This window comes from Streptomyces sp. NPDC006435, from assembly GCF_040612315.1.
Classification (GTDB): Bacteria; Actinomycetota; Actinomycetes; order Streptomycetales; family Streptomycetaceae; genus Streptomyces.
In genome coordinates, this window is sequence record NZ_JBEXPY010000060.1 from 1 (window position 1) to 47,166 (window position 47,166).

At 72.7% G+C, this 47,166-nt stretch carries 29 protein-coding genes; 5 read left to right on the forward strand and 24 right to left on the reverse strand.

Going from position 1 to position 47,166, the window contains the following annotated elements; translation table 11 throughout:
* Positions 1–34: 34 nt before the first annotated feature.
* The 16 genes from ABZZ04_RS35065 to ABZZ04_RS35140 all read right to left on the reverse strand — a co-directional run bounded on the left by ABZZ04_RS35065 (position 35) and on the right by ABZZ04_RS35140 (position 29,804).
* Positions 35–1,693 carry a family 1 glycosylhydrolase gene (locus ABZZ04_RS35065; RefSeq protein ID WP_356936278.1) on the reverse strand — a complete coding sequence of 553 codons (1,659 nt, stop codon included), beginning with the start codon at positions 1,691–1,693 and terminating at the stop codon, positions 35–37.
* 212 nt (positions 1,694–1,905) lie between these two features.
* Positions 1,906–3,087 (reverse strand): macrolide family glycosyltransferase, encoded by a 1,182-nt coding sequence (locus ABZZ04_RS35070; protein ID WP_356936279.1) that lies wholly within the window; start codon positions 3,085–3,087, stop codon positions 1,906–1,908.
* 116 nt (positions 3,088–3,203) lie between these two features.
* Complete coding sequence (locus ABZZ04_RS35075) at positions 3,204–3,716, reverse strand: DinB family protein (protein WP_356936280.1); 513 nt, start codon at positions 3,714–3,716, stop codon at positions 3,204–3,206.
* 196 nt (positions 3,717–3,912) lie between these two features.
* On the reverse strand, positions 3,913–4,431 hold the full coding sequence (locus ABZZ04_RS35080) for a DUF3291 domain-containing protein (RefSeq protein WP_356936281.1): 519 nt from the start codon (positions 4,429–4,431) through the stop codon (positions 3,913–3,915).
* A 5-nt stretch (positions 4,432–4,436) separates the two neighbouring features.
* On the reverse strand, positions 4,437–5,732 hold the full coding sequence (locus ABZZ04_RS35085; RefSeq protein ID WP_356936282.1) for a cytochrome P450: 1,296 nt from the start codon (positions 5,730–5,732) through the stop codon (positions 4,437–4,439).
* 15 nt (positions 5,733–5,747) lie between these two features.
* The gene (locus ABZZ04_RS35090; protein WP_356936283.1) at positions 5,748–6,611 is read right to left on the reverse strand and encodes an alpha/beta hydrolase; all 864 of its coding nucleotides are present in this window, start codon (positions 6,609–6,611) and stop codon (positions 5,748–5,750) included.
* Positions 6,604–18,261: an amino acid adenylation domain-containing protein gene (locus ABZZ04_RS35095; RefSeq protein WP_356936284.1), complete on the reverse strand. Its 11,658-nt coding sequence runs from the start codon at positions 18,259–18,261 to the stop codon at positions 6,604–6,606. The genes ABZZ04_RS35090 and ABZZ04_RS35095 overlap by 8 nt, the downstream gene beginning before the upstream one ends.
* A 106-nt stretch (positions 18,262–18,367) precedes the next feature.
* Positions 18,368–19,408, reverse strand: coding sequence for an HAD-IIIC family phosphatase (locus ABZZ04_RS35100; protein WP_356936285.1), 1,041 nt, complete (start codon positions 19,406–19,408; stop codon positions 18,368–18,370).
* Positions 19,405–20,556 (reverse strand): acyl-CoA dehydrogenase family protein, encoded by a 1,152-nt coding sequence (locus tag ABZZ04_RS35105; protein ID WP_356936286.1) that lies wholly within the window; start codon positions 20,554–20,556, stop codon positions 19,405–19,407. Before ABZZ04_RS35105 ends, ABZZ04_RS35100 begins: the two co-directional genes overlap by 4 nt.
* A 19-nt stretch (positions 20,557–20,575) precedes the next feature.
* Positions 20,576–20,830 (reverse strand): phosphopantetheine-binding protein, encoded by a 255-nt coding sequence (locus ABZZ04_RS35110; RefSeq protein WP_148832722.1) that lies wholly within the window; start codon positions 20,828–20,830, stop codon positions 20,576–20,578.
* Positions 20,831–20,901: 71 nt separating this feature from the next.
* Positions 20,902–21,753 carry a 3-hydroxyacyl-CoA dehydrogenase family protein gene (locus ABZZ04_RS35115; RefSeq protein WP_356936287.1) on the reverse strand — a complete coding sequence of 284 codons (852 nt, stop codon included), beginning with the start codon at positions 21,751–21,753 and terminating at the stop codon, positions 20,902–20,904.
* Positions 21,754–21,767: 14 nt separating this feature from the next.
* Positions 21,768–24,236 (reverse strand): FkbM family methyltransferase, encoded by a 2,469-nt coding sequence (locus ABZZ04_RS35120; RefSeq protein WP_356936288.1) that lies wholly within the window; start codon positions 24,234–24,236, stop codon positions 21,768–21,770.
* A gap of 199 nt (positions 24,237–24,435) precedes the next feature.
* On the reverse strand, positions 24,436–25,392 hold the full coding sequence (locus tag ABZZ04_RS35125) for an aromatase/cyclase (RefSeq protein ID WP_356936289.1): 957 nt from the start codon (positions 25,390–25,392) through the stop codon (positions 24,436–24,438).
* Between the two features lie 24 nt (positions 25,393–25,416).
* The gene (fabG, locus tag ABZZ04_RS35130) at positions 25,417–26,205 is read right to left on the reverse strand and encodes a 3-oxoacyl-ACP reductase FabG (protein ID WP_356936304.1); all 789 of its coding nucleotides are present in this window, start codon (positions 26,203–26,205) and stop codon (positions 25,417–25,419) included.
* Positions 26,202–27,947, reverse strand: coding sequence for an FAD-dependent oxidoreductase (locus ABZZ04_RS35135; RefSeq protein ID WP_356936290.1), 1,746 nt, complete (start codon positions 27,945–27,947; stop codon positions 26,202–26,204). Before ABZZ04_RS35135 ends, fabG begins: the two co-directional genes overlap by 4 nt.
* Positions 27,948–28,025: 78 nt before the next feature.
* Positions 28,026–29,804 carry a class I adenylate-forming enzyme family protein gene (locus ABZZ04_RS35140; RefSeq protein ID WP_356936291.1) on the reverse strand — a complete coding sequence of 593 codons (1,779 nt, stop codon included), beginning with the start codon at positions 29,802–29,804 and terminating at the stop codon, positions 28,026–28,028.
* Between the two features lie 152 nt (positions 29,805–29,956).
* Between ABZZ04_RS35140 and ABZZ04_RS35145 the strand changes: the two genes are divergently transcribed.
* The gene (locus tag ABZZ04_RS35145) at positions 29,957–30,442 is read left to right on the forward strand and encodes a nuclear transport factor 2 family protein (protein WP_356936292.1); all 486 of its coding nucleotides are present in this window, start codon (positions 29,957–29,959) and stop codon (positions 30,440–30,442) included.
* 301 nt (positions 30,443–30,743) lie between these two features.
* Positions 30,744–31,202 (forward strand): nuclear transport factor 2 family protein, encoded by a 459-nt coding sequence (locus ABZZ04_RS35150; RefSeq protein ID WP_356936293.1) that lies wholly within the window; start codon positions 30,744–30,746, stop codon positions 31,200–31,202.
* 30 nt (positions 31,203–31,232) lie between these two features.
* Here the strand turns inward: ABZZ04_RS35150 and ABZZ04_RS35155 are convergent, their stop codons facing one another.
* The 7 genes from ABZZ04_RS35155 to ABZZ04_RS35185 all read right to left on the reverse strand — a co-directional run bounded on the left by ABZZ04_RS35155 (position 31,233) and on the right by ABZZ04_RS35185 (position 40,218).
* A complete protein-coding gene (locus tag ABZZ04_RS35155; protein WP_356936294.1) occupies positions 31,233–32,141 on the reverse strand; it encodes an MBL fold metallo-hydrolase in 909 nt (302 codons plus the stop codon).
* Between the two features lie 32 nt (positions 32,142–32,173).
* Positions 32,174–32,437, reverse strand: coding sequence for an acyl carrier protein (locus tag ABZZ04_RS35160; protein ID WP_356936295.1), 264 nt, complete (start codon positions 32,435–32,437; stop codon positions 32,174–32,176).
* Positions 32,438–32,583: 146 nt separating this feature from the next.
* Positions 32,584–33,840: a ketosynthase chain-length factor gene (locus ABZZ04_RS35165; protein ID WP_356936296.1), complete on the reverse strand. Its 1,257-nt coding sequence runs from the start codon at positions 33,838–33,840 to the stop codon at positions 32,584–32,586.
* Positions 33,837–35,102, reverse strand: a complete 1,266-nt coding sequence (locus tag ABZZ04_RS35170; protein WP_356936297.1) for a beta-ketoacyl-[acyl-carrier-protein] synthase family protein — start codon at positions 35,100–35,102, stop codon at positions 33,837–33,839. Before ABZZ04_RS35170 ends, ABZZ04_RS35165 begins: the two co-directional genes overlap by 4 nt.
* A gap of 43 nt (positions 35,103–35,145) precedes the next feature.
* Positions 35,146–35,907 carry a thioesterase domain-containing protein gene (locus ABZZ04_RS35175; RefSeq protein ID WP_356936298.1) on the reverse strand — a complete coding sequence of 254 codons (762 nt, stop codon included), beginning with the start codon at positions 35,905–35,907 and terminating at the stop codon, positions 35,146–35,148.
* 29 nt (positions 35,908–35,936) lie between these two features.
* The gene (locus ABZZ04_RS35180; RefSeq protein WP_356936299.1) at positions 35,937–36,758 is read right to left on the reverse strand and encodes an AfsR/SARP family transcriptional regulator; all 822 of its coding nucleotides are present in this window, start codon (positions 36,756–36,758) and stop codon (positions 35,937–35,939) included.
* A gap of 169 nt (positions 36,759–36,927) precedes the next feature.
* Complete coding sequence (locus ABZZ04_RS35185) at positions 36,928–40,218, reverse strand: right-handed parallel beta-helix repeat-containing protein (protein WP_356936305.1); 3,291 nt, start codon at positions 40,216–40,218, stop codon at positions 36,928–36,930.
* A 167-nt stretch (positions 40,219–40,385) separates the two neighbouring features.
* Here ABZZ04_RS35185 and ABZZ04_RS35190 point away from each other — a divergent pair, with 167 nt between their 5' ends.
* Both ABZZ04_RS35190 and ABZZ04_RS35195 read left to right on the forward strand, forming a co-directional pair.
* Positions 40,386–41,648, forward strand: coding sequence for a S8 family serine peptidase (locus tag ABZZ04_RS35190; RefSeq protein WP_356936300.1), 1,263 nt, complete (start codon positions 40,386–40,388; stop codon positions 41,646–41,648).
* A gap of 188 nt (positions 41,649–41,836) precedes the next feature.
* Positions 41,837–42,277: a hypothetical protein gene (locus tag ABZZ04_RS35195; protein WP_356936301.1), complete on the forward strand. Its 441-nt coding sequence runs from the start codon at positions 41,837–41,839 to the stop codon at positions 42,275–42,277.
* 105 nt (positions 42,278–42,382) lie between these two features.
* On the opposite strand, the gene eccCa is transcribed toward ABZZ04_RS35195, so the two are convergent.
* Positions 42,383–46,306 (reverse strand): type VII secretion protein EccCa, encoded by a 3,924-nt coding sequence (gene eccCa / locus ABZZ04_RS35200; RefSeq protein WP_356936302.1) that lies wholly within the window; start codon positions 46,304–46,306, stop codon positions 42,383–42,385.
* 274 nt (positions 46,307–46,580) lie between these two features.
* Between eccCa and ABZZ04_RS35205 the strand changes: the two genes are divergently transcribed.
* A partial coding sequence (locus tag ABZZ04_RS35205) for an EsaB/YukD family protein (protein ID WP_356936303.1) occupies positions 46,581–47,166 on the forward strand: 586 nt, incomplete at its 3' end.

Consider the following 47,166-nt stretch of genomic DNA (forward strand, 5'->3'; position numbering starts at 1 on the left):
CGGCCACCGGATCCGGTGGCCGCCCGACCGGTTCTCAGCGCTTGCGGCCGGTCACCGCCGGGGCGGGTGCGGTCGCGGCCGTGCTGCCGGCCGGTTCCGGGGAGAGCGGGCCGGTGCCCCCGTAGGTCTTGCGGATGGCGGGGGTGAGCGTGCGGGATCCGGCGATGGCCGAGTACACCGTCGCGGCCTCCGTGGGGGTGCGCTTCATCGTGGTGCGGTCGACCGAGTAGAGGCCGAAGCGGGCGCCGTAGCCCTGCAGCCACTCGAAGTTGTCCAGCAGGCTCCAGTGGTAGTACCCGCGCACGTCGACGCCCTCGGCCCGCACCCGCTCGATCTGTTCGAGCGCCCGTACGGTGAACTCGGCGCGGCGCTTGCCGGATTCGGTGGCGATGCCGGACTCGCTGACGATCAGCGGGAGGCCGGTGTAGCGGGCGGAGAAGTCCTTGAGCACCGGGTAGAGGCCGGTGGGGTCGGACTCGTAGCCCATCGCGGGGATGAAGTAGGAGGGGTCGCTCGCCGGCAGGCACGGGGCGGTTCCGCAGGTGTCCACGTTGATCACCGGCAGGGTGGTCGGCGAGGGGGTGGAGCCGGGGTCGGAGACGCCGGTGCGGTCGTAGAGCTGGATGCCGAGCCAGTCGAGGGTGTTCTTCCAGTCGGGGTGGGCCTCGTCCGCGGTTCCGTCGAAGTCGGTGTCGAAGCTGCCCTTCCACAGGGAGTCGAGGATGTTCAGCTCGAAGAAGCGGCGGAAGCGGTCACGGGCGGCTATGTCCCGGGGCTCGGTGCTGATCTTGCCGTCGCGCACGGCCACGTACTGCTTGACGCTGGCGGTCAGGCCGACGGATGAGGTGAGGCCGTCGCCGTCCGCGTCGTGCCGGTCGTAGCGCTTGATCGCCTTGTACATGGCCGCGTGGGCGTTGATGTACTGGCGCAGGGCCGGGACGAACTTGTCGGCGAAGGCGGTGGGCAGGTTCGCCTTGCCGGGCGGGCCGGCGCCGAAGGCGTGCGAGAACAGCATGTAGACCATCGGCTCGTTGAGCGTGGCCCACTCGTCGACCCGGTCGCCGAACCGTTCGGCGAGCAGTTTCGCGTGCTCGGCCATCTCCGCGACGACCAGGGGGCCGCCGGTCGGGTTGTCGAGGCCGCACAGGTTGGTGTCGGAGGGGCCGTTCGCGCAGCCGGGGTCCTCCGGGTTGTCGACCCAGACGGGGTTGGCGAAGTGGTGGATGACGATCATCGGGCGGATGCCGCGGGCGATGAGCGCGTCGATCTGCTTGCTGTAGTGGTCGAGTGCCGCCTCGTCGATCTGGTTGCGGCGGGGCTCGATGCGGGCCCACTCGATGCTGAAGCGGTACGAGTCGACGTTGAGATCCTCCAGCAGCCCGATGTCCTCGATGGCCTTGGAGTAGCCCTTGACGCCCTCGCCGACGAAGGCGCTCTTGCCCAGGCCCTCGGGGGCCGGCTGAGTCCACTTGTACCAGTCGGTGTTGGTGTTCTGGTCCTCGATCTGGGTGGCGGAGCTGGACACGCCGAAACGGAAGCTGCCCTTGCCGGAGGGGGCGGACGGCGAACCGATCGAGGAGAAGGAAGCGGTGCGCGGTTTGGCCGCGGAGTCGGTCTCCTCACCGGCCACGGCGACGGGTGCCACCAGGCCCAGGGCGAGGACAGCCGCCGCGATCTTGAGAAGTCGCTTCACGATGCCTTCCAGTTCATAGACGGTCGGGGCGGGGGTCGCACCACGTGAAGGCGGTCCCCCGCACATTCACACCCTGCGCGGCCCGGCTCGAAGCCGACTCGAACGGGCGTCCAATCCGTCCGGGGCGAAGCCTCCCGGCGGCCGGTGGCATGCGAGGGGCCCGTGTCCCGGCGGCTGCCGGGGCACGGGCCCCTCGGTGATGCGGTGTGCGGTCAGCGGGTTCCGGCCAGGCGCCGTTCGATGGCGTCGGCGGCCAGGGCCGTTCCGTCGACGGAGCGCATGGTGTCGCGCATGGCCCGCACCCGGTCCGTGACGGACTCGTCGCCCACGACCCCGGTGACGGCCTCGCGCAGGCTCTGCACGGTGACGTCCTCCTTGGCGAGGTGGCGGCCGAGGCCGAGCTCGTCCACGCGCAGGCCGTTGGCCCGCTGCTCGGACATCTGCGGGATGACGACCATGGGGACGCCGTGGTACAGCGACTCCATGGTGCTGTTCATCCCGCCGTGGGTGATGAACACCCGGGCGTGGTTCAGCACGTCGAGCTGGGGCACGTGGCGCCGGGCCTCGAAGTTGGCGGGGAGGGTGCCGAGTTCGGCCGCGTCGATGTGGTCGCCGATGGCCATCACGACGTCGAACTCCGAGTCGCGGAACGCCTCGACGGCCATCGAGAAGAACTCCGGCCAGCCGGTGGCCGCCGTGCCGAGCGAGATCAGCAGCACCGGCCGGCCGCCGGAGGCCGGCTGCCAGGACCCCTGGAAGGAGCGGTCGCCGAGGCAGGGTCCGGCGAAGACGAAGCGCTCGTCGAAGGTGTCGCCCTCGTAGTGGAACTCGCGCGGCATGAAGACGATGCCGAGGTCCTCGATGTTCTGGAAGAATCCCATGGGGTCGCCCGGCAGCCCGAATTCGGGGAGCAGCGCGGCGAGTTTCCCGATCATCTCCATGACCTGGGGGTCGCTGAACTCCGCCATGGGGAAACGTTCCTGAACGCTGAAGTGCTCGTTCGAGGCGTACGAGGGATAGCTGCGGACCAGCGGAATTTCATTCTTGGAGCCGAAGAAACGCGCACCCCAGGCCATGAAGTCGTGCACGACGACATCCGGCCTGTTCCGCTCGTAGAACGGGCTCACCTGCTGCACGAGGAGGGTCGCCTCGTCCAGACACCGCATTCCTTCACCCGCATTGGCCTCAGCCGTGAAGGGACTGCGATAGAAATCGCCGAAAACGGATTCGTACCTGACCGCTTCCGCACCCACTCCCTCGACCGCGGGAGCAAAGTGTTCCGTGACGGTGCACGTCACACGGTGCCCCCGCTTGACCAGTTCCTCCACCACGCCGAGCGTGGGATTCACATGGCCAATTGCCGGGAAATTGAAGAAAGCGATGTGAGACGACATTGGCGCCCTCCTGATCCGGGCTCCGAACGTTGTGGACGAAGCCTTCTCACACCGTAGCAGCGCCCAGAAGGCGGCCTTCCGGATCCGGTGGCCGCCTTTCGGGAACGGGCGAAATATCAGAAGGGAACGTTCTTGCCCAGCGCCACGCGCAGGCACCCTATCTGTCCGCAGTGGTACGCGTCGTGCATCTGGATGATGGACAGCGCCTTGCCGAGGTTCTTCAGCCGGTCGTCGCCGAAGGGCTCCATCGGGGACTCGCTGTCGAGGTCGGCCGGCCCCAGGCCCGCGACGAACCCGCGCATGCGCTCGTGGACCGCCTTGTAGAGGTCGATCATCTCGTCCAGCGACGGGCCGATCGACCAGTCCTGGTTGTCGTTCCCGGCGTAGCGCCTGGAGAACTCCTCCGTGACCAGGGATTCCGTCCCCTGGTGCAGGGTCGAGAAGTAGTCCGTCGCGCAGGTGAGGTGGCCCAGGAACCACACGAGGGGCTTGTGCGGGGCCGGGGCGAGGCGCGCGGTCTCGTCGTCGAAGTCCTCGGCGAGCTCCAGGACCATGCCGAAGGCCAGGTCGAAGTGGTGCAGGAAATGGGTGGTGAGCGACTGCGGCGGGGCCTCTGCGATCACGGTCATGTCCGGACTCCTATGGGTTGTTCCTCAAGCGGTACAGAATCGTTCTTCGAGGGCGGGGCGACTTCCTCCACCCGCTCCCCGCATTTTCTCCAGTCGTTCTCAAGTCGGATTCAAGTCGGACTCAATTGGTTCTGGAGCGGTTTTCGAGCGGATTTCGACCCGCTCTTCGGTGGATCTTCGGTGGTTCTCCGCCGGGTCAGTGGCCGGGTGACGCGAAAGAGCTGCGGCCGGGCGGACGAATGGCGTTCAGCCGGTCCCGCGCCTCGTCGAAGGTGGGCAGCTCGGTCGTTTCCGTGCACTCCCAGTTGGCGCCTTCCCAGTCGAACATGAGCTCTCGTACCCGACGCGCCGCGGCAAGGTGCGGTTTCGACATGAGAAAACCTTTCAGGGCCTCCTCGTTCTCCCAGATGCTGAGGCTCCTGGTGCTGCTGAAATTGTTCTCCGATATGCCCAGGCAGACCGCCAGGAGTCCCGGTCGCACATAGAGCTCCTCAAGAATCCCCTGATTGAGCTCGATGGCGACGGGCTCGTGTCCCGGTTTCGGCCATCCCACCGATGTCGCCACCAGGTGGTGACCACGAATCGGTTCGCGCAGCCGGCCCGTTTCCGGATCGACCACGGGGCCGGTCCACGGCGCCACGATATCGAGATCCGATTCGTCCCCGTTGGCGAATTCGTGAAGCGACTGCGGTATCGGCCGCATGTTCTCCGACATCTTTTTCACCGGTCCTTGCGTCGTACGAGAAGCCGCTTGATCTCGGCGGCCTGGAGGTGCAGCACCGTGAACTCGGGCCGCTGCACGAGTTCGAGCTCCGGCAGCAGCGGGCCGACCGCCTTCAGCACCGCCCGCAGTTCGAGCCTGGCCAGGTGCGAGCCGAGGCAGACGTGCTCGCCGTGGCCGCCGAACGCGATCTGCGCGGTGGCGTCCCGGTCGATGTCGAAGCGGTACGGGTCGTCGAAGACGGAGCCGTCCCGGTTGGCCGCCGGGTACCACATGACGACCGTCTCGCCCTTGCGGATGAGCTGACCGCCGATCTCCGTGTCCTGGGTCGCCGTCCGGACGAAGTTCACCGCGATCGAGGTCCAGCGCAGGATCTCCTCCACGGCGCCGGGCGTCCTCGTCGGGTCCTCCACCAGCTTCCGCAGCTGCTCCGGGTGCTCCAGCAGCGCCTGGACGCCGCCCGTGGTCGCGTTGCGGGTCGTGCCGATGCCGGCGACCAGCAGGTTGAAGATGGTGTAGAGGATCTCGTGGAAGGTCAGCGGCTCCCCGTCGATGCGGGCGCGGGCGAGCCGGCTGAGCACATCGGTGCCGGTGCCGTCGATCTGCGCCATCCGCTCCTGGACCAGGTTCGCCACATAGCCGTTGAGGGCGGCCATGTTGCGGGCGAAGGTGGCCTCGGTGTCCTCGCCGTCGCGCTGGTTGTCCGGGTCCGCGGCGCCGGTGGTGCCCTCGGACCACTCGAAGATGTCGTCCCAGTCCTTCAGCGGCGCGCCGACCAGTTCGCAGATCGCGGCGACCGGCAGCCGTGCGGACAGGTGGCGGGCCACGTCGGCGGTGCCGTGCTCGTCCAGCCGGGCGGTGAACTCGGCCGCGTACTGGGCGGCCAGTTCGTTGAACCGCTCCTCCAGCTCGGCGATGGCCTTCGGGGTGAAGCAGGGGGCCATCACCTGGCGCAGGTGGCGGTGGCGGGGGGAGTCCATGTACGACAGCGCCGGGGGCAGGTCGGGGCTGTGCCCGAACATCTCGGCCCGCTGGTCGAGATGGCCCTCGAACATGTCGACGGCCTCGGGCGTCTCCACGGTGACCCGCTGGGCGCTGGAGAAGATCTTGGGGTTGCGCGACACCCACGCGATGTCCTCGTGCCGGGTCAGCACCCAGAACGGCTCGAAGCCCGGCCTCCGGTACCAGAAGACCGGCGCCTCGCGGCGCAGCAGGTCGAACTCCGCGAAGGGGTAACCGCCGTTCTCGGTGTACGCCTTCTCGTCGGTGATGTCCAGTGTGTCAAGGGTGAGCATGGTTCTCGGTCTCCTTCAGCGGGGTGTGTTCTCTTCGAGGAAGGAGACGATCGCCCGGACGGCCTCCGTGTTCCGGTCCCCGGCGCCGTGCACCGGGTCGAGCAGCCGGGCGTCCGGCGCCTCGGCCGCGAGGCGCTTGGCGATCCCCTCGGGGTGCAGCGGGTCGTTGCCCGGCAGGATCAGCAGCGGGGCGGGGAAGCGGGTCATCCACTCCTCCGGGACGGAGAAGTAGGCGGAGCCCTGGGGCCGGACGCCGTCGCGGAAGCGCACGACGGAGACGATGTACCGCTCGCGGCGCAGCGCCAGGACCTCCTTCCGGAACTCCGGGTCGGCGTGCAGCCGGGCCGCGTAGGGGCCCGCCCCGGTGCCGCCGGCGAACCGGCCCTCCGCCTCGACGGCGGCGGCGATCACGCCCTCGATGCCCTCGGCCCTCGGCAGCCGCATCGACTCGTCGTACTCGGCCAGGAAGGCGTCCAGGCCGTTGCCCGTGTCGAGGCCTGCTGGATCCTGGCACACCACGGACCGCACCCGTCCGGGGGCGTCGTGCACCAGCCGCCACGCCTGTGCGGCGCCGGTCCCGGCCCCGACGACATGGGCCCGTTCGATGCCGAGGTCGTCGAGGACCGCCTCGATGTCGGCGGCGTTCGTCGCGTACGAGAACGGCGCCAGGGGTGCGGTGGTGCTGCGGCCGACGTGCCGCGGGTCCACCGCGATCACCCGGAACCTTCCGGCGAGTTCGGTCACCGGGTGGTAGAAGTTCTCGTCCCAGGCGGCGATCCCGCCGCCCGCCGGGCCGTCCCCGAGCAACAGGACGGGGAAGCCCTCGCCGTGCACCTCGTAGTGGATCCGCGCCCCGTCGGGGCGGACTGTCTCAGGCATGGGTTTCCTCCACGGTCGCGATGTGAGTGATCACGTTCATGAGTTCGGCCGCCATCGCCCCGGGGTTCACGATCGGTGCGGCGTGGGTTCCCTCGATGACCGACGGGACGAAGTCCCCCGAGGTCAGCTCGCGCCACACCTCCATCGCGCCGTCGGGGAGCACCGGGTCGTCGCTGCCCGCGACCGCGAAGAGCGGCAGGTCGAGCGGGGCCCGGGTGACGCCCCGCAGGACGTCGCGGTGGTTCTCGGCCAGGACGGTGTCGGCGCGCAGCCGGTCGACGTACTCGGCGAGCAGTTCCTCGCTCTCCAGGATCTGATCGGGCAGCAACCCCCGGAAGACTCCGGCGAGTTCGTCGAGGGCGGCCTCGTCCAGGTCGCCGGTGAGTTCGGCGAGGCGGTTCAGTCCCGCCGTGGGTTCGGCCAGCGGCGGCAGTGCGCAGGCCACGGCGAGCGCCAGCGGCGGCACGCCCGGCCGGTGCGCGAGCCGGTGCGCGACCTCCCAGCACAGCCACGATCCCTGGCTGTGGCCGTAGAGCACGGCCGGGACGTCGAGCCGGTCGGACATCGCCGCCACGACCTGGTCGGCCAGGGCCATCATGTCGGTCACCGGCGGTTCGTCCGCGCGGGCCTCGCGGCCGGGCAGCTGGACGCCGACGAGTTCGACGTCGTCGGGCAGGTGGCGCACCAGCGGGACGTAGCCGCCGGTGGTGCCGCCCATGCCCGCCACGCAGAACACCCGGGCGCGGGGGTGCTCGGCGGGCTTGAGCACCCGCAGCCAGGACCCGGTGCGCGGTCCGTCGGCGGTGCCGGTCCGTCCGCCGTCCGGCAGGAGTTCCCCGAGCAGCGCCCCGGCGATGCCGGCGCAGCTGCCGTGGCGCAGGATCATCTCCGTGGTGACGGCGAGGCCGGTGCGGCGGATGAGCTGGTTGCGTACGGTCACGGCCATCAGCGAGTCGAGGCCGAGCTGTTGCAGCGGCTTGTCGTCGGGCAGGTCGCCCGGGGTCAGCCCCAGTACCGGGACGACCTCGTCCCGCACCAGTCCGGTGACCGTGCGCAGCCGTCCGTCCGCGTCCTGTCCGGCGAGGCGGGCGCGCAGCTCCCGTCCGGCCGAGGGATCGCCGGCCGGTCCCTGCTCGGCCGGGGCCTCGCGGGCCTCCTCGATGCCGTCGAGCAGGGGGCGCGGCCGGGCCGCGCGGTAGGCGGGGGCGAACTTCGTCCAGTCGATGTCGGCGACGCCGAGCGCCGCGGTGCCCGCGCGCAGGGCGAGTTCGAGTGCGTCCAGGGCGCGGCCGGGGGCCATGGAGCGCAGTCCGCGGGAGCGGGCGACGCGTTCCACCTCGTCGGAGACCATGCCGCCGCCGGACCAGCCGCCCCAGTGCAGCACGGTGGCGGGCAGTCCCTGTGCGTGGCGGTGGCGGGCCAGGGCGTCGAGCGCGGTGTTGGCGGCGCCGTAGGCGGCCTGGCCCGCGCCGCCCCAGAGGCTGGCGCCGCTGCCGTACAGCAGGAAGGCGTCGATCTCGCGTCCGGTGAGCGCCTCGTGCAGGTGTTGGGCGCCGAGGACCTTCGCGGAGATCTCCTCGGCGGCGGACCGTGCGGTGAGTTCGCCGAGGGGCGCCATGCGGGACACTCCGGCGAGGTGGGCGACGACGGTGAGCGGTGCGGTGTCGTCGCCGGTGCGGCCGACGAGTTCGCGGACCTGGTCCGGGTCGGTGACGTCGCAGCTCTCCAGGGTCAGCCGGACGCCGAGATCAGCGAGTTCGGTGCGCAGTTCCTCGGTCTGCGGGGTCGGGGTGCCGCGTCGGGAGGCCAGTACGACGTGCTCGGTGCCGCGTTCGGCGAGGCGCCGGGCGAGGTGCAGACCGAGTGCGCCCTGGCCGCCGGTGATCAGTGCGGTGCCGCGGGTCGTCCAGCCCTCGCCGCCCGCGGCGGGCCGGGTGCGGCGCATCCGGCGGACGAACCTGCCGTGGGCGCGCAGGGCGTTCTGGTCCTCGTGGTCGCCGGCCGAGAGGGCCGCCACGACCTGGCCGGCCCAGCCGTCGTACGGCCGGTGCGCCAGGTCGATGGTGCCGCCCCAGCGCAGCGGGTCCTCCAGGGCGGCGACCCGGCCGAGGCCGAGGACCAGTGCGGCGGCGGGGTCGGGCAGGCCGGTGTCGCCGTCCACGGCGGCGGCGCCGCGGGTCAGTGCCCACAGGGGCACGGTCCATCCGGTGTCCGTGAGGGCCTGGAGGAGGGCGAGCGCGGTGAGGAATCCCCGGGTGGTTCCGCCGGGGCCGGGGGTGGTGTCGAGGGAGGCGGTGCTGAGCACCGCCTGCGGCGGCTGCGGCAGGGCGGTGAGGGCCCGGAGCAGTGTCGCCCGGTCCTCGGAGCCCGGGACGCGGTGCACCAGGGTGCCCGCGGCGACCAGGGCCGCCTCCAGGTCGTCGGCCGTCCCCGCCTCGTCGTCGGAGGTGTCGGAGGTGTCGGAGGTGATCAGGGCGACGGTGCCGAGGGGGGTGAGCGGCCCGGTGAATGGGGCGGGCTGCCAGGTGTCCTCGTACAGCCAGTCGGCGATCTTCGAGTCCGCCTCCTGCCGCTGCCACCAGGTGTTCAGCAGCGGCAGCAGTTCCTCGATGCTGCCTCGGAGGTGTTCGGGCGCGTCGATCAGGCCGGCCAGGTCGGCCGCCCCGCCGTCGCCGACGGTCCGCCAGAAGGCGTGGTCGACGGCGGCGGGCGCGGTGCCCCGGGTCCCCTGCTGCTCGTCGATCCAGTAGCTCCGGCGCTGGAAGGCGTAGGTGGGGAGCTGGGCGACGGGTGCGGCGGGGGCGGGCAGGGCGCGGGCCCAGTCGACGGCGTGGCCGTGGACGTGGAGGGCGGCCAGGGTCCGCAGGAACTCCTCGCGGTCGCCCCGGTCCCGGCGCAGGGTGCCGGTCACAATGGCCCGGTCGCTGCCCTCGGTCAGCGGCATGGCGAGCACGGGGTGCGGGCTGACCTCGATGAACACGTCGTGTCCGGTTTCCAGCAGGGTCTGCTGTGCCCGGTCGAGGCGGACGGGTTCGCGCAGGTTGCGGGACCAGTACGCGGCGTCGAGCTCCGTGCCGTCCAGGAGCGTCCCGGTGACGGTCGAGCAGAACGGTATCCGTCCGGCCCTCGGCGCGAGGTCCGCCAGCTCGGCCTCCAGTGCGGGCAGCAGGGCGTCCATGTGGTGGCTGTGCGAGGCGACGGGGGCCTCCAGCCGGCCGCAGACGATGTCCTCGTCGTCGAGGGCGAACAGCAGGTCCTCGATCGCCTCGGCCTCGCCGGAGAGTGCCACGGAGCGCGGGGTGTTGACGGCGGCGACGGAGATCCTGTCGCCGTACGGGGCGATCCATTCGCGGACCCGGGGCAGCGGCAGTTCCACGACCGCCATCGCCCCGATTCCCGCCACGCCCTGCAGGGCCCGGCTGCGTACGGCCATGATCCGGGCGCCCTCCGCCAGGGTCAGGGCGCCGGCGACCACCGCCGCGGCGACCTCGCCCTGCGAGTGGCCCACGACCGCGGCCGGTTCCACACCCAGTTCCCGCCAGGCCGCGGCGAGCGCCACGTACACGGTGAACATCACCGGCTGGATCACGTCCAGTCGTTCGGCCGGCGGTACGGAGCCGGGGCGGCCCAGCAGCGCGTCGGTCACCGACCAGCCGGTCAGCGGTGCCAGCACCGCGTCGCACTCCGCCACCGTGCGGGCGAACGCCGGGGACTGGTCGAGCAGCGCCCGGCCCATCCCCTCCCACTGCGAGCCCTGGCCGGGGAAGACGAACACGGTCCGGCCCGTGGGGCGGGCCACCGCGCCGACCAGGTCCGGGTGCGAGCGTCCCTGTGCCAGCGCGGTCAGGCCCTCCACCAGCTGTCGCGTGTTCGCGCCGGTGACGGCCGCGCGGTGGGCGAAGTGGGTGCGGCGCCCGGCGGCGGTCGCGGCGACGGCCGCGGGCGGGACCTCGTGCCCGTCGGACAGCCACTGCGCCCAGCGGGCCGCCTGCTCGCGCAGCGCGGTCTCGTCGCGGGCGGACAGCACCACCGGCACCGCGCCGTCCGTGTCCGCGGCCGGGTCCGGTTCGGGGCGCTGCGGGGCCTGTTCGAGGACGACGTGGGCGTTGGTGCCGCCGATACCGAAGGAGGAGACGCCCGCGCGGCGGGGTCCGTCCTCGTGCCAGGGGCGGGTCTCGGTGTTGACGTGGAACAGGTTGGGGTCCATCCCCATTTCGGGGTTGGGGTGCTCGAAGTTGAGGCTGGGGACGAGCTCGCCGTGGTGGACGGTGAGCGCGGCCTTGATCATCCCGGCGATGCCTGCGGTGGCGTCGGCGTGCCCGATGTTGGTCTTCACGGAGCCGATCGCGCAGGGTTCCTCGCGGTCGGCCGAGCCGAAGACCTGTTGCAGCGCCTGCACCTCGATCGGGTCGCCGAGCCGGGTGCCGGTGCCGTGCGCCTCGATGTAGCCGACCGTGGCCGGGTCGACGCCCGCGGCGGCCTGGGCCTCGGCGATGACGTACGCCTGGCCCGCGACGCTCGGCGCGGTGAAACCGGCCTTGGCGGAGCCGTCGTTGTTGACCGCGCTGCCGCGCAGGACGGCGTACACGGTGTCCCCGGCCTCGATCGCGTCGGACAGCCGGCGCAGCACGAGGATTCCCGCGCCGCTGCCGAAGACGGTCCCGGCGCCCTTCTCGTCGAAGGCGCGGCACTTGCCGTCCGGGGAGACGACCAGGCCCTCCTGGTGCACGAAGCCGCGCTTGAGGGGGATGGTCAGTGACGAGGCGCCGACGAGCGCGACGTCGGACTCGCCGCGCAGCAGGCTCTCGCGGGCCAGGTGTGCGGCGACCAGCCCGGTCGAGCAGGCCGTCTGCACGGTCAGTGCCGGGCCGCGCAGGTCGAGCTTGTGCGCGACGCGGGTCGCCAGGTAGTCGCTCTTGTTGCCGATCATCGAGCGGTAGAAGGACGAGAGGTCGCCCGCGGTCTCCTGCGGGTATCCGCCGAATCCGGTGCCGCCGAAGACGGCGACCTTGCCGTCGAAGGTCCCCGGGACGATGCCCGCGTGCTCGACGGCCTGCCAGGCGGTCTCCAGGAACAGCCGGTGCTGCGGGTCCATGACCTCGGCCTCGGCCGGGGAGTAGTCGAAGAACGCGGCGTCGAAGAGGTCCGGGTCGTCCACGAGGCCCCTGGCGCGCACGTAGTCGGGGTCGGCCAGTTCGTCGTCGGTGGCGCCCGCCGCGCGCAGTTCGTCGTCGGTGAAGTACGAGATGGACTCGACGCCCTCGCGGAGGTTGTTCCAGAAGGTGTCGATGTCGGGGGCGCCCGGCAGCTTGCAGGCCATGCCGACGATCGCCACCGCGTCGTCGCCGTCGCGTTCGCGGCGGGCGGCCGACTCCTGGCGGACCAGGGTGGCGTGCGAGCCGTCGCGCAGGAACGCGGCGAGCAGACGCACGGTCGGGTAGCGGAAGAGCACGGACAGCGGGAACTCCCGGCCCAGCCCGGCGCACATGATCTTGTGTGCGCGCAGGGCGGTCATGGAGTTGGCGCCGAGCTCGAAGATGCCCTTGTCGGGGTCGATGTGCGGGGTGTTCAGGACCTCGGTCCACGCCCCGACGATCAGTGCCTCGACCTCGTCCCCGCCGATCGGGCCGGTGGTCGGTGCGGGGGTGTGGGGGGTGTCGAGTTCCCGCAGTGCGTTGCGGTCGATCTTCTTGTTGGGGGTGTGGGGCAGTTCGTCGAGCGGGACGATCCGGTCGGGGACCATGTGGGCCGGCAGCCGTCCGGCGAGGGCGGTGCGCAGGTCGTCCGGGTCCACCGCACGGCCCCGGGCGGTGGTGAAGTAGAGGAACAGCCGCGGGTCGCCCGGTACGTCCTCGCGGACCACCGCCGCCGCCTGGGCGACCCCGGGCAGCTCGGCCGCGACCGCCTCGATCTCACCCGGCTCGATCCGGTGACCACGCAACTTGACCTGCGCGTCCGCCCGGCCGCAGAACTCCAGCGACCCGTCCGCCCGGTAGCGGACCACGTCGCCGGTGCGGTACATGCGCCCGCCGGGCGTGAAGGGGTCCTCGACAAAGCGCCCGGCGGTCAGCTCCGGGCGGCCGAGGTATCCGCGGGCCACGCCCAGACCACCGACGAACAGCTCGCCCCTGGCCCCCCGCGGCACCCGCCGCAGCCCCTCGTCCAGCACGTACAGCCGGTTGTTCAGCAACGGCTCGCCCAGGGACACCTCGCCGGGCACCGCGTTCCAGGCGGCGGACCAGACGGTGGTCTCGGTGGGCCCGTACATGTTCATCAGCCCGTCCGGGCACAGCCTCAGCAGCTTGCGCGCCAGCCCCCGGTCCAGGGCCTCACCACCCACCAGCATCCGGTCCAGACCCCGCACCAGCGCCCGCCCGTCCGCATCCGCCAGCAGCATCCTGGCCAGCGACGGCGTGCACTGCAGATGCGTCGGCGCATACGGCAGACACTCCGCCCACCCCGCCGGACCACCCCGCGCCACCACCACCCGGTAACCACGCGTCAACGTCCACAACAACTCCAGCGTCGAGATGTCGAACGACAGACTCGTCACCGCCAGCCACGTACCACCCGCACCACCCCCCACACGCACATCCATCGCCGCACAGAAATTCGCGAACTGCCCATGCTCCAGCTGCACACCCTTCGGCAGCCCCGTCGAACCCGACGTATAGATCACATACGCCAGATCCGACAGCCCCGGCAACGCGATGTCCGACGGCACCGCAGCCCCCGGGTCCGGGGCCGGCATCGCGTCCGCCAGCAGCACCTGGATCCGGTCGTCCGCGACCTCGCCCGCACCGGCCCGCGTCGAGATCACCACCGTCAGCCCGCTGTCGCCGATGACGTGCTCCAGACGGGCCCTCGGGTACTCCGGGTCCAGCGGCACGTACGCACCACCGGCCATCCAGACCGCCAGCACCGCCACCACCAGATCCACCGAACGCGGCAGATGCACCCCCACCAGGCTCTCCGCACCCACCCCCACCGAGCGCAGGTGGCCGGACATGGTCCGGGCCCGCACCAGCAGCTCCCGGTACGGGACCTCCGTGCCGTCGCAGACCAGCGCGACCGCGTCGGGGGCGAGGCGGGCCCGCTCGACGATCCGGCCCAGTGCCGAGGCGCCCGTCACCGAGTCCGCCGACCGGCCGCCGTGCTCCTCCAGCCATGCCAGCTCGGCCCCGCCGACCACGTCCAGTTCGCCCACGCGCCGGTCCGGGTCGGCCGCCACCGAGGCGAGGAGTGTCAGGAAGCCCTCCACCATCCGCTGTGCCGAGGCCCGGTCCACCGTTCCCGGCAGGAACTCCAGCTCGCCCCGCATTCCTCCGCCGGCCGGCGCGAGGGTGAGGCCGAGCTCCGACTTGGCCACGCCGCGCGGTCCGCCGCCGACCGCGGCGTCGTCCGACGGGACCCAGGCGTCGTCGCCCTCGCCCAGGGCGGGCAGGGAGCTGCTGCGGTAGTTGAAGACGGCCTGGAAGAGCGGGTTCTCCTCGCCCGTGCGCTCGCCGCCCGCGACCCGCACGATCTCCGTCAGCGGTACGTCCTGGCGTTCCAGCAGTCCCATCACCCGCGCGGCGGTCGCCGCGAGCACCTCGGTGAACACCGGGTCGCCGGTCAGGTCGCAGCGCAGCGGCAGCGTGTTGACGAGGAAGCCCAGCACGCCCTCCACGCCGGGGAGCTGGCGGTTGGCCCAGACGGTGCCGAGGCCGAAGTCGTACGTGCCGGTGGTCCGTGCCAGGAGCGCCGCGAAGGCGCTCGCGTACACGGTGTACGGCGTGACGGACTGCCGGGCGGCGAGGGCCTCCAGTCCGGTGTGCAGCTCCGCCGGGAGGGTGAAGCCGATCGTGCCGCCCTCGTCGCCGTCCTCGGCGGTGACCGGTGCGAACTCCAGCCGGCCCATGCCGTCGAGTTCCGTCCCGAAGTACCGCAGGCCGTCCTCGAAGCGTCCCTCGGCGATGGCCGCCTGCTCCCAGGCCGCGTAGTCGCCGAGGTGGAATGCGACCTCGGGGGTCCCGGGCTCGTCGCCCCCGGCCAGGGCCCGGCAGGTGTCGAAGAGTTCACGGGTGAGCAGGGTCAGCGACCAGCCGTCGACGACGGCGTGGTGCAGGGTGAGGCAGAGCAGCTGTCCGTCCGGTGTGTCCAGGAGCAGACAGCGCAGCAGGCTCCCGCCGCTCAGGTCGAACGGTTCGCGCTCCTCGCGGCGGATCCGCCCGTCGATCTCCTGCGCACCGGCCGCGGACAGGTCCTCGTGGACGAACGGCGGCGTGTGGTCGTCCCGCACCGCCTGGACGAGCCGGTCGTCCCTGGCCTCCAGCCCGGTGCGCAGCGCCTCGTGACGGTCCGTCACCCGGCGCAGGGCGCGGGCGAGGACGTCGGGGTCGATCCGGCGGGCGAGGCGCAGCACGAGCGGGGTGTTGTACTGCGGGGTGCCCGGGTTCATCCGCTCCAGGAACCACAGCCGGCGCTGGCCCTCGGTCGGCGGGTGCTCGTCGCGCCGCGCGGAGCGCGTGAGCGGGGTCCCGGCGGGTTCGTCGCCGAGGTCGCCGATGCTGTCCAGCACGTGGGCGGCGACGGCCTCGGGCGTCGGGTGCTTGAACGCCATGTTGGTGGGCAGGACCGCGCCGGTCAGTTCGGTGAGCCGGTTGCGGAGCTGGAGCGCCATGATCGAGTCGAGGCCGAGCTCCTGGAGCCGTTTGCCGACCGGTACGGGTTCGGCGGCGCCGAGCACGGCCGCCGCCTCCCGCTGCACGGTCCGCGTCAGTTCGTCGAGGCGCGCTGCCTCATCGAGGGCGGCGAGCCGGGTGCGCAGGGTGGCGGTGCCGGTGGTGGGCGGGGTGCCGTCGTCGGCCGGTCCGGTGGTGCGGGCCCCGGTCGTGCCGGGGGCGGCGGGCCGGAGACCGGGCACGTCCGTCCAGTAGGTGCGGCGCTGGAAGGCGTAGGTGGGGAGGTCCACGACGCGTGCGTTGGGGCCGCTGCCCAGGGCCAGGTGCCAGTCGACCTCGAAGCCCTGGGTGTGCAGGGCGCCCAGGGACCGCAGCACCTGGTCGGTCCCGCCGTGGTCGCGGCGCAGGGTGCCGGCCACCGCGCCCTGTGCGGCGGCCGTCGCGCCGGTGAGGGCCATGCCCAGCACCGGGTGCGGGGAGATCTCGACGAAGACGTCGAAGCCGTCCGCGACCAGCGCGTCCAGGGCCCGGTCCATGCGGACCGTCTCGCGGGCGTTGCGGCACCAGTAGCCGCCGTCCAGGGCGGTGCCCTCCAGCACTCCGCCGGTCACCGTGGAGTAGAACGGCACCCGCCAGCCGTCCGGCCGCAGGTCCGTCAGCCGTTCGGTGAGCCAGGGCAGCATCGGGTCGATGTGGGCGCTGTGCCCGGCGGTGTCCGAGGCGATGCGGCGGCTGAAGACGTCGGTGTCCGCCAGTTCGGCCAGCAGTCGTTCCACCGCGTCCACGTCGCCGGAGACCACCGCGGACGAGGCGGTGTTGACCACCGCGATCGACAGGGCCGGCCCGTACGGGGCGATCAGCGCCTCCACGTCGGCGACCGGCAGTTCCACCAGGGCCATCGCGCCCCGGCCGCTGCACTCGCGCAGTTGGCCCTGCGAGCGCAGCGCGGTGAGCCGTGCGCCGTCCGCGAGGGACAGGGCCCCGGCCACCACCGCCGCGGGCACCTCGCCCTGGCTGGAGCCGACCACGGCGGCCGGTTCCACGCCCAGTGAGCGCCACACCGCCACGAGGCCGATCATCACCGTGAACAGGGCCGGCTGGAGCACGTCGATCCGCTCCAGCGTCAGCGAGGGGTCGGCCTCGCCGCGCAGCACCTCCAGGACCGACCAGCCGGTCCACGGCTCCAGGGCGGCGTCGCACTCCGTCGCCGCGGTGCGGAACGCCTCGTTCTGCTCCAGCAGTTCGCGGCCCATGCCGGCCCACTGCGAGCCCTGTCCGGGGAAGACGAACACGGCCTTGCCGCGCTCGCGTGCCGTGCCGGTGACGATGCCGGGGTGGGGCAGGCTCCCGGCCAGTGCCCGCAGCGCCTCGGCGGCCTCGGCCGGTCCGGCGGCCGACACGGACGCGCGGGCCTCCAGCCGCGCGCGGTGAGAGGCGGCGGTGCGCACGATGTCGTGCCAGTCGGTGTCCCGGCCGTGCTCCTCCAGCCAGTCGGCCCACCGGGCGGCCTGGCCGCGCAGGGCCTGCTGGTCGTGTCCGGACAGGAGCAGCGGGTGCGCCGGGGCGTCGACGGCGCCGTCGCCCCGCGGTCCGTCCTGGTCCGCGGGTTCCGGTGCGGGGGCCTCTTCGATGATCAGGTGGGCGTTGGTGCCGCTGATGCCGAACGACGAGACACCGGCCCGCCGGACGCGTTCGCCGCGCTGCCAGGGCCGTGCCTCCCGGGCCAGGGCGAGTCCGCTGTTCTCCCAGTCGATGTGCGGGCTGGGTTCGTCGGCGTGCAGGGTCATGGGCAGGGTCTCGTGCTGGAGCGCCAGCACCATCTTCATCACGCCGGCGACACCGGCGGCGGCCTGGGTGTGCCCGATGTTCGACTTGGACGAGCCGAGCCGGACGGGCCGGCGGGGGTCGCGTCCGGGGCCGAAGACCTCGGCCAGGGCCCCGGCCTCGATCGGGTCGCCGAGCGGGGTTCCGGTGCCGTGCGCGTCGATGGCGTCGATGTCCGCCGGGTCCAGCCGGGCCGCGGTGAGCGCGTCGCGGATGACGCGCTGCTGGGCGGGTCCGTTGGGGGCGGTGAGGCCCTGGCTGCGGCCGTCCTGGTTGACGGCGGAGCCCCGGACGACGGCCAGGACGCGGTCGCCGTCGCGCCGGGCGGCGGAGAGCCGCTTGAGCACGAGCATGCCGACGCCCTCGGACCAGATCGCCCCGTCGGCGCGGGCGGAGAAGCTCTTGCAGCGCCCGTCGGGGGCCATCGCGCCGAGCCTGCTGGACTCGACGAACATGGCGGGGGAGCTCATGACGGTGACGCCGCCGGCCAGGGCGAGGTCGCACTCGCCGGAGCGCAGGGCGCCGAGCGCGGAGTGGATGGCGACGAGGGACGAGGAGCAGGCGGTGTCGATGGTCAGGGCCGGGCCCTGGAGGCCGAGCGCGTAGCTGATCCGGCCGGAGACGACGCTGCCGGAGATGCCGGTGCCCTGGTAGCCGTCGAGGGCTTCGAGGGGGGCGTGCCCGGTCTCGTAGTCCGCCCGCATGGCGCCCAGGTACACACCGGTGCGGCTGCCGCCGAGGGTGTCCGGGCGGATGCCGGCCCGCTCCAGCGCCTCCCAGGAGGTCTCCAGCACGAGCCGCTGCTGCGGGTCCATCGAGACGGCCTCGCGGGGCGAGATCCCGAAGAAGTCGGCGTCGAAGAGGTCCAGGTCGTCGAGGAAGCCGCCCTGGTCGGCGTAGCTCTTGCCGGCGGCGCCGGGGTCGGGGTCGTAGAGTTCCAGACCGTCCCAGCGGGCGGGCAGCGGGCCGATGGCGTCGCGGCCCTCGGCGAGGAGCTGCCAGTACTCCTCCGGTGTGGTCACTCCGCCGGGCAGTCGGCAGGCCATCGCGACGATCGCCACGGGCTCGTGCCGCTGGTTCTCCAACTCGGCGTTGCGCTGCTGAAGTTGCAGGACAGCGGCCATGGCTCGCCGAAGCCGGTCCTCGTTCGCCTGGGCGTTCATCTCCGCCATCCGTCTCGTCGCTCCGGTGAATGTGGTGCGGGGGTGGGGGCCGTCGTCCGGGCCCCGTCGTGCTCGGCGGGGTCCGGGGCGTGGCCTCCGGGGTGGGTCAGTGCTCGACCGTGACGTCCATGTACGGCGGGAAGCCCTGGATGTGGGTGCCGTCGTGTTCGAGGACGGACACGTCGCCGTTCCTGCCGACCTCGCGGAAGCCGGAGAACTTGTAGGTGACGAACATGGTCCGGTTGCGGTTGGTGGGCACGAACTCGGCGCGCAGTTTGACGCCGGCGTCGTGGGCGCTGCGGATCAGGTGGTTGAGCAGTACGGAGCCGACGCCGCGGGACATGACGCGGCAGGACATCAGCAGCAGCTTCACGGTCCAGGCGTCCTCGCCGCGTTCGACGAGGGCGAGGCCGATCTTGCCGTAGGTGCCGTAGGTGTCCTCCAGTCCGGCCACGAGGAGGTCGTGGTCGGGCGAGCGGCGGAAGGCGTCCAGCTCCTCGTAGGAGTAGGTGTAACCGGTGGCGTTGAGCTGGTTGGTGCGTACGGTCAGTTCCTCGGCGCGCTGGAGGTCGCGTTCCTGGGCGGGCGCGATGGTGAAGCGCATGCCGAGCGAGGCGAGGAAGTCCTCGTCGGTGCCCCGGTGGGCCTGCTCGGCGTCCTTGCGCCGGATGTCGGCCCGGTAGAGGTGGCGGCGCTCGCGGGAGTCGGCGGTGACGAACCGGGGCCGCATCGCGGGCAGTGCGGGGATTTCCGGGGCGTCGAGGGCGTCGATGCACAGCACCTGCGGGTGGGCGAAGCCGACCTCGTCGCGTTCGAAGGGCTGGTCGTCGACGAAGGCCAGGGTGTCGATGCCGATGTTGATGGCCTCGGCGACCGCCTTGACGGAGTCCGACTTGTTGCCCCAGTGGATCTGCGGGTGGAGGAAGTACTCGGCGATGCCGAACTCCTCCAGTTTCGCCATGGCCGCCTCGTGGTCGTTGCGGCTGGCGATCGAGTGGAGGATGCCGCGCTCGTCGAGGGTGCGGAGCACCTCCACGACGGCGGGGCGCAGGGTGACGTCGCCGTCCTCCAGCAGCACCCCGTCCCACACCGTGTTGTCGAGGTCCCACACCACGCACTTGACGGTCGTCAGGGTGGTCGTCGTCATCGGTCACTCCTCGGTCCGCGTTCCTGGAACGCGTACTCGGCGAGCCCCACCTGGTGGAGCTGTGCGCTGCCCTCGATGATCTCCATGACCCTGGAGTCGCCGAGGAGGCGCTGGACGGGGTATTCGGAGCTGCAGCCGTTGGCGCCGTGGATCTGGACGGCGTCCCCCGCGGCGCGGCCGGCGGCGGTGGCGGCGAAGTACTTGGCCGTGGAGGTCGCGGCCAGGGCGCCGGGGTGGCGTTCGTCGCGCAGCCGTCCGGCCTCCAGACACAGCAGCCGGGCGGCGTGCGCGTCCGTGTACATGTTGCTGATCATGCTTCTGACGAGCTGGTGCTCCTTGATGAGGGAGCCGAACTGCTCGCGGGTCGCGGCGTAGTCGACGCTCGCCTCCAGGCAGGCGTCGAGGATGCCGACGCAGCCCCAGCCGACGGTGTAGCGGCCGAGGTCGAGGGCGGCGCCGACCACGTGGGAGACCCCGAGTCCGGGCCTGGCCAGGACGTTGTCCGCCGGTACGCGGCAGCTTCCGAAGCGTACGTGGGAGGTCATCGAGGCCCGGATGCCGATCATGTCCTCGATCAGCTCGGTCCGCAGTCCGGGGGTGTCCCGTTCGACGAGCAGGGCCGTGGGGCCCTCCGGGGAGCGGCCGACGACCAGGAACAGGTCGGCGCTCTCGCCGTACGTGATCCATTTCTTGTGGCCGTCGACCACCCAGTCGTCGCCGTCGCGGACGAGCCGGGTGGTGACTCCCGAGGCGTCGCTGCCCGCGCCCGGTTCGGACACGGCGAGCGCGCCGATGCGTTCGCCGCGGGCCAGCCGGGGCAGCCAGGTCTCCTTCTGGGAGCGGCTGCCCCAGCGGGCGATCGCGTGCGCCACCATCGTGTGGACGGTGAGCAGGCTGCGGAGCGAGGAGCAGGCCCGGCCGAGTTCGCCTGCGAGCAGGCCGAGGGTGACCGCGTCGCAGCCGCCCCCGCCGTACTCCTCGGCGACGGGGAGCCCGAGCAGGCCCTCGTCGGCGAGGAGCCGGACGGCCTCGGGCGGGGTGCGCTGGGTCCGGTGGTATTCGTCCGCGTGCGGGGCGATGTGCCGGTCGGCGAAGGCCCGGAATTCCTTCTGGGCCTGTGCCTGCCGGTCGGTGAGCGCTCCGGTCATCGTCGTGTCCGCTCCCGTCCTACTGCGGGACCGGGACGGACAGCTTGCGGGTGACGAACGCGTCGAGCGCGCCGATGGAGCGGAAGTACTCCAGCTCCAGGTCCTCGTTCTCGACGGTGATGCCGAACTCGTGCTCGACGAAGGAGACCAGCTGCATCGCGAACATCGAGCTGACGAAGCCGAGTTCGAAGATGTCGTCGTCGTCCTTCAGGTCCTGGACCGGGAAGAACCGGGAGAGGTACTCCGCGATCCGGGTCCTGTTGTCCGTGCTCATCTCTTCATCCGTCCTGTTGTCGTGGGGTGCGGCGCCGGGCGGGTGGCCCGGCCGGGCCACCCGGGCGGTTGTCAGTGGTACTTGTGGAATCCCTCGCCGCTCTTCCGTCCCAGCAGGCCGGCGGCGACCATCTTCTTGAGCAGCGGGGCGGGCCGGTACTTGCTGTCGTTGAAGCTCTCGTAGAGCACCTCGACGGACTTGAGGATGGTGTCGAGGCCGATCAGGTCGGCGGTCTCCAGCGGGCCCATCCGGTGGTCGAAGCAGGTCTGGAAGATCCGGTCGACGTCGGCCGCGGGGGCCACGCCGTCCTGGACCAGGAAGGCCGCCTCGTTGATGGTGAGCATGAGGACCCGGTTGGAGACGAAGCCGGGGACGTCCTCGACGACGATGCACTCCTTGCCCATGCCGGCGAGGAAGCGGCGGGCGGTGTCGATGGTCTCCGGCGTGGTGTGGTGGCCGCGGATCACCTCGACCATCGGCTTCATCGGCACCGGGTTCATGAAGTGCATGCCGATGACGCGTTCGGGGCGGGTGGTCACCGAGCCGACGCGGGTGATGGAGATCGCCGAGGTGTTGACGGCGAAGACCACGTCGGGGCGGACGATGCGGTCGATCCGCTCGTACACCTGCTGCTTGATGCCCCAGTCCTCGGTGACGTTCTCGACGACGAAGTCGGCCTTGGCCAGCAGTTCGTAGTCGGTGGTGAACTCGATCTTCTCGAAGACCGCCGCCGGGTCGACGCCCGAGCCCTTGTTGAACAGGGCGTAGGCGCGGAGGCTGTTGCGCAGTTCGCGGCGCGCGTTGTCGAGGACCTCCTCCGAGACGTCGACGAGCACCACCCGGTGACCGGTCTGCGCGAGGTTCTGCGCGACGCCGACGCCCATGACGCCCGCGCCGACGACTCCTGCTGTCGTGAATTCCATGTCCTACGACTCCGTTAGCGTGCGCCGCGTACGGCGTAGATGTTGTGGATGTCCGTGCCGACGTACAGTTCGTCCTGCTCGGCCCTGACCGTGAAGCCGCGGCTCTCCAGCAGCTCGACCAGGCGGCCGACCTCGCCGTCCGCGTCGTGCGCCTCCAGCACCATCTGCTGGATCTTCGGCCAGTCCTCGTCGGCGATGCCGTCGATGACCTGCCGCTCGCTCTTCTGCACGTCGATCTTGATCAGGTCGATGCGCTCGATGCCCTGCTCGCGGATGACGGCGCTGAGCGGGCGCAGCGTGGCGGTGAACTCGATCGCCTCGAAGCGGACGTCGAGCAGCTCGTCGCCGGAGACCAGCTCGGCGACCTCGGCGTCGGCCTCGGTCTTCTGCTGGTTGGCGATGATCGTGCGCAGGTTGTGCTTCTCCTCCTCCTCGTCCGGGTGGAACGAGGACATGCCGGAGCTGCGCGGGTAGAAGGTGAAGTTCGCCTCGGTCTCGGCGTCGGAGATCCCGATGTTGAAGAGCTTGGCGTCGACGCCGTGCTCGGCGACGTTCTGGCCGAGCAGCTCGAACATCGGGGGCGCGGGCTCGAAGGTGAAGACCCGTACGTCCTTCGCCTCGTAGTGGGCGAAGAGGGTGAACAGGCCGATGTTGCCGCCGACGTCGACGACGGTGGCGCCGTCCGGGATGGAGATGCCGTTCTTGGCGTACGTGCGGTGGTCGAAGATGTCCTCGTAGAAGTGGCGGGTCTCCGCCTCGTTCTGGTGGGACACCGTCAGGCCGTTCGGCAGGGTGAAGCGGGCCCGGGAGTTGCCGGTGTGCGAGGAGCCCTCCCGGGTCGCGGTCAGTTCGCCGCCGGCCCGCAGGATGTCGATCGCGGCGGCCATCCGGGTCAGGGTGGCCCACTCGTAGACCTGGCGCAGCGACAGGTCGGTGCCGAAGGTCCGCTTGATGCGCAGGATCAGCCGGGTGGCGAGCAGCGAGTTGCCGCCGATCTCGAAGAAGCTGATGTCGCGCGGGAGCTGCTCGGTCTTCAGCAGCCTGGCCCACAGGCCGTGCAGTTCCTGCTCGGTGGGGGTGGCGGTGTGTGCGTCGTCGGTCAGGGCGGCCGTCGCGGCGCCGTCGGCCACGATGTCCAGTTCGGAGGCGGGGAAGCCGGTCCAGTCGATGTCGGCGCCCGCGAGCCAGAGCCTGCCCAGTGCCTTGAGGGCCACGGCCGAGTCGGAGCGGCTCTCCAGGGGGTGGCGCATGGAGGCGACGACGGTGCCGGCCGTGCTGCCGCGGACCACGGTGGCCATGCTGCTGAGGGTCTGGCCGGGACCGGTCTCCAGCAGCAGGTCGGCGGCGGCGAGGGCGGCCAGCCCGTCGGCGAAGCGGACCGGGCTGACCAGGTGGCGCGCCCAGTAGCCGGGGTCGGTGGCCTCCACGTCGGTGATGGGGCGGCCGGTGACGTTGGAGACGTACGGGATGCGGGGCGGGGTCAGGGTGAAGGTCCGTGCCAGCTCGGTCACCTGCTCGGCGATGGGCTCCATCATCGAGGAGTGGAAGGCGTGCGTGGACTGCACCCGGCGGTGGACGACGTCCTGCCGGCCGAGGTCCTGCTCCAGCGCCTCGACGTCGGCGACCGGTCCGGCCACCACGCAGAACTCGGGGCCGTTGACGGCGGAGAGCGAGAGGCCGGTGCCGAGCAGCGCGCGGACCCGCTCCTCGGGGAGCATCACGGCGAGCATGGCGCCCTGCGGCAGCGCGTCGATGAGCGCGGCGCGGCGGGCCACCAGGGTCAGCGCGTCCGGCAGGGACAGCACCCCGGCGAGGGTGGCCGCGACGTACTCGCCGAGGCTGTAGCCGATCATGATCGAGGGCCGGGCTCCCCAGGACTCCCAGAGCCGGGCCAGGGCGTACTCGATGACGAAGAGGGCCGGCTGGGCGAGGCGGGTGGCGTTGAGCCGGCGCTCGTTCCCGCTCTGCGGGGTCGTGCCGCGGCCGAGCATGCGGCGCAGGTCGACGGCCGGGGCGGTGCGCTCCTCGGGCGTCGGGTCGGGGAAGACGACCTCGCGGATGTCCAGGCCCAGTTCGGGGGCGAGCGCGTCGGCGCAGTCGTCGACGGCGGTCCGGAACACCGGGAAGTCGCGGTACAGGTCGCGGCCCATGTCCAGGTAGTGGTCGCCGAGCCCGGGGAACATGAAGGCGACGGATGCCGCGGCCCCGGCGGGCGCGCCAGCGCCCAGCTCCGTGGCCGCTCCGTCGCCGGCCAGGACCGCGCCGCGGTGCCCGTCCCCGGCGCTGCCGAGGGTGCGGATGCGCACGGGCACGTCCTCACGGGCGGGGGACTCTGCGAGACGGGCCTTGAGCCCGGCGAGTCCGGCGTCGAGGGAAGTGCCGTCGGCACCGGCGACCAGGGCGAGGTGCCACAGCACCGGCCCGTCGGACGGCCGTGCCGTCCGGTCGTGTGTCTCCCCGGCTGTGATGGTGTTGGAGCTCATGCCTCTCCTAGAGGTTTGCGGCCGGCCGGAAAAGGGTCGAGCGCCCACTGCTGCCGCCCCGTTCCCCTCCGAGGAAGTCCGTCGGAGCAACTTTCACGGCGACGGCTAGAGCGGGGCCGGAGCAGCGGTGGACGCTCCACCGTGCCGGGCATTCAGGGTTGTTCCGGTACGAAGGTGCCGGTGTCGGAAGGTGTGCCGGTCACAGCACGCGGATCGCGGACTCCGCGTGGCGTTTGGCCAGGTTCAGGGTGGCCGTGGAGTTGCGGCCGAGGGCCTCGCGGACGTAGCGGCGGGCCTGTGCGAGATCGGCGCCCTCGCCCAGCACTCGTTCGACGGCCTCCTCGCGCAGCACCACGTTGTGCTGCGAGATGACGGTCACGCCGGACTCGTCGGGCAGCACCGACCACTCGCCGGTGTGCGCCTCCATCAGCGCGGGGGTGCGGGTCTGCTTGTAGACGATGCGGCCCGCGTGCGGGAAGCAGATCCGCACCGACTCCGTGGTGTGGGTCGCGCCGTCCGCGGTGCGGGTGTCCATCGCCATGACCTGGACGCCGGGAGCGTCCTCGGTCAGGTCGAGGCGGGCGACGTGCGGCACCAGTTCGGGCCAGTCGCCGACCCGGTACAGGAAGTCGTAGACCAGCTCGGCCGGTCCCTTGACCCGGACCGCGTCCTCGAAGGACAGCACGAGTTCGTCGAGCCGGGTCCAGCGCTCCGCCAGTCGCTTCAACTGCGCCAGTTCGGCGGTCGAGTTGGTGTCGACCGCCCGTTCCGTCCAGGACACGTCCTCGGGCCGGTCGTCGATGACCGTGAAGTCGTGCAGCAGGGTCAGCAGGCTCGTCCCGCCGGGCCGCTCCTGCACGGTCCAGGACCCGTTCATCGACTCGACCGGGGCCTGCGGGTGCTGCTGGCGGAAGTCGATCCGCCGGGCCTCCGGGTCCTGCACGCGTCGCGACAGCCACGACCGCACCTGCCCGTTGGCCACCGCCCACATCCGCAGCCGTTCGTCCCGGCCGTCGAACTCCAGCCGCTCGACGTGCACGTTCGGCGGGAAGAACAGCGGCCACTGGACCGCGTTCGAGATCATTCCGTAGACGACCCCCGCCGGGGCGGCCACCTCGACCGAATGCGTCGTACGGTGTACACGCTCACCGGACACCACAGATCACCTTCCTCATGGTTTTCAGAAATTGCCCAGCCCGCCGCAGACGTTGAGCGCCTGTGCGGTGATCGAGGCGGCGGACTCGGAGACGAGGTAGCCGACCAGTCCGGCGACCTCCTGCGGGGTCGAGTAGCGGCCGAGCGGGATCTTCGCCTCGAACTGCTCCTGCACGTAGTCCTCGGTGGTGTCCCAGGCCGCCGCGTACCCCTGGCGCACCCGTTGGGCCATCGGGGTCTCGACGTAGCCGGGGCAGACCGCGTTGACCGTGACGCCCGACGGGGCCAGCTCCCGGCCCAGTGCCTTGGTGAAGCCGACGACGCCGTGCTTGGAGGCGCTGTACGGGGCGCCGAGCAGCACGCCCTGCTTGCCGGCCGTCGAGGCGATGTTGATGATCCGCCCGCGGGCGTTGCCGGTCAGGCCGCCGTTCTTCAGCACCTCGCGCGTCATCAGGAACACACTGTTGAGGTTGGTGTCGATGACGTCGTACCAGAGCTCGTCCGCGATGTCGGCGGTGACGCCGCCGCCGCTGCGTCCGGCGTTGTTGACCAGTACGTCGATGGGCCCGTACGTCTCGACGGCGGCGTGCACGAGTGCGGCCACGGACTCCCGGGAGCGGACGTCGGCGGCCTGTCCGGCCGCCTCCAGGCCCTCGTCCCGGAGGTCCTCGACGGTCTGCTTGACGTCCTGTTCGGTGCGGGCGCACAGGAACACGCGGTGTCCGGACCGGCCGAGCCGGCGGGCCACCGCCAGTCCTATGCCGCTGGTGGCCCCGGTGATCAGGGCGACGGGGTGGTTGTCGGTCACGGTCAGTGCTCCTTCAGCCGTGGGGCGGGGGCCGGGAGTACGAGTCCCGGTTCGGTCCTGGCCGCGTCGGCGAGCGGCGCGGCGGGGCGCAGCGGGGCGAGCGCCCGGCCCAGGGCGTCCCTGGTCAGTACGGTGGCGCGGGCGGCGGTGTAGCCGTCGGGGCGGGCCAGCAGCCAGCCGCCGGGGGCCAGGCCGAGCGCCGCGCGCAGCCGTCCGTCCGGGTCGGCGAGCGGGGCGGGTCCGTCCGGTCCGGTGCCGCCGACGGTGCGCACCGACAGCCATTCGGAGTACTGGGCGGCGGCCGTGATGGCCACGCCCACGGGGACGTCGCCGGGGCCGGTGCCGCCCGCGGCGAGCAGCAACGACCAGCGGGGGTCGCGCAGTTCGGCGCGCAGTGCGGCGAAGGCCGGGTCGTCGGGGTCGTGGACCGCGGCCCGGGTGACGCGTTCGCCGGGGGCGGGCGCGGGGGTCGGTTCGGGGCCGGCGGCGACGGCGGCGTTGGACAGCGCGGCGGTGCCGGGGACGTGCCGGAAGGTGTCGACGGTGGTCAGGGAGGACTCGCCGTAGTCGATGCGCAGCCCGGACATGCCGCCGAGCACCTTGCGCTGGATGGCCCGGCGCAGCGGGGGCACCTTCCGCACCACGGAGAAGACCACGGGCAGCGCCAGCGGGGCGATCGTGTTCTTCAGCTGGACGAGGAAGGTGGCGGTGCGGGTGGAGCCGAGCAGGGCCCGGCCGATGGGCATCCGCTCCTCGCCGTAGGTGTCGAGGAGTTCCCGGCCGGCGTGGCCCTGCTGGACCATGGCCAGCTTCCAGGCGAGGTTGTACGCCTCCTGGATGCCGGTGTTCATGCCCTGCCCGGAGGCGGGGCTGTGCACGTGGGCGGCGTCCCCGGCGACGAGGACGCGGCCCTCGCGCATCCGTTCCACCATGCGCTGCTGGAAGGTGAAGACCGAGGTCCAGTCGCTCTCGCCGACCCGGACCGGGCGGCCGAGTCCGGCCGACAGCTTCTCGGCCAGCCGCTCCTCGACGGCGCGCGGGTCGGTGTCCCGCCGGGCGGGCGTGGTGTCCAGCAGCCGCCAGTACCCCTCGCGGGCGTAGGGCACCATCATCAGTGCCTGTCCGCCGGTGTGGGTCCAGTAGATGGTGTCGGGCGGCAGGTCCATGTCGACCGGTACGTCGGCGAGCATCCAGGTCTCGCCGGCTCCGCCGACCAGTTCGAGGCCGAGCAGTTTGCGCACGGTGCTGTGGCCGCCGTCGCATCCCACCAGCCAGGACGTCTCGATGTGCTCCTCGGTGCCGTCCGCCTTCTCCAGGGTGGCCCGCACGGTGTCCGCGTCCTGCCGGAAGCCGGTGAGCCGCACTCCCCACTCGATCTCGACGCCCAGCCGGGCGACGGCGGCGCGCAGCACCGCCTCCGTCTCGGTCTGGCCGATGACGAGGGTGTACGGGTAGGAGGTCGGCATCGTGGCGTAGTCGGCCTCCAGCCGCACCAGTCGGCGTCCCTCGGCGTACATGGTGAAGGCGCGGTTCTTCCGGCCGCGGCCGAGCATGTCCTCGACGACGCCCATCTGGTCGTACGTCTCCAGGGTGCGCGGGTGCGTGGCCACGGCCCGGCTGGTGCGGGCGGGGCCGTGGGCGGCGTCGACGAGCCGCACCCGCAGGCCCCGGCGGGCCAGTTCGTGCGCTGCGGTCAGCCCGACGGGGCCGGCGCCCGCGACGAGCACATCGGGTCGGTCGGTGCTCATGCGTTCTCCGTGAGTGGTCAGGCGGCCCGGGAGGGCCGGGGCGGTCGTTCGGGCGGCGGCTCGGTGCGGTCGTTCCGTTCAGGCGGCGGGTGCGGCGGCGCGGACGGCCGGTGCGGGCGGTGCGGTTGTCCGGGCAGCCGGTGCGGGCGGTGCGGTTGTCCGGGCAGCCGGTGCGGGCGGTGCGGCCGGTGGGGTCGGTGGGGTCGTCCGGGCGGCGGCCCGGGCCTTCAACTGCTGGCGCAGGGAGCGCCGTTCGGGTTTTCCGGTGGGGGTGCGGGGCACCGCCTCCAGTACCTCGGCCAGGCGGATGCGTTCGAAGTCCGCGAGCCGTTCGTTGGCCCGTGCGGTGATCGCTTCGAGGACGTCGGCGGGGGTCGCGGGGTGTTCCCCGTCCGCTCCGGGTCCGGTGTGCGGTACGGGTCCGGTGTGCGGTACGGGTTCGGTGTGCGGTACGGGTTCGGGGGCGTCCCGCAGCACGATGCCGGCCCAGACCAGGCCGCCGTGCACGTCGTCGGGCCAGTCGGCGACGATGCAGTCGGCGACCCTCGGGTCCTCGCCGATGACCTGCTCGACGCGGCTCGGCGAGACGATCTCGTTGTCGTGCTTGAAGATGTCGGAGAGCCGGTCGACCAGGCGCAGCGAGCCGTCGTCGTCGAGGTAGCCGACGTCCCCGGTGGAGAACCAGCCGTCCTCGTCGATCCGGGACGGGTGGCTCTCGTCGAGGTATCCGGCCATCAACTGCGGTCCTCTGACCTGGACTTCACCGGTGGACCAGATCTCGACCGGGGCGCGGGAGTCCACGTCGACGAGGCGGCACTCGGTGCCCGGGACGGGCTCGCCGACCTCGCCCGGCCGGTAGCGGTCGGGCCGCTGGCAGTGGGTGAGCGGGGAGAGCTCGGCCATGCCGTAGCCCTGGATGACGGGGACGCCGAGCCGGTCGCGCAGGATGCGCGCCGCCCCGGGCCGCAGCCCGGAGCCGCCGGAGAGCACGGCCGTGAGCCGGCCGCCGGCGGGGGCGGGCCGGGCGGCGGCGAGGCGTTCGTCGGCGGCGAGGCGGTGCAGCCGGGCGGGCAGCCCGTAGTAGTGGGTGGCGCCGGCCGCGGCAGCCGCGGCGAGCGAGGCGAACGGGTCCGGGTACTGGCACAGGACCTGGCAGGCCCCCGCGTACACCGCCGAGTTGAGGTGCATGACGTGGTGGAGCGGCAGGTGGTTGAGGGCGACCGAGGCGCAGTCCAGGCGGTGGGCCAGGGCGGTCTGCTTCGCGTTGGCGACCAGGTTGCGATGGGTGAGCAGGACGCCCTTGGGGCGGCCGGTGGTGCCGGTGGTGAACTGGACGCAGGCGATCGACGCCGGGTCGGACGGGCCCCCGTCGGGGGTGTCCGGTGCCGTCTCCAGGGCCGGGTGCAGCGGCACCGCGTCGCCGGGCGTCACCCCGTCCGGGGCGTCGGTCACCACGATCGTGCGGAGCAGGGGCAGCGCGCCGCGCAGCTTGGTGAGCAGTTCTGCCGTGGCCGCGGGGACGAACACCACTTCCACCCCGGCGGTGGCCAGGACGTGCCGCAGCCCCTCCGCCCCGACCAGCGGATTGACCAGGACGGCGGTGGCGCCGCTGCGGATCGTGCCGTAGTAGGCGGCGGCGAAGACCGGGTCGAGGACGTTGGCGACGCCGGTGCGCACCCCGCGCCGGTTCCCGTTCTCCCGCTGCAGCCAGGCGGCGACGCGGTCGGCCAGCGCGTCCAGTTCGCCGAACCCGATGTCCGTGTCCGCGGTCCGCACGGCGATGCCGTCGGGGTCGCGCACGGCCGCCCGGCGCAGCAGGGCGTCCAGCGGAAGGTCCGGAAAGGCGAGGTTCGTCATGGCTCGTTCTCCTCCGGCCGGTCGGTACGCGGCTGCCGTTCGGCATCCTGCGGGCGCTTACACGTTCGACCGGGGCGCTTGAGGAATCTTCGAAGAGCGCTCGATCTGCGCCGCAGAGAGTGTCCGCATCCGATGGAACGGAGGACGGTCACATGACCACCGAGATGCTCAGCCGCACCGACACCGCCTTCGCGGTGCCCGACGGGGTACGTGCCCCCGAGGAGGACTTCGGCGTCCTGTACGCGCGGATCCAGCAGTTCTACTCGCACCAGATGCAGCTCTTCGACTCGCACGAGGCCGAGCGCTGGGCGGGAACCTTCACGGAGGACGCCGTCTTCGACGTGCCGACCCTGGACGAGCCGGTGCGCGGACGGGCCGCCCTGGCGGCGAACGTGCGGCGCAACGAGGCCCAGCAGGCGCGCAGCGGGGAGCGGTTCCGGCATTGGATCGGGATGCTCGACCTGAGCCCGCAGCCGGACGGGACGCTGCGCACCCGCTGCTACGCGCTGGTGTACGCGACACCCGACCGGGGCGTGTCGGCGGTGCACCGGGTGTGCGTCATGGAGGACGTGCTCGTCCGCTCGCGCGGCAAGTGGCGCACCCGCCACCGCGTCGTGACCCGTGACGACCTCGACTGAGAGCCTGTCGGGTGACCTTCGATCGGGTAGCGGACGCGGTCTGGTGCGTGCGATTCCAAGGCGCCGGAGTGTCCTCGTAGCGGAGCTACTAGGGCATTTCGGCAACGCTGGAAGCGTGCGTGCCAGGGCGTGGCCGCCCGGTCAGAGGCCACCCGACAGGCTCTGAGGGGCGCCGGGGCCTGCCGGGTGGTTCCCGGCCGGGCGGTCACGCCCGGCACGCACCCCGCCCGACCGGCTCCCCGCAGGAGAACACCCGCACCGGCCGCAGCGGCCGGGCCACCGGAGGACCAGGAGGAACAGGATGACGACGTATGCGACCGAGCCGCGGCTCGGCACCGACCGGACCGCGCTCTACGTGGAGGTGCAGCAGTTCTACGCCCGGCAGGTCCGGCTGCTCGACGACCTGCGGGCGGAGGAGTTCGCCGCGACGTTCACCGCCGACGGGGTGTTCGCGCCGTCGCCCGGCATCCCGCCGGCGCGGGGCCGCGAGGCCATCGCTGCGGAGCTGCGCGCCTCGCACGTACGCCGGTTCGGCACCGAGCCGGTGCGGCGCAGGCACTGGTACAACATGCTGAGCGTGGACCCGGGGCCGGACGGCAGCCTGGTCACGCACTACTACACGCTGGTGATGGTGAGCCGCCCCTGGGACCCGGTACCGGTCGTCTCGCCGAGCAGCGTGGTGGAGGACGTGCTGGTGTACGACGGCGGGGAGCTGCGCACGCGCGAGCGTCGTGTCACCCCCGACCACCAGTCCTTCTGAGGGACGGGGCCGGTCCGTTCCGGCCGTCCGTCAGGCGTGGCAGGCCGGTGTCCCGCCGTGGTGCTCGGACATCTCGCGGAACAGCGCGGGGATGTCCAGCGGATCGCCGGGCGCCGCGCCGCGCTCCTCCGCGTAGGCGCGGTGCAGGTTGGGCACCAGCCGCTCGGCGTCCAGCAGACCGGCGTACGGTCCGGGGCCCGCCTCGCGGGCGACCTGGAGCGGGGTGAGTCCGGCGGCCAGCCCCTCCCGGGCGAGCCGCTGGAGGCGCAGCAGGTATCCCTCGTTGTCGTCGAACAGTTCGGGCCCGCCCACCGGTCCGTGGCCCGGCACGACGGTGCGGGCGCCGAGGGCGCGCAGGGTGCGCAGCGCCTCCAGGGAGCCGGAGACCGAGCCCATCGGGCAGAACGGGGTGGCGCCCGACATGACCAGGTCACCGGTGAACACCACCCGCTGCTCCGGCAGCCACACGACGGTGTCGCCGGTGGTGTGCGCGATCCCCGGGTGGATCAGTTCGGCCCGCAGCGTGCCGACGTGCACCGTCATGCGGTCGCGGTACGTGACCTGCGGGGGCACGACCTCCAGGTCGCCCCAGCACACGTCGGGCCAGAGCCCGGCCATGTGCAGTCCGGCCGCCTCGATGTCGGCGCGCGCCCGCTCGTGGCCGATGACGACGGCCTCGGGGAAGACGAAGTTGCCGAAGGTGTGGTCGCCGTGGAAGTGGGTGTTGACCAGCAGGCGCGGCGGGGCGCCCGCCGCCCGCAGCGCCTGCGCGCGCAGGTGCCGGGCCCGTGCCTCGGTGGCGACGGTGTCGACGAGGAGCGGACCCCCGGTGCCGTCGCCGACGAGCAGTCCGGCGTTGTTCAGGCACCAGCCGCCGTCGGGCTGGACGTGGCCGAGGACGCCGTCGGCGATCTCGGTGAGTCCGGGGGTCGATGACATGGTCGGCTCCTCGACGGGTTCGTGACGGTACGTCAGGCAGCGGCCCGTGCGGACAGCGCACGGTTGACCAGGTCGAGGTACTGGCGCGGGGTCTCCGCGTCCTCCAGCACCTCCTCGTCCAGCATCACCTCGTAGTCGCGCTCGATGATGCCGGTGACCTGAAGCAGGGCGAGCGAGTCGTAGCCCAGGTCGAGGAAGAGGGTGTCGAGGACGTCGCCGTCCAGGTCGACGCCCTCGCCCTCGCCCGCGCAGGTGCGCAGCAGGGCGGTCAGTTCGGTGAGCTCCAGCCGGTCCACAGAAGTGCCTTTCTCCTCGGTCGGGGGTCGGTGTGCGACCCGGTCGGGGTCGGTGCGCGGTGCGGGCGCGGATCGGTGCGTGAGTCGTACGCGTGCCGGTGCGCGAGCCGGGTGGCCGCCCGGTCGGGGGCCACCCGGTCCGGTTCTCAGCGTGCGGCGCGCACCACGGTGGCCGCGTTGAATCCGCCGCGGCCGCGGGCCAGTACCAGCGCGGTCCGCAGTTCGGCCCGGCGCGGCGCACCGGTCACCAGGTCGACGGGGCAGTCCTCGGCGGGTCGCGCGGTGCCGGTCGTCGGCGGGATCACCTGATCGCGCAGGGCGAGCAGGGCGGCCGCCAGGTCCAGGGCGGAACCACCCGCCGAGAGCCGGCCCGCCATCGACTTGGGCGCGGTGACCGGCACCCCGTACGGGCCGAACAGCTCGGCCAGCGCCCGGGCCTCGGCCCGGTCGGCGTCCCGTTCGCCCGCCGCGTCGGCGAACACCACGTCGATCCCGCCGGGGGTGACCCCGGCGTCCGCCAGGGCCAGTTCGGCGGCGGCCCGCAACCGGGGCTCCCCGGTGCCGGGCGCCGGGTCGAACGTGGCGGCGCAGCCCGCGACCGTGCCGTGGACCGTGGCGCCCCGGCTCCGGGCGGCGTCCCCGTCCTCCAGGACGAACAGCGCACCGCCCTCGCCGATGACATGGCCCGACGCGTCGGCGTCGAACGGCAGGTAGGCCCGGTCCGGGTCGTCGCCCGTGCTCAGTCCGCCGCCGGCCAGGTACGCCGTCCAGCCCCAGGGGCACAGCGCCGAGTCGACGCCGCCGGTGACCACGGCCCGGACGCCCTTGCGCAGCTGGCGGCGGGCCTGGGCGACGGCGTCGAGGCCGCCCGCCTGCTCGGAGACGACGACCCCGCTGGGGCCGCGCAGCTTGTGCCGGATGGAGATCTGGCCGGAGTTCGCGGCGTAGAACCAGGCGAAGGACTGGTAGGCGCCGACGTGCCGGCTGCCCTTGCTCCACAGCGCCTGGAGCTCGTGCTGCCCGAACTCGAAGCCGCCGGTGGCGTTGGCGGTGACGGTGCCGACCGCGTAGTCGGGCAGCCGTTCCGGGTCGAGGTCCGCGTCGTCCAGCGCCTGAGCGGCGGCGGCGAGCGAGAGCCGGGTCACCCGGTCGGTCTGCGGGAGCAGCCGGCTCGCCACGTGGTCCTCGTCGACGAACCCGGTGACCTCCCCGGCGAGCCGGGCGGGGTAGCCGGAGGCGTCGAAGCGGGTGACGGGCCCGATGGCGTTCTCGCCGCGCAGCACGGCCGCCCACCACTGCTCGGTGCCGACGCCGCCGGGCGCCACGACGCCGATGCCGGTGACGGCCGCCTCCACGCCGCGGACGCCGATCAGTCCCGCCTCCTCGGCGGCCACGGCGGTCATGCCGCCACCCCCGTGTGCCGGTTGGTCAGCACCATCGCGCTCTGGAAGCCGCCGAAGCCGCTGCCGACGCTGAGCACCGTGTCGGTGCGCTGTCGACGGGCGACGAGCGGGGTGTAGTCGAGGTCGCAGGCGGGGTCCTGGTCGTGCAGATTGGCCGTGGGCGGCACGGTGTCGTGCTCGATGGCCAGGGCGCTGGCGGCGATCTCCAGGGAGCCGATCGCGCCCAGCGAGTGGCCGATCATCGACTTGATGGAGCTGACCGGCACCCGGTGGGCGTGCTCGCCCAGGCTGCGCTTGAACGCCGCCGTCTCGTGCTTGTCGTTCTGCTTGGTGCCCGATCCGTGGGCGTTGACGTAGTCGACGGCCGTGGCGTCCAGGCGCGCCTCGTCCAGGGCGACCCTGATCGCCTCGGCCATCTCGCCGCCGTCCGGGCGCAGCCCCGTCATGTGGTACGCGTTCGAGCGGCTCGCGAAGCCCGCGATCTCCGCGTACACGTGGGCGCCGCGCCGCAGCGCGTGCCCGTGCTCCTCCAGGACGAGCACCGCGCTGCCCTCGCCGAGCACGAAGCCGTTGCGGGTGCGGTCGAAGGGGCGGGAGGCGGTCTCCGGTTCGTCGTTGCGCGCGGACGTGGCGCGGATCGCGTCGAAGGACGCCAGGGTGATCGGGGTGACCGGTGCCTCCGACGCGCCCGCCACCATCACGTCGGCGCTGCCCTCGCGGATGAGTTCGGCGGCGTGGCCGAGCGAGTCCAGGCCGGAGGTGCAGCCGGTGGAGACGACCGCGACGGGCCCCTGCGCGCCGATGTCGCGCGCCACCTCGACGGCGAGGGAGCTGGGCACGAGGTAGTCGGCGAGCCGTTCCTCGGCCCTGGTGTGGTCCAGGAGCCAGTGGCCGCCGCGCTCGCTGACGTGCGCGTAGCTCTCGTCGAGCCCGGTGCTGCACCCGACGGCGCTGCCCAGGGTGACCCCGGTGCGCTCCGCGCCGTCGGCCGGGGTCAGGCCGCTGTCGGCGACCGCCTCGCGGGCGGCGACCAGCGCGAACTGGGCCGCGCGGTCCAGCCGGCGCGCCTCCCGCGGGTCGAAGCCGTGCTCGGCCGGGTCGAAGTCGACCTCGGCCGCGATCTGCGAGCGGAACGAGGATGCGTCGAAGAGGGTGATGCGGCGGGTCGCGGTGCGGCCCTCCGTCAGCAGTGACCAGAATGCCCTGGTGCCCACCCCGCCGGGTGCGACCACCCCTATCCCGGTGATGACGACGCGTCTCATCGGCTGTCCCTCATGGTGTGTGTCCTCCTGTGGTGGGCGGCGGTCAGCCGCGGGCCGCGACCGCGGCGGGGGCCGGTGCGGTGCGCCGTACGACACGGCAGGCCCGCCCGAGCAGGCGCGGCAGTTCCCGGCCGCGTACGAAGAAGTGGTCGCCGGGCACGGTCCGGGTCACCACCCGTCCCGTGGTCCAGCGCCGCCAGCCCGCCATCACGTCCGGCCGGGCCAGCGGGTCGTCCGTCCCGGCGACGACCAGCACCGGCACGGACAGCGGTGCGCCCCCGACCGGTTCGCGGGCCGCGGTCCGCAGGTCGTCGGCGAGCGCCAGGTCGTCGCGCAGCACCGGCAGCACGGCCCGGTGCCAGAACCCGCCGGGTTCGGCCCCCTCCGGGAGGGCGTTGACCTCGCCGAGCAGTTTCAGCAGGTGCTCGTCCGGTTCCCCGGCGGAGTCCGAGAGTTCGGAAGCGGAGTCGGGCGGCGGGCAGGCCCCGACGGCGAGCAGCGCGGGGCCCGGCAGTCCGGCCTCGTGCAGGGCCCGGGTGACGGTGTAGGCGATCATCGCGCCGAGGCTGTGCCCGTACAGCACGTACGGGACGTCCGGTGCCGGGGCGAAGGTGCCCATCACATCGGCCAGCAGAGCCTCGCGCCCGGTGATCCGGGGTTCGCGGCGCCTGGCCTCGCGCCCCGGCAGCAGCCTGGGCACCGGTTCGACACCGGGGCCAAGGTCGCGGGGCCAGCCGTAGAAGGAAGAGACGCCTGCTCCGGCGTGTGCGAAGCAGTGGAGCGGTACGGGCTGTTCGTCGGGCATCCGCTGTGCCTCCCTCGTGGGCGGGTTCGTCAGGCCGCGTACAGATCGAAGGTGGAGCCGCGACGCGGTCCGCAGATGACGTCCAGCGCCGGGTCGACGGTGAGCATCGCCTGGTGCAGCCGCTGGAGCTGCGGCGAGGGCTCCACGCCCAGTTCCTCGATGAGCCGGGTCCGCAGCCTGCGGTAGACGTCCAGCGCGGTGGCCTGGCGTCCGGAGCGGTACAGCGCCACCATCGCCTGCGAGTGCAGCCCCTCGTGCTGGGGGTGACGGGCGATCAGATCGGTCAGCTCGGCGAGGAGTTCGCTGTGCCGGCCGAGCCGGAGGTCGGCGTCGATGCGCCGCTCGATGGTCACCAGCCGGCTCTCCTCCAGCCGCAGGACCTCTATCTCCAGGATCGAGCCGACCCGTACGTCCACGAGCGCCGTTCCCTGCCACATCGCGAGTGCCTCGCGATACAGCTTCCCGGCCTGCACGTCCTCGCCCGCGTCGAAGGCGCTCTGTCCCGCCGTCACCAGTCGCTCGTAGCGGTGCACGTCCACGGACTCCGGCGGGATCTGCAGCAGGTACCCGCCGTGCCGGGTGGCCAGCACCTCCTTTGCGGTGCCGGGTGCGTCGGGCCCCATCGCGGTGCCCAGCCTGCGACGCAGCTGCAGGATGTACGTCTGCAGCGTGGTCATGGCGCTCTGGGGCAGGTTGGTGCCCCAGATCTCCTCCATGAGCGTGGGCACGGGCATGACCCGGCCCGGATAGAAGGAGAGCAGCGCCAGGATCTGGCGCGGCTTTCCCGCGGTCGGAACGATCGACACTCCGTTGACGTCGGCGCTCAGTGGACCCAGAACCTGAATCTCCACGATTTCCTCCCCGCTGCCCGGTCGATTCCCCCGAGCTCGAAGCCGTCGGCGTTCCGCACGCTAGCCCCGTTCGCCCCGCACGCCCCCGTACCTCGACCTGGGTTCGAGCGGCCTTCCAACGGGACGCTGGCGGGACCTCCGGTTCGCGGCGCGCCGACCGGCCCCGCCGTCAGCGGTCGGAGAGGTCCTCGGGGAGCAGGAGTCGCAGGTCGTCCATGCTGGGGACGGGGACCGCGCTCAGCCGTCCCGCCTGGCGGGTCATCATCCGTTCCAGGGTCTGCCGCGCGAGCCGCGCGTTGCCGAAGCCGGCGTCCCTGGGGATGGTGTCGAAGTGTTCCCGCAGGGCGTTCGCGGTGCCGGGCGCGCACTCGTAGCCGTTCTCGGCCGCGTGCCGGCGGACGATGGTGACCAGTTCCTCCGAGGAGTAGTCGGGGAACGCGATGTGCCGGGGGAAGCGCGAGGCCAGTCCGGGGTTGGAGCCCAGGAAGCGGTTCATCTCGTCGGTGTAGCCCGCGACGATCACGACCACCTCGTCCCGGTGGTCCTCCATCAGCTTCAGCAGGGTGTCCACCGCCTCCTGCCCGAAGTCCGCGGCCCCGGCCGAGCGGGGGGTCAGGGTGTACGCCTCGTCGATGAACAGGACGCCGCCCAGGGCCCGTTCGAAGGCCTCCCGGGTCAGTTGCGCCGTGTGTCCGACCCAGCGGCCCACCAGGTCGGCGCGCGAGACCTCGACGAGCTGGCCGCGCGGCAGCACGCCCAGGGAGGCCAGCAGTTCGCCGTACAGCCGGGCCACCGTCGTCTTGCCGGTGCCGGGCGGGCCCGCGAAGACCAGGTGGTTGCCGATCCGGGGCGCGGGCAGTCCGGCCTCCTTCCTGCGCCGTGCGGTGGCGAGCAGGTTGACCAGGTCGCCGACCTCGCGCTTCACGTCCGTGAGGCCCACCAGGGACTCCAGCCGCAGCAGTGGGGCCTCGTCCTGCCCGGCGTCCGGCGTGCCGCCCTCCGGGAGGCCCACGTCCGGTGCGGTCAGCAGGGCCAGGTCCCGTTCCCCGGCCTCCGGCAGGGCGGCCAGGCGGGACGCCTGCCGGTCCACCATCTCCTCGAAGACCTTGCGGGCGGTGCGGCCGTTGCCGAAGCCCGCGTCACGGGGGATCCGGTCGAAGCGGGTGCGCAGCGCGGTACGGGCCGCCGGGTCCAGTTCGTAGTGATGGCCGGTGCACATCCGCTCCACGATCGTGACCAGTTCGTCCGAGGTGTAGTCGGTGAACTCGACGCTGCGGGTGAAGCGGGAGGCGAGTCCCGGGTTGGACGCCAGGAACTCCGTCATCTCCTTCGGGTAGCCGGCCGCCACGACCACCACGTCGTCGCGGTGGTCCTCCATCAGCTTGACCAGGGTGTCGATCGCCTCGCGCCCGAAGTCGGCGCCGCCCCCGCCGCCGTCGGAGAGCAGGGTGTACGCCTCGTCGACGAACAGGACGCCGCCGAGCGCCTTGTTGAAGGTCTCGGTGGTCTTGATGGCCGTCCCGCCGATGATCTGCGCCACCAGGTCGGCGCGCGACACCTCCACCAGGTGCCCGGAGCGCAGTACGCCCAGCGACGCGAGGATGGAGCCGTAGAGCCGGGCGACGGTGGTCTTTCCGGTGCCGGGCGGGCCGGCGAAGATCAGGTGCCGGCTCATCGGCGGCGCGGGCATGCCGATGCTGGCCCTGCGCTGTGCCATCCGGTTGAGGTTGATCAGCGTCAGGACCTGCTGCTTGACCTCGTCGAGGCCGATCAGCGACTCCAGTTCGGCCACCGGGCCGGAGCCCTCGCGGGGGTCGGCCGCCACCGGGACCGTGCCGCCGGGCAGCCGCCCGTCGTCCGTCGCCTCCCGCTCGCTGCCCCAGGCGTCGGGGGAGCCGTTGTCCGTGCTGGTCAGCCCCTCGACGGCGAGCCGGTCGCCGGGCACCGCCTGGCGCACCCCGCTGCCCCGGTTGCCGCGTACGGTGCAGCCGATCAGCGCCACCGCGTCGGTGCCCTCCACCCGGATGCCGTCGGCGCCCGAACCGGTCGCCTCGCAGGTGTTGAGGGAGGCCCGCGCGCCCTCGGCCACCAGCACGCCGTGCTCGCCGGAGTCGGTCACCGTCGCGCGCACGGCGGCCAGTTCGCCCTCAGCCTCGATGTGCACGCCCGCGCCGCCGGACTTCTCGACCCCGGTGTCGCGCAGGGTGAGCGTGCCGAGCGCGCCGACCTGGACGCCGGCCTCGGCGGAGCCGCTCAGCCGGCCCTTGCCGAAGTACAGGTTGCCGTGGCCCGAGACGTGCACCGCCGAGCGGCCCGACGCCTCGACGACGCTCTCCTCCAGGCGGCCCCGGCCGTCCTTGACGACCTCCACGCCGTGCCCGCCGGCCCCGGTGACGGAGGAGCGCCGCAGCAGCGGGTTGGCGCCGCTGCGGATCACGATGCCGGACCCGCCGCAGCCCTGGACCCGGAGCCGGTCGAACTCGGCGGCCGAGTCCTCGTCGAGCAGCACCCCGATGCCCTTGGCGTCCCGGACGACGGTGTCCGTCAGGACCGGCGAGGAGAAACCGGTGACCCGTACGGCGGGTTCCCCGGCGGCGGTGAACGCGCACTGGTCGAACACGCCGCGGCTGCGTTCGGTGACCAGCAGGCCGTGCCCCTCCGTCCGGTCGGTGCGGCAGCGGGACAGCGTCGCCGAACCGCCCGCGCCCAGCACGAATCCGTGCCCGGTGGTGTCGCTGACGAGGACGTCCTCCAGGACGACCGGTCCGGAGCTGTTGACGAACACCCCGACGGCGGCCTTGTGGATCGTGCCGCGCACCATCCTGACCGAGCTGTCCTCCTCGACGGCGACGCCCGGTTTGCCGGCGGACGATATCGCGCAGTCCTCCAGCAGGACGTGCGCCTGCCCGTTGGCGAGCACACCGTTGCCGTGGGTGTCCCGCAGCCGGCCGGCGCGCACGGTGATGCGGCCCCGCTCGCCGGCCACCACGGCGGACGTCCCGAGGTGTTCGACGACGCAGTCCTCCAGGAAGCTGTCGGCCCCGGAGGTGGACACCACACCGGCGCCCGCCGGGTTGCTGATCCGGCACTGACGCAACGCCAGGGCCCCCTCGTCGCGGGCGAAGAGCGCCGACCAGGACGAGCCGTGGACGTCGCACCGGTCCATCGCGAGCTGTCCGCGCGGCGCGTCGACCACCGGCAGTTCGTCGTCGTGCCCGCGCAGCACCAGGTCCCGGACCATCACGGCGTCCCCGGTGAGCGTCAGCGCCGTACCGCGCCGGGGCGCCAGCTCCACCGTCCCCCGCCCCTCCTCGGCGGTCAGGGTGATCGCGACCGAGATCGTCAGGCGCTCCTCGTACCGGCCCGGGGCGATGCTGACGACGGCGCCGGGACGGGCCCGGACGACGGCCTCCCCGATGGTGCGGTGGTCGCCCGTCCCGTCGGCGGCGACGGTGAGCATCTGGCGTGACACGTTCCTACCTCCCGGCCCCGGCGCCGTGGGTACGGGGCGGGGACACGCGGCATGTGCGGCATGGGAAACTACTGCGCTCATCATGCCTGTTGTCGCAGGTCGCCCGCCATGGTGGTCGGTGTTCCAAAGCCCGTCGGGATCGCTACGATCGGCCCATGCGATCTTCGAGGTCCCCGGTGTCCCACGCCCTCGGACCGGTGGCGCTGGCCGCCCTGCTCCTGCTGTCCCCCGCCGCGGTTCCGGCCGTCGCGGCGGAGGGGGCGGACAGCCCCTCGTTGCCGGGGGTGCCCGCCACGCTCGCCGACGGCCGTCCCTGTACTCCGGGCTCCGCCAAGAAGTCGGCCCAACTCCCCTGGGCGCAGAGCTTCCTGGGGATCGGCCGGGCCTGGGAGCTCAGCCGGGGCGCGGGGGTGAAGGTCGCCGTCATCAGCACCGGGGCGGATCTGCGACGGGTGCCGGCCCTGAAGGGCGGGGTCACCGGCGGCCGGGACGTGGTGGCGGGCGGCACCGTGCGGGACGACTGCGTCGGTTACGGCACGTTCCTCGCCGGCGTCGTGGCGGGCAGGCCGCAGCCGGGCACGAAGGCGGCCGGGGTCGCCCCCGGGGCCGAGGTGGTCGCGGTGCGGGCCACCGACCGGTCCGGCGCCACGACGCCCGAGAAGCTGGCCGGGGCGATACGCGCGGCGACGGACTCCGGGGCGCGGATCATCCACGTGGCGCTGAGCGTCCCCTCGGCGCCGAAGGTGCTGAAGGACGCCGTGGGCGCCGCGCAGCGGGCCGGGGCCCTGGTGGTGGCGCCCGCATCGGCGCGGGAGTGGGAGAGCCGCTCCTCCGAGGCGGTGAGCGGTCCCGCCTATCCCGCGGCGCTGCCCGGGGTGCTCGCCGTTTCCTCGGTGGGGCCGGGCGGGGAGGTGCCCGAGGAGCCGGGCGGCGCGAAGGGGCGGCGCACGCGGCCCGTGCTGAGTGCTCCGGGCGAGTCGGTGACGGGGCCGGGGCCGGGCGGCGCCGGGCAGTTCGTCGGGCGGGGCGACGCGGTGGCCGGGGCCTTCGTGTCCGGGGCCGCGGCCCTGGTCCTCTCCTACCATCCCCGGCTGAGCGCCGACCGGTTGGCGCACCGGCTGAAGAGCACCGCGTACGGGGCGGCGGGCGACACGCCGGGGATCGTGGACCCGGTGCGGGCGCTGTCGGCCGTGCTGCCCGAGGAGCACGAGCGGTCCGCGTCCGGGCCGGAGGACGCCGCGACGGCGGTCGTGCCGCCGGCCGACCCGCCGAGGACGCGCGACCGCGCCCTGGCCGTGGCCGCCTCGGCGGGCGCGGTGTCTCTGCTGGTGGCCTTCCTGGCGGTGGTACTGCCCAGGGGACGGCGCCGGGGCTGGCGCGCGACACCGTCCCACCGCTTCGGCACCGACCGCCCCTGAACCCCGGCACCGCCCCCGGTCGAGAGCCGGGAAGTGATGCCGGCCCCGCCCGTGCGGGCCGGGAACGGCCGACCGCCCCCGACCCCCGGCACCGCCCACCGGGTGCCGGGCGGTCGCCGTCCGGGGGCTTCCCCTACCTTGAGGTGGGACGTGCCCGCCGGGGTGCGTGATGACAGGCCGGGGGGCGTGTGTCCGTCGCACAGGTGGTCCGCAGGGGGATCTGGTTCGGCGTGCTCGTCGCCGCGTGGCCCGCGGGCGTCTTCGGGTCGCTCTGTCTCGTCGGCACCGCCGCGCAGCTCTCCACGGGCACGCCCGGGAAGGCCCTCGACGCTTTCCTGGGCGGCCTCATGGCGATCGGCGGGAGCATGGTGGTCGGTGTCCTGCTGGGTGCCGCGACCGGGGGCGCGCTCGCGGCGGCCCCCGGCTGGTTCACCGCCCGGGCCCCGTTGCGGGGACTGCTCGCCGCAGTCGTCGCGAGCACCTTGTTCCTGCCCGAGGTGGCGGTGGTGATCGCCGCCGGCTCCGGTCCCCTGCCGGCCCTGCTCGTCCTCCTGTGCGTACCGGTCGTCGGTTTGGTGGCGGCGGCACGCAGCGGCGCCCTCGTGGGGCGCCCCCGGCACCACCCCTGAACCCCGACGCACCGACCGCCCGGCCCCGGTGAACGGGTGCCGGGCGGTCGTCGTCCCGGGGGCTTTCGGCATCCGGGCTGTCCCTGGGGGCTTCCGGTGTCCGGTCTACCGGTTCGCCTCCTCCGTCTCCGGCAGCAGCGCGGTCTGCACCTGTACCACTCCCCTGCGGGTGATGAACTGCGCACGTCCGGGCGTGAGTTGCCTCGGCTTGGTGTCGTTGAACAGATAGCCCTCCGAGGGCGGGCAGGAGAGCAGCGCGGCCGGTGTGTTCACCTCCATCAGGCGGCGCAGCAGCGGGTCGCTCATCGCCCGTGCCGCACCGTTGGCGCTGCGTGCCACGATCAGGTGCAGGCCGAGTTCGGCGCCCTGGGCGAGGTAGTCCAGCAGCGGACCGAAGTGGTTGGACATGCTGCCGGAGACCATGTCGTAGTCGTCCACGATCAGGAAGACCCGCGGCCCGCTCCACCAGTCCCGCCGCTTCAGCTGGGCGGGTGAGACGTCCGCGCCGGGCAGCCGTTCCTTCATGGCCCGTGCGACGCCGTCCACCGCCTGCTTGAGGATGTCGACGGAGACCGCGTAGCCCAGCCGGTGCGCCTCGGGGACGTTCTCCAGCAGCCCCCGCCGGTAGTCGACCAGCATCACCCGCGCCTCGGCGGGGGTGTAGCGCTCGGCGATCGTCCGGCAGACCGTGCGCAGCAGGTTGGTCTTGCCGGTCTCCGCGTCGCCGACCACCACCAGGTGCGCGGTCTGGGCGAAGTCGTGCCACATGACGTCGAGCCGGTCGCCCTCCAGGCCCAGCGGCATGCGCAGGTCGCCGTCCGCGCCGACCTCGGCGTCGGGCAGTTCGGCGGGGTCCAGGAGGACGGGCAGGGTACGGACCGGGGGTGCGGGCGGGCCCGCCCAGTGCTCGGCCACCCGCGCCACCGCGTCGGCGACGCCCGCCCCGAGGTCCTCGGCGCTCTCCCCGCCGTCGACCCGGGGCAGGGCGGTGAGGAAGTGGTGCTTGGTCTCGGTCATGCCGCGGCCGGGCGCCTTGGGGATGGTCGCGGCGGCCCGCATGTTGATCATCGAGTCCATGCTGTCGCCGAGCCGCAGCTCGAAGCGGGTGCCGAGCTGGTCCCGCAGCGAGGTGGAGATCTCCGCCCAGCGGCCCGCCGCCACGACGAGGTGCACGCCGTAGTTGAGACCGCGCGCCGCCAGCGCCGTGAAGGCGTCCATGGTGTTCATGAAGTCCTGGCGGATCGTGCCCCAGCCGTCGACGACGAGGAACACGTCGCCGTACGGCTCGTCCGGCAGTTCACCGGCGGCGCGGCGGGCGCGCAGGGTGGCCATGGAGTCGATGCCCAGCTCGGCGAACTGCTTCTCGCGCCGGGCCACCAGCGCGCGCACCTCGGACAGGGTGCGGTGCACCCGTTCCGGGTCCAGCCGCCCCGTGACCCCGCCCATGTGCGGCAGGTCGCGGAGCGCGCCGAGCGAGCCGCCGCCGAAGTCCAGGCAGTAGAACTGGACCTCGCGCGGGGTGTGGGTGAGCGCGAGGGACATGATCAGGTCGCGCACCAGGGTGGACTTGCCGCTCTGCGGGCCGCCCGCGATGCCGATGTGCCCGCCCGCGCCGGACAGTTCGGCGATCAGGGGTTCGCGGGTCTGGTCGAAGGGCCGGTCGACGATGCCCACCGGCACCGTGAGGCGGCCGTGCAGTTCGGGGTCGATGGTGGTCAGACCCCGCTCGGGGTGCGGTTCCAGCCCCATCAGCAGGGTGTCCAGCGAGAGCGGGGTGTCCAGCGGCGGCAGCCAGACGCGGTGCGCGGGCCTGCCGCCCTCCCGCATCCGGGCCACGGCCAGCGCGAGCAGGGTCTCCTCGCTCTCCTCCTCCTGCGGCCGCGGGTCCGGCTCGGGTGCGGGGACCGCGGGGGCGGTCCAGTCCGTGCGGTACGGGACCACCTGGCCGGCGACGGCCGAGGCGCCGACCCTGCGGACGCCCCGGTAGGGCCCCGAGACGTAGGCGGCCTTGAACCTGACCAGGGTGCCGGTGTCCTTCTTGAGGATGGCGCTGCCGGGTACGGAGGGCAGCTGGTAGGCGTCCGGTACGCCCAGTACGCCCCGGCTCTCCATCGCGGAGAACGTACGCAGTGCGATCCGGTACGAAAGGTGCGACTCCAACTGGGTCATCCGGCCCTCGTCCAGCCGCTGCGAGGCGAGCAGCAGGTGGACGCCGAGGCTGCGGCCCAGCCGCCCCACCATCACGAACAGGTCCATGAAGTCGCGGTGCGCGGAGAGGAGTTCGCTGAACTCGTCGACCACCACGAAGAGCGTCGGCAGCGGCTCCAGGTCGGTGCCCGAGGCCCGTGCGGCCTCGTACTCGAACGCCGACGTGTAGTTCCCGGCGCTGCGCAGCAGCTCCTGGCGGCGCATCAGCTCACCGTGCAGGGCGTCCTGCATGCGGTCGACCAGGGCCGACTCGTCGGCGAGGTTGGTGATCACGGCCGAGGTGTGCGGCAGGCCGTCCAGGCCGAGGAAGGTGGCACCGCCCTTGAAGTCGACCAGGACGAAGTTGAGCTTCTCCGAGGAGTGGGTGAGCGCCAGGGCGAGCACCAGGGTGCGCAGCAGTTCCGACTTGCCGGAGCCGGTCGCACCGATCAGCACGCCGTGCGGCCCCATGCCGCCCTGCGCCGCCTCCTTGATGTCCAGTTCCAGCGGGGTGCCGTCGCCGGTGAGTCCCAGCGGCACCCGCAGTCTGGCCCGCTCGCTCCGGTCGGCGCGCACCGCGTCCAGGTCGACGGTGTGCAGGTCGGGGAGGCCGAGCAGGTTGGTCAGCTGCACGTCCGTGGTGAGGGCCTCGCCGTTGTCCGTGGCGACGCCCATCCGGTAGGGGGAGAGCAGGCCGGCCAGCGCCCTGGCCCGGCGGGGGCCCATCGCGTCGGGCCTGCCGAGCGCGGTCGTGGTCTCCTTCCCCGACCGGTCGGTGCCGACCAGTTCCAGCCGCTGTCCGGCGATCCGCAGCCGCAGCGTGTGGCGGGCCTGGCGCCAGGGCAGGGAGCCGGAGACGTCCAGCGTCACGACGTTGCGGTAGCCGTCGGTGGCCAGCCGGGAGTCGGCGGGCGTACGGGCGCTGTCCAGCACCACGACGCAGTAGGGCTCCTCGGCGCTCGGGGTGGCGTCGGCCTCGAAGGCGGGCCGGCCGGTGAGTTCCTCCCCGAGCAGCGATTCGAGGCCCAGGACGGAGTCGGTGACCAGCCGTACGGACCCGCCGCCGTCGACGTCCGTCGGGTGCTGGGCGTGCGGCAGCCACTTCACCCATTCCCAGGCGGCCCGGCGGTCGTGGTCCGCCAGCACCACGATCCGCAGGTCCTGCGGCGAGTGGAACACGCCCAGTTGGGCCAGCAGGGCCCGCGTCATCGCGTGCGCCGCCCCCTCCTCGCCCTGCAGCAGGACGCGCGCGTAGGTGCGCAGGTAGAGCGCGACCGGCTGGTCGGGCACCGTCCCGTACGCCTTGATGAAGCGCCGCAGGGCGTGTGCGGACAGCGGTTCCAGGTCCTCGACCGGCTTGGTGCTCAGCGGTGTCAGCTTCGTCGCCAGTTGCTGTTCGCCCACCGCGATCCGCACCTCGGCGAAGTCCGCGTGCGACGCCCGCCGTTCCCACAGCCTGCTCGTGCGCACCAGGCTCCACAGGGACGCCGGGTCCGGGTGCGCCCACGCCTGCGCCTCCCGCTGCTGGGCGATCACCTTGCGCACGCGCCTGCGGCTGATCGACAGGTACCGCATGTAGTCGCGCCGCTCGCCGAGCAGCGCCCGCTTGCGGTCCCCGGAGGCCCGGACGATCTGCGACAGCAGCATGCCGACGGCCGACAGCGCCATCAGCCCGATGGCGACGTACATCATGGGTCCGCCGCCGCTGCCCGGCCGCAGGAAGATGAGGACCATGCCGAGCGAGCTGAGCGCCATCGGCATGTACGTGACCATGTTGCCCATCGCGCTCTGCGTCTCGGGCACCGAGGGCGGTTCCTGGAGGCTCAGTTCGCCGTGGGGCATCTCGGGACCAAGACGCCGGGGAGGCCTCTTGAAGAGGACCACGCTCAAAGGGGATCGCCTTCCTGGGGGTGCCGACGATTGTTGTGCCACGCCTTCGGAGTGACGGGACAACAAACGCCCGGGGTACGGCCGACGGCGAATGTGCGCAGGCCGGGGCGGGTGGAAGCGGGGTTTCCGATCATGAAGGCACCCCACAACGTACAGACTGCACCCACAAGTTAATGTGATCAATCCGACCGCGTCGACCACCGTCCTGGAAGGCGATGAAACGCGCTTGACTGACATATCCGCGGCCCCTCTGTGCCGCCTCACGGTGCTGACGCCCGACCGTTCCGTCGAACTCGCCGTGCCGTCCGACGTCGTGCTCGCCGATCTGCTGCCGACCATCGTCGACCACGGGGGCGACGACCTCCACGAGCGCGGGGTCCAGTCCGGCGGGTGGGTGCTCCAGCGCCTCGGCCAGGAACCGCTCGACGACGAGAACACCCTCGGCGACCTGGGTCTGCGCGACGGCGAGACGGTGCACCTGCGTCTGCGCGGGGACGCCCTGCCCGAGATCCATTACGACGACCTCGTCGACGGGCTCTCCGGCCGACTGCGGGAACGCCCCGACTCCTGGCGGCCCCTGTGGTCGCACCACCTCATGACCGCGCTCGCCCTGGCCGTCCTCGCCACGGGCCTGCTGCTCCTGCTGCAGCCCGGTCCCTCGGGGCTCCGGGCGGTCTGCGCGGCGGCGACCGCGGTCGTCCTGCTGGCCGGTGCGGGTGCCGCCGCACGCGCGGTCGGCGACATCGGCGCGGGCGGCCCTTCAACTTCCCGATCAGCCGCTCTGCTTCGTTCCTGCGAACGTTGCGGACCTT

Excerpts from the sequence above, each read along its gene's own strand:
- ABZZ04_RS35190 (WP_356936300.1), top strand. The coding sequence starts at position 40,386 with ATGCGATCTTCGAGGTCCCCGGTGTCCCACGCCCTCGGACCGGTGGCG.
- ABZZ04_RS35085 (WP_356936282.1), bottom strand. The coding sequence starts at position 5,732 with ATGCTCACCCTTGACACACTGGACATCACCGACGAGAAGGCGTACACC.
- ABZZ04_RS35170 (WP_356936297.1), bottom strand. The coding sequence starts at position 35,102 with ATGAGACGCGTCGTCATCACCGGGATAGGGGTGGTCGCACCCGGCGGG.
- ABZZ04_RS35135 (WP_356936290.1), bottom strand. The coding sequence starts at position 27,947 with ATGAGCACCGACCGACCCGATGTGCTCGTCGCGGGCGCCGGCCCCGTC.
- ABZZ04_RS35175 (WP_356936298.1), bottom strand. The coding sequence starts at position 35,907 with ATGCCCGACGAACAGCCCGTACCGCTCCACTGCTTCGCACACGCCGGA.
- ABZZ04_RS35105 (WP_356936286.1), bottom strand. The coding sequence starts at position 20,556 with ATGACCGGAGCGCTCACCGACCGGCAGGCACAGGCCCAGAAGGAATTC.
- ABZZ04_RS35155 (WP_356936294.1), bottom strand. The coding sequence starts at position 32,141 with ATGTCATCGACCCCCGGACTCACCGAGATCGCCGACGGCGTCCTCGGC.
- ABZZ04_RS35120 (WP_356936288.1), bottom strand. The coding sequence starts at position 24,236 with ATGAGCTCCAACACCATCACAGCCGGGGAGACACACGACCGGACGGCA.
- ABZZ04_RS35185 (WP_356936305.1), bottom strand. The coding sequence starts at position 40,218 with ATGCTCACCGTCGCCGCCGACGGGACGGGCGACCACCGCACCATCGGG.
- ABZZ04_RS35165 (WP_356936296.1), bottom strand. The coding sequence starts at position 33,840 with ATGACCGCCGTGGCCGCCGAGGAGGCGGGACTGATCGGCGTCCGCGGC.
- ABZZ04_RS35115 (WP_356936287.1), bottom strand. The coding sequence starts at position 21,753 with ATGGAATTCACGACAGCAGGAGTCGTCGGCGCGGGCGTCATGGGCGTC.
- ABZZ04_RS35070 (WP_356936279.1), bottom strand. The coding sequence starts at position 3,087 with ATGTCGTCTCACATCGCTTTCTTCAATTTCCCGGCAATTGGCCATGTG.
- ABZZ04_RS35145 (WP_356936292.1), top strand. The coding sequence starts at position 29,957 with ATGACCACCGAGATGCTCAGCCGCACCGACACCGCCTTCGCGGTGCCC.
- ABZZ04_RS35150 (WP_356936293.1), top strand. The coding sequence starts at position 30,744 with ATGACGACGTATGCGACCGAGCCGCGGCTCGGCACCGACCGGACCGCG.
- ABZZ04_RS35110 (WP_148832722.1), bottom strand. The coding sequence starts at position 20,830 with ATGAGCACGGACAACAGGACCCGGATCGCGGAGTACCTCTCCCGGTTC.
- ABZZ04_RS35080 (WP_356936281.1), bottom strand. The coding sequence starts at position 4,431 with ATGTCGGAGAACATGCGGCCGATACCGCAGTCGCTTCACGAATTCGCC.
- ABZZ04_RS35100 (WP_356936285.1), bottom strand. The coding sequence starts at position 19,408 with ATGACGACGACCACCCTGACGACCGTCAAGTGCGTGGTGTGGGACCTC.
- ABZZ04_RS35095 (WP_356936284.1), bottom strand. The coding sequence starts at position 18,261 with ATGAACGCCCAGGCGAACGAGGACCGGCTTCGGCGAGCCATGGCCGCT.
- ABZZ04_RS35075 (WP_356936280.1), bottom strand. The coding sequence starts at position 3,716 with ATGACCGTGATCGCAGAGGCCCCGCCGCAGTCGCTCACCACCCATTTC.
- eccCa (WP_356936302.1), bottom strand. The coding sequence starts at position 46,306 with ATGCCCCACGGCGAACTGAGCCTCCAGGAACCGCCCTCGGTGCCCGAG.
- ABZZ04_RS35140 (WP_356936291.1), bottom strand. The coding sequence starts at position 29,804 with ATGACGAACCTCGCCTTTCCGGACCTTCCGCTGGACGCCCTGCTGCGC.
- ABZZ04_RS35090 (WP_356936283.1), bottom strand. The coding sequence starts at position 6,611 with ATGCCTGAGACAGTCCGCCCCGACGGGGCGCGGATCCACTACGAGGTG.